The organism is Streptomyces showdoensis (genome assembly GCF_039535475.1).
Lineage (GTDB): Bacteria > Actinomycetota > Actinomycetes > Streptomycetales > Streptomycetaceae > Streptomyces > Streptomyces showdoensis.
This window is the reverse complement of record NZ_BAAAXG010000004.1, coordinates 173,015-227,933: the sequence shown is the minus strand read 5'-3', so window position 1 is coordinate 227,933 and position 54,919 is coordinate 173,015. Positions and strand designations below refer to the sequence as shown.

Here is a 54,919-nt window from a genome sequence, read left to right as displayed (position 1 = left end):
GGGCCGGCCACGCCGCCGGCACCCATGTGATGGGCGACTCGGCCGCCGGATCGGTGGTCGACTCCTGGCAGCGCTGCTGGGACCACCCCCGGTCTGTACGCGGTCGGCTGCGGCAGCATGCCGTCGGTGGCCACCTCCAACCCGACGCTGACCATGGCCGCCCTCGCGCTGCGCAGCGCCGAGCGCATCGAGGCGGAACTGGCCTCCCGCGACCGCCCGTGGTCCGTCGGCGCCCCTCCCCGCGCACCCGCCGCCCGTTCCATGGCCACGGATCCGTCCCCCGCCCGTCCGAGTGATCCAGGAGCTCCCGCATGACCGATCTGCCCCTGCCCCCCGTGGCCGCCCCCTTCCGGCTGCCGTTCCATTACGGGGCCCTGCACCAGGTCGGCGTCGACTGGCTGGTCGACCCGCGGCCGGTCCGCGAACTGCTGGCCAAGCACCACCCGGACCTCACCGCGGCGACCTTCGACGACGGGCGGGCCCTGGTCTCGCTCAACTACCAGCTGTACTTCGCGCAGTACCCGTTCGGCGGCGGCGTCACGCAGGAGATCGAGCTCAGCGTCATCGCCTTCCCGACGACGGAAGCGGGCCGGCTGCCGCGGCTGGACTACGCCGAGTACGCGCAGGGCTGGGACCAGACCAAGCTGCTCGGGATCGCCCGGCTCCACGTCGTGTGCGACAACCCGTTCGCGATCAGGGCCGGGCGCGAGCTGTACGCGGAGCCCAAGTACCCGGGCTGGTTCGAGGTCGCCCTGCCGTCGCTCAACGGACCGGCGGGCCGGACCTGGACCGTCCGCTGCAAGGCGGGCGAGGTGGGGCCCGACGACACGCTGCGGCGGCACGCGGCACCGCTGGTGGACCTCACGGCGAGGCTCGACGGCCTGACCCCGGTGCCCGCCAACACCGCCCCGGTCACCGGTTACGGCACCGACCCGGCCGGCCGGCTGCTGGCCGGGCCCATGAACGTCTACCAGCCGTACGAGTTCTACGACCTGGCCGCCCCCGAGCACTCCGGCCGCACCCGTCTCACCCTCCACGCGCCGCACACCGACCTGGGCCGCGACCTGCACGCACTCCTCCCCTCCGACACGCCGGCCGCCGGCGCCTGGACCTACCAGTCCGCCCCGGTGGCCGCCCACAACCGGCCGTACTACCTGCCGACCGGGCCGCGCCCCTGATCCGGAGCCTCAGGCAGCCTCCACCTCCACGGCGACGGGTTCGTACTCCCGCTCGTGGAGGTCGCAGGCGTCTTCGAGCCCGTACGTCTCCCAGGCCGGGAAGTCGTCCCCGTACCCCTCCTCGTCCGCCGCGGTCTCTCCCGGAGCGAGCAGGCAGGCTTCGAGGGCGGCGAGGAGGGCCTCGCCGCGCAGGCCGGTGCCGATGAAGACGAGCTCCTGTCCGTGTGCGGTGCCGGGTCCGCGGGCGCCCGAGGGTTCGAAGCGGGCCACGGAGCCGGCCTGGGACCACAGGCCCGTCACCTTCGGCCGACTGGCCAGCCAGAAGAAGCCCTTGGAGCGCAGGATCCGCCCGAAGGCGCCGCTGTCGAGTTCCTGCGTCACGAACGTCCACAGTCGGCCCGGATGGAAGGGGGCCCCGGAGCGGAACACCACCGACGAGATCCCGTACTCCTCGGTCTCGGGGACGTGGTCGCCGTTGAGTTCCCGGACCCAGCCCGGTGCCTGCTGGGCCTTCTCGACGTCGAACAGGCCGGTGCCGAGGACGTGTTCGAGGGCGACGTGCCCGCGTACGGCGGGCACGACCCGGGCGGCGGGGTTCAGCCGTGCGAGGACCGCCCTCAGGCGCGCGGCCCGGTCCGGGGCCACGAGGTCCAGTTTGTTGAGGACGAGGACGTCGGCGAACTCGACCTGGTCGACGAGCAGGTCGCTGATGGTGCGCTCGTCGTCCTCGTGGGCGGCGAGTCCGCGCGCGGCCAGCTCGTCCCCGCCGTCCAGCTCGCGCAGGAAGTTCGCGGCGTCGACGACGGTGACCATCGTGTCGAGGCGGGCGAGGTCGCCCAGGGTGGCGCCGTCGTCGCGGGGGAAGGAGAAGGTGGCGGCGACCGGCATGGGTTCGGAGATGCCGCTGGACTCGATGAGCAGGTGGTCGAAGCGGCCTTCGCGGGCGAGCCGGTCGACCTCTTCCAGCAGGTCGTCGCGCAGGGTGCAGCAGATGCATCCGTTGGTCATCTCGACCAGGCGTTCCTCGGTGCGCGAGAGCGCCGCCTCGCCGCCGCGGACGAGGGCGGCGTCGATGTTGACCTCGCTCATGTCGTTGACGATCACAGCGACCCTCAGACCCTGACGGTTGCCGAGCACGTGGTTGAGCAGGGTGGTCTTGCCCGCGCCGAGGAAGCCGGAGAGGACGGTCACCGGCAGGCGGTCCCGGGCGGGGTCGTACGAGCTCACCGGATCAGCCCTCGGGGTGGATGAGGCCGCGCTCGTACGCCTTCACCAGGCGCTGCGGGACCTGGTACACGGCCCCGTCGACGGTGACCGGCACCAGCTGCGGCGTGACGGCCTTCCACTGGGCACGGCGGTGACGGGTGTTGCTGCGGGACATCTTCCGCTTCGGGACGGCCATGGCGAGCTCCTCGGTGTCGGTGCCTGACCCGAGGAAGCTACATGAAAATGACGTTCATTCTCAACTGGGCCACCACGGCGGTACCGGCGGCGGCGCCGGACCCCGTTATCGTTAATGAAAACCATTGCCATATAGTCCTCGGCATGACACACCACGAGACCCACCCGGCCCCCGCCGGGGAGCACCAGCTGCCCGTCGTGATCGTCGCCGGGCTCCACGCCAGGGCCCGCAAGGAGGTCGTCGAACGCCTGCTGCGGACCGTCCCGGGAAGCGTCGCGCTCCACCACGACCTGGCCGGAGCGCCCGCCGGCACGGTGCTCCGCGTCATCCGCGACGACACCGGCATCCTGTCCCGCGGCGAGGCGCCGCTGATCGACGACTGCGCGTGCTGCGCGCTGCGCGAGGACCTCGTACCCGAACTGGCACGGCTCGCCGACGGCGGCCTGACCCGGCTGGCCGTGGTCGAGCTCTGGGACTCGGTCGAACCGAAGGCCATGGCGGAGGTGATCGCCGCCCACGGCGGGGACCGCCTCGCCGTGACCGGTGTGATCACCGCCGTGGACCCCTCGCTCGTGCTCCCCTACCTCGCCAACGGCGACGACCTCGCCGAGGCCGGCCTCGCCGCGGCCCCCACCGACCAGCGGACCGTGGGAGACACCTGGGCCCGCCAGCTGGAGTACGCGCCCGTCCTGGCCGTCGTCGACAGCGAGGCGGCCGACGACGAGGACCACGCCCTGCTCGCCCAGCTGCACCCCACCGCCAGGCGCGTGCCCGCCGGCTCGGTCGAGCTCGCCCGGGCGGCGTTCGCCGGCTTCGACGTCGAGGCCGCGGCGGCCGCGCAGCACCCCGCGTGCGCCCTGCTGCCCCAGGAGGCGGACGAGGCCGGAGTCACCACGCTCGTCTGGCACCGCCGGCGCCCGTTCCACCCCGGCCGCCTCTACGAGGCCCTGGAGGACCTGTGCTGCGCGGCCGCCCGCAGTCGGGGGCGCTTCTGGCTCGCCGACCGCCCCGACACGCTCCTCGCCTGGGACGCGGCGGGCGGCGCCCTGTGCGTGGAGAGCGCCGGCCCCTGGCTGGCGTCGCTTCCGGACGCCGCCTGGGACCTGGTCCCGCCCGTACGCCGTGCCGCGGCCGCCCTCGACTGGCACCCCGACCACGGCGACTGCTGCCAGCACCTCGTCTTCACCTCGCCCGGCCTCGACCGCGAGGGGCTCGAACGGCTCCTCGACTCCTGCCTCCTGACGGACGCGGAGTACACCTCGGGCCGCGAGGGGTGGAAGGACCTGTCCGCCGCCTTCGACGCCCTGCTCGACGCCGCCTGAGCCCCGACCCGTACGCCTACGCGTACACGCCCTTCAAGGAGAGATCACCGTGAACCGACGCCACACCCCCCGCAAGCCCCTCGCCTCCCGCCCGAACCCGCTCGACGCGGCCGGGATCACGTACGTCGACTACAAGGACGCCGACCTCCTGAGGAGGTTCCTCTCCGACCGCGGCAAGATCCGCAGCCGACGGGTCACCCGCGTCACGGTCCAGCAGCAGCGCGCCCTCGCCGTCGCCATCAAGAACGCCCGCGAGATGGCCCTGCTGCCGTACGCCGCGCGCTGAGCGCACCGCCCCTGGACACCGGCGCCGCAGCTACGCGCGTCAACCGCGGCGCCGGTACGGCGGAAAGCACCATTCCGCATAGGCCCGGTTGGATCTATGCCCACAACTCGGCGCCAGGGGGCGCAATTCGACCAGGACCGGGAGAGGATTCCGGACGCACTGTCCAAAAAGTTCAAGAGGTAGAGATCCGTGCGTCCAAGACTCTTCGGCATGACCGCCTCCGTGGCCGCCATCGGGCTGCTGGGCTCCCTCGTCACCGCCTGCGGCTCGTCCGGGAGCGCGGCGACGACGGTGCGCCTGGTCGTCCCCGAGTACGGCGACGGCCCGGCGACGAGTTCCAAGGCGTACTGGGAGAAGCTGGCCGCCTCCTACACCGCCGCCCACCCCGGGAAGAACGTCGAGGTGACGCTCTACCCGTGGGCCGACATCGACCGCGAGGTCAGCCGCATGGTGAAGGAGGACCGCGCCCCGGACGTCGCCCTGATGGGCGCGTACTCCGACTTCGCCGCGCAGGGGCTCCTGTACTCCGCCGACGAGCTGCTGTCGATCAGGGCGGAGGCGAACTTCCTGCCCCCGCTCAAGGAGGCGGGCACCGTCGACTACACCCTCTACGGCCTGCCCTTCGTGGCCAGCAGCCGGCTGCTCTTCTACAACGAGGAGCTGTTCGACGAGGCCGGAGCCGAACCGCCGAGGACCTGGTCGGAGCTGAAGGGCGCGGCGAAGGCGCTGAAGAAGACGGGCGTCGCCTACCCGTACGCCCTGCCGCTCGGCCCCGAGGAGGCGCACGCCGAGGCCCTGATCTGGGAGCTCAGCAACGGCGGCGGCTACACCGACAACAGCGGCGGCTACAGCATCGCGTCCGCGAAGAACACCCAGACGTTCCGCTGGATCCGGGACAACCTGGTCGAGCCGGGCCTCACCGGCCCGGTCCCGCCCGGCGAGCTCGACCGGAAGGACGCCTTCGCGGCCTTCCTGCGGGGCGAGGTCGGCATGGTCAACGGCTACCCCTCGCTCCTCCACGAGGCACGGGGCAAGGGCATGAAGGTCGGCACCCTGACCATGCCGGTGTCGGACACGCTGGGTGACCGGGAGGCCCCGCCGTCGGCGGGCGTCGCCGACTGGATGATGGCCTTCAAGCACGACGGAAACCGTGAACTCGTCGGCTCCTTCCTCGACTTCGTCTACGAGGACAAGAACCTCAACGAGTTCGCCGGGCGCTACCACCTGCTGCCTTCGACGGTCTCGGCGACACAGAGCTCCCCGTACGCGGCGGAGGACCCCAGCGCCCGGCAGTTCCTGACGGCGCTGCGCACCGCCCGGCTCTACCCGGTCGACGACCCCTCCTGGCTGAAGGTCAGCGACACGATCAAGCGGAACATCGGCAGGGCGGTCGAGCCGAACGCCGACCCGAAGGCCGTGCTGGAGGGCATCGCGCAGCAGGTCCGGGACACGGCGCAGCAGGAGTAGCCCCCCGCCCCGACGGGGCCCGCGTGCCCGGACGGGGTCGTCCCGACGCCCGCCGGCGTCGGGACGACCCCGTCCCGTCCGGCCCGTCAGGACCGGCGGAACCGCAGGGTGCGGAGTTCGAACGGGCGCAGCCGCACCGGCACGCTCCCGTTCGCCGGGCGCGGGGTCAGGCCTTCCAGGGGGCGCTCCAGGAGGTCCGTCTCCACCACGTCCGCCGTGTCGAAGCCCGGCGTCAGCGTGGCGCTCGCCCGCCCGCCGCGGGCCTCGTGGAAGCGCACCACCACGTCGCCGCTGCCGTCGTCGGCGAGCTTCAGGGCCGTCACCACGACCGCGTCGTCGTCCACGGACAGCAGCGGGGTCACCTCGCCGGCTCCGGTGACCTCGCGCATCGGGAGGTTGACCCGGTAGCCCTCGCGGACCGCGTCCCCGATCGTCGCGCCGGGCACCAGGGCGTGCCGGAAGCGGTGGAGGCCCTGGTCGGTCTCCGGGTCGGGGAAGCGCGGGGCCCGCAGGAGCGAGGCGCGCAGCGTGGTCGTCGTACCGCCGTCGCCGTCCTCGCGCACCCGGCGGGTGACGTCGTGGCCGTAGGTCGAGTCGGTGACGAGGGCGACGCCACCGGAGCTTGGCGTCGAGGTTGGACAGCGCATCGTCCATGAGGAAGACCTGCGACTCGCGGACGGTGGCGCGGCCCATGGCCACGCGCTGCCGCTAACCGCCCGAGAGCGCAAAGGGGACGTACGGCCCATGGCCGCGGGGGTCCGACGCCCCGCGCGGAGCGGGAGACCACCGTCGAAGGACCCGGGTCGGCGGACCCGCTCACGGGCGCGCGCCGGGCTCGTGGTCAGTCGGCGTCCACCGGCTCCTGGATCGCGGTCCGCGGTGCGGGATCCGGGTCGTCGCCGTCCGAGGGCAGGCTCGCGAGCAGGCGCAGGCCGTCCTCGGCAGGGGTGCCGGGGGCCGCCGACAGCACCAGCAGTTCCGTGCCCGCCACGTCCGGGAGGGCGAAGTTCTCCTGGTGCAGCTCCAGGAGACCGACCAGCGGGTGCCGGTACGCCTTGCGTCCGTGGGTGCGGGCGCGCACGTCGGCGCGGGCCCAGAGGCGGCGGAAGCGCTCGCTGCCCATGGCCAGTTCGCCGATGAGGGAGGCGAGCCGGGGGTCCTCGGGGTACGTGCCGGCGGCCAGCCGCAGGTGGCCGACCACGTCGAGGGTGCAGGTGTCCCACTCCGCGTAGAGGCCGCGCTCGGCCTCCTCCAGGAAGATGTGCCGGGCGATGTTCAGGCCCGGCATCGGGCGGCCGAAGAGGAGCCCGGCCAGACGGTTCCCGGCGAGGGCGTCCAGGCGGTGGTTCATGATCAGCGCGGGGGCGTCGGCGACCAGGTCGAGGACGCGGAGCAGCTCCGGCCGGATCCGCTCGCCCGGCGCCTTGGCCCGTCGGCGCGGCTGCCGGGCGAGCCGGTCCAGGTGCCCGCGCTCGGTCTCGTCGAGACCGAGAACACGGGAGAGCGCGTCCAGGACCTGGTCGGAGGGCTGGGTCGCCCGGCCCTGCTCCAGGCGCACGTAGTAGTCGACGCTGACGCCCGACAGGTGCGCGACCTCCTCGCGGCGCAGCCCCGCCACGCGGCGGCGGCTGTCGGTGGGGATGCCCACGGATGCCGGGTCCACCCGGGAGCGGCGGGTGCGCAGGAAGCCTGCCAGATCGTCCATCCGTCCAGTATGGCCGCGGCGTCGGCGGTGAAGGTGGCCCTGCCGGTACCAGGAACTCCCGTCCTACGGAAGAGGAGCCCCTGAACGCCGGGCGTCGCGGCGGCCAGGATCGGAGGCAGTCGAGGCATCCGGTCCGAAGGAGTCACCATGAAGACGCTGATCGTCCACGCCCACCCCGAGCCCAGGTCGCTCAACGGCTCGTTGAAGGACCTCGCCGTGGCCACCCTGGAGGGCGCGGGGCACGAGGTGCGGGTGAGCGACCTGTACGCGATGAAGTGGAAGGCGGTCGTGGACGCCGAGGACTACGGCCCCCACGCTTCGAGCCCCCTGAAGGTCGCCCGGGACTCGGGGCGGGCCTTCGAGGCCGGGGCGCTCACCCCGGACGTCCTCGCCGAGCAGGAGAAGCTGCTCTGGGCCGACACCGTCATCTTCCAGTTCCCGCTGTGGTGGTACACGATGCCCGCGATCCTCAAGGGCTGGGTGGACCGGGTGTTCACCTACCGCTTCGCGTACGGGGTCGGCGAACACAGCGACACCAGGTACGGCGAGCGCTTCGGCGAGGGCACCCTCGCGGGCAAGCGGGCGCTGCTGTCGGTGACGGCGGGCGGCCCGGAGTCGCAGTACGCCGCCCGGGGGATCAACGGCCCCATCGACGACCTGCTGTTCCCGATCCAGCACGGCATCCTCTACTACCCCGGCATCGACGTGCTGCCGCCGTTCGTGCTGTACGGCAGCGACCGGATGAGCGTCGCGGAGTACCCGGAGGTCGCCAAGGCGTGGGAGCAGCGGCTGCTCACCCTGGAGTCGACCGAGCCGATCGCGTTCCGGCGGCAGAACTTCGGTGACTACGAGATCCCCTCGCTCCAGCTGAAGGAGGGTCTCGAGACCGCCGGCCGCAGCGGTTTCGGGCTGCACGTGCGGGGTTGAGACGCGGACGCCGGCCTCATCCGCTCCCCCGGGCTCCGGGGACGGCGCGGGCCGCGTTCCAGGTGAGGTAGCCGCCGTCGAGGTTGTGGACGCGGCGGCCGTGCTGGGCGAGGAGGCGGGCGGCGACGTGGCCGCGGACGCCCACCTGGCAGTGGACGATCACGGGCCGGTCCGCGGGGAGTTCGGCGATGCGGGCGCGGAGTGCGTCGACGGGGATGTTGCGGGCGCCGGGGATGGCGCCGGCCCGGTGCTCGGCGGGGCTGCGGACGTCGACGAGGACGGCCCCGTCGGCCAGCGCGCGGTCGAGCTCGTGCCACTGGAGGGTGGCGGTGGTGCCGGTGGCCAGGTTGTCGGCGACGTGGCCGAGCATGTTGACCGGGTCCTTGGCCGAGCCGTACGGCGGCGCGTAGGCGAGTTCCAGGTCGGCGAGTTCGGGGGCGGTGAGCCCGCCGCGGATCGCGGTGGCCAGGACGTCGATGCGCTTGTCCGCGCCTTCCGCGCCGACCGCCTGGGCGCCGAGGATGCGCTGGGTGCCGGGGTCGACGAGCAGCTTGAGGGCCAGGGGGCGGGCGCCGGGGTAGTAGCCGGCGTGGGAGGCGGGGTGCACGTGCAGGACCCGGTGGGGGCGGCCCGCGGCGGCCAGGCGCTTCTCGTTCCAGCCGGTGGCGGCCGCCGTCAGGCCGAAGACCCGGGCGACGGCGGTGCCGATCGCCGGGGCGCTGCGGACCGGGCGACCGGCGAGGGCGTCGGCGACGAGCCTGCCGTGGCGGTTGGCCAGGTTGGCGAGCGGGACCAGGGCGGCCTCGCCGGTGAGGTGGTCGGGCTTCTCGGCGGCGTCGCCGACGGCGTGGATGCGGGGGTCGCTGGTGCGCTGTCGCTCGTCGACGGCGATCCCGCCGCGTGCCCCGATGGTCAGGCCGGCGGTGCGGGCGAGGGCGGTGTCGGGGCGGACGCCGATGGCGAGGACCACGAGGCCGGCGGGCAGGGTGGTGCCGTCGGAGAGTTCGACGGCCCGGGGCAGGACCTTGGTGACCTCGGTGCCCAGGCGGACGTCGACCCCGTGCGCGCTCAGCTCGGCGGCGAGCGGGGCGGCCATCTCCGGGTCGAGCGGCGGCAGGACCTGCCGGTCGCGTTCGACCAGGGCGACCTCCAGGCCGCGCCGGCGCAGGTTCTCGGCGAGCTCGACCCCGATGAAGCCGCCGCCGATGACGACGGCCGTGCCGGCCCCCTCGGCCGCGGCGCCGATCCGGTCCGTGTCGGTGACGTCCCGCAGGGCCAGGGCCCGGCCGATCCCGGGCACGTCGGGGACGACGGGCCGTGCGCCGGGGCTCAGGACGAGGTGGTCGTAGCTCTCGGCGTAGACGGTGTCCCCGGCCCGGACGGTGACGGTCCGGGCGGCGGGGTCGACCGACAGGGCCTCGTGGCCGGTCCGTACGTCGAGGGCGAAGCGAGCGCGCAGCGACCCGGGGGTCTGCAGGAGGAGCGCGTCCCGGTCCTCGATGACACCGCCGAGGTGGTACGGCAGCCCGCAGTTCGCGTACGAGACGTGGGGGCCCTTCTCCAGCACCACGATCTCGGCCCGCTCGTCCAGGCGCCGCAGCCGCGCCGCCGTCGACATCCCGCCCGCGACACCGCCGACGATGACGACCTTCATCGCTTCCTCCTCCTCCGCACCGGGAACCTCTATACCCCCGAGGGTATCCACGGGCGGAGGGGTCGGCTCCGGGTCGAAGGGCCCCATCCGGGGAGGCGAAGGCCCTGGGAAGCGTGACGGCGGCAAGGGGTGAATCCTTTTCCCGGTGTGCCGCCTCTTGTGGGTGCACCGGCCGCACGGGCCGGCGGAACCTGGAGGAACACCCATGATGGTCACCGGACTCGTCCTGGTCGCGGTCCTGCTCGTCGGCGCGTGCGGATGGCACCTGCTGCGGCGCTACAAGAGCCGTCACTGACCGGCGCCCGCACACGGAACGCCACGTGAAGGTGAGGAGCAAGCCCATGAACCACCGTTTCAGCTGGCCCGACGACCGGCTGATCAAGGCCGCGCAGGACGGCGACGTCATGTCGCTCACCACCGTCGTCATGAGGTCGCAGCCCCATGTGCGCCGGTTCGCCCTGTCGCTGTGCGCCTCCCCGCAGGACGCCGAGGACGCGGCGCAGGAGGCGCTGATCATCCTGTACCGGAAGCTCGGGACGCTGCGGGCCACGGGGGCGCTCGCCTCGTGGATGTTCAGGATCGTGCGCAACGAGTGCCTTCGGCAGGTACGGCTGCTCGCCGCACGGCACGAGGAGCAGCCGGCCGGGCCCGAGGCGTGCGCCGGGCCGTCCGCCGAGGAGGCGGTGCTCCGCGGGCTGGAGGCCGAACGGATCGCGGCCGCGGTCGGCGCGCTCCCCCGGGACCAGCGGCAGGTCCTCGTCATGCGGGACGTGCAGGGACTGCCGGGCAGGACCGTGGCGCGGTCGCTCGGCCTGAGCACGGCCGCGATGAAGTCGCGGCTGCACCGGGCCCGCACGGCCCTGCGTGACGTGCTCGACGCTCCCACCGGCCGCCCCGAAGGGCAGGCCGTCGCTCAGGCCGGCGACCGGTTCGCCGGCTCCCCGGCCGAAGGGAAGGCCCTGTGAAGCCCTCTCCGGTGCGCGAGGCGGACTACTCCAGTGCGTCGCTCCCCCGTCACCTCGCGCGTGGCGCGATCGGCTTCGGGCTGATCATCGCCTCGGTCGCCCTGGTGCCCGTCGCGGGTCCCGTCACCCTCCTCGCGGCCCCGCTGGCCCTCGTCGCCTTTCGCGGCTGCCCCACCTGCTGGGCGGTCGGTCTCGTCCAGACGGTCTCCCGGGGCCGTCTGCAGCGCCGCTGCGACGACGGCGTCTGCACCCTCGTCGCGGCGCCCACGGCGAGCCGTGCCCCTCGGAAGTCCGGGTGACGGACGGCCCGTTCGCCCGACGGCCGGGGTCGTCCCGGCCGTCGGGCGGTGCTGAGGGGGGGGCGGTGGCTGCGGTCAGGCGGCTTCGGCTCCGGCCGCGGTCAGGCGGCTTCGGTGAGGAGGCGGTTGACCAGGGCCGTGAGCTGGGCGGGGGTCTTGGCCAGGCCGAACTCCTCCTCCTCCAGGGACACCTGGAACTCCCGCTCCAGCCTGCTCGCCGTCTCCAGCAGGGCCAGCGAGTCATAGCCGAGGGCGGTGAACTCGAGCTCCTCGGGGCTGCGGTCGCCCGCCACCGGGTCGCCCTCGCCCGCGCACTCCCGGATGATCTCCATGAGCCGGTCGGTCGTCAGCTGCGTCATGTGCCTGTTCTCCTGTCGCCGGTGGGTGGGGGTGGCCCGGGGGCCGGTGGCGCGGCGGTGCTCAGTGCGGGCCCGTCAGGACCACGGCGGAGTTGAAACCGCCCCGGCCCCGGGCGAGGACCAGGGCCGCGGCGAGCGGGGCCCGGCGCGGGGCGGTCACGAGGTCGAGGGTGTGCCCGGGCAGCGGCCGGCCGACGTTGACGGTCGGCGGGATCACTCCCTCGCGCAGCGCCAGCAGGGCCGTGGCCACGTCGAGGGCGGAGCCGCCGGCGCTCAGCCGGCCGGTCATGGTCTTGGGCGCGGTGACCGGGACCCCGTGCGGGCCGAACAGGGTGCGCAGGGCGTCGGCCTCGGCCGCGTCCTCCTCGCGGGTGCCGGCCGCGTCCGCGAAGACCACGTCGATCCCCTCGGGACCCAGCCCGGCGTCGTCGAGGGCGGCGCGGGCGGCGCGCAGCAGGTTCGGGGGCCGGCCGGATCCGGGCGGCGGGTCGAACGTGGCCGCGTAGCCGACGATCCGCCCGTACCACCGGGTCGCTCCGCGGGCGCGGGCGGACTCCTCGTCCTCCAGGACCAGAAGGGCGCCGCCCTCGCCCGGCACATAGCCGTCGGCTCCCGTGTCGAAGGGGCGGTACGCGGCGGCCGGGTCCGTCTCCCCGCTCATCCGGCCCGTGCTGAGCTGGGCCACCCAGCCCCAGGGGCACGGGGAGCCGTCCACCGCCCCGGCGAGCACCATCGGCCGGCCGCGGCGCAGGTCCCGACGGGCCTGGCCGAGCGCGTCCAGGCCGCCGGCCTGTTCGGTGACGAGCGCCCCCGCGGGGCCGCGCAGACCGTGCCGGATGGACACCTGGCCGGTGTTGACCGCGTAGAACCACGCGAAGGACTGGTAGGCGCTGACGTGGGCCGGGCCGCGGCCCCACAGGTTCTGCAGCTCCCGGTGGCCGAACTCGAAGCCGCCCGCGGAGGCGGCGGTGACCACGCCCATCCCGTACTCCGGCAGCGCGGCCGGGTCGACCGCGGCGTCGGCGAGGGCCCAGTCGGAGGCCACGAGGGCCATCCGGGTCATGTGGTCGGTCTGCGGCAGGAGTCTGCTGGGCAGGTGCTCCTCGGGCGCGAAGCCGGGCACCTCTCCGGCCAGACCGCTCGGGTAGCGCGCCGCGTCGAAGCGGGTGACGGGGCCGATCGCCGAGGCGCCGCGCAGGGTGTTCGCCCAGTGCTCCTCGTGCCCCAGGCCCGTGGGGGCGACCACGCCGAGGCCCGTGACGACGGTGTCCGCGCTCATCCCGCCTCCCCTGCGCCCGCGTCCGGCCCGGCCAGCACCATCGCGCTCTGGAAGCCGCCGAACCCGCTGCCGACCGTGAGGACGCGCGAGACCGGCACCGCGCGGGCCTCCAGCGGCACGTAGTCCAGGTCGCACTCGGGATCGGGCTCCCGCAGGTTCGCCGTGGGCGGCACCACGTCGTGCCGGACGGCGAGCGCGCAGGCGGCGATCTCCAGGGAGCCGATGGCGCCGAGCGAGTGACCGATCATCGACTTGATGCTGCTCACCGGGGTGCGGCGGGCGTGCTCGCCGAGGGCCAGTTTGAAGGCGGCGGTCTCGTGCCGGTCGTTCTGGCGGGTGCCCGAGCCGTGCGCGTTGACGTAGTCGATCGCGGACGGGTCCGTACGGGCCTCGGCGAGGGCCACCCGGATCGCCTCGGCCATCTCCCGCCCGTCGGGCCGCAGCCCGGTCATGTGGAAGGCGTTGCAACGGCTCGCGAAGCCGGTGATCTCGGCGTACACCTCGGCGCCCCGGCGGCGGGCGTGTTCCCGCTCCTCCAGGACGAACACCGCCGCGCCCTCGCCGAGGACGAAGCCGCGCCGGGTGCGGTCGAAGGGGCGGGACGCCTCGCCCGGCCGGTCGTTGTCGGGGCTGGTCGCCTTGATCGCGTCGAAACACGCCACCGTGATGGGCGAGATGGGCGCCTCGGTCGCGCCGGCCACCATCACGTCGGCGGCGCCCTCGGCGATCAGGTCGGCGGCCCGGCCCACCGCGTCCAGACCGGACGTGCAGCCGGTGGAGACGAGCGAGACGGGCCCCTCCGCCGCGATCCGGTCGTGGGCGACCTCGGCGGCGATGGAACTGGGCACGAAGTAGTCGAAGAGGTGCGGGACGGCGTAGGCGTGGTCGACCAGCCAGCGGCTGCCGCTGTCGCTGACGACCGCGTACTCGTTCTCCAGGCTCGTGGTGCAGCCCACGGCACTGCCGATGACGACGCCCACGCGGGTGCCGTCCAGCGCCTCCCGGTCGATGCCGCTGTCCTCGATGCCCTCCCGGGCGGCGACGACGGCGAATTGGGCGGCGCGGTCCATGCGGCGGATCTGCCGGGGGGTGAGCCCCTCCGCCGCCGGGTCGAAATCGCATTCCGCGGCTATTCGGGAACGGAACGGTGAGGGGTCGAACGCGGTGATGGTGCGGGTGGCGGTGCGCCCCGAGGTCAGCAGATCCCAGAACGGTTTCACGCCGATCGCTCCGGGTGCCACGACCCCCATTCCCGTGATGACCACGCGCCGATTACTGGCCGCCTTCATCCGCGTCCCCCTTTACCCGCGCCGGTGACCTCGACTGAAATGTCCACACGGCGAGCGTGCGCCGGTGGGCTCGCGTTCGGCTCAATGCGGCGTGGAGGATCGCGCGGAGCCTTGACACCGGCGGCGGGACCGTGTCGGACGGCGGGGTCCGGAAGGCCGGCGCGGCGCCGGCGGGGTGGATTCCCGCTGGAGGAATGCTGGAGCCCGGGGCCCCGGCAGGTTGCAGGAGCTACCGGCGGAACAGGACCGAAGGTGTCCTCGGTGGCGGGAAGCGACTCCCCGGGCGCCCCTTACCGGCCCGCTCCGGGCGCCGTGACCGGCCGGTCGGCGGCGGATCGGCGAGGCCGGACCGGGGACTCCGGGAGCGAATCTCCGCCACTTCTGGATGACCAGCACTTTACGGGAACTTTTCCCGGAGCCGGCGAGTCCGGCGTCGCTCCCCAACTTCCGTGCCTCCACCCGACATTGACCAGGCGTTTTCGACGATCTACCGTGAAGTCGAGGTGATCAGCCGATGAGGACGTACCTGAATCGGGAGGAAACATCTTGGAGTTCCGGCTTCTGGGGCCCGTCGAAATACGCTGGCGGGGGCGCAACATCATGCCGACCGCGCCCAAGCCCCGACAGGTCATCTCCCTGCTCATGCTGCGACACAACACCGTGGTCCAGGCATCCGAACTGATCGACGAGTTATGGCCCGAACTGCCGCCCCCGAGCGCGGTGACCACTTTGCAGACCTACATCTACAAGTTCCGCAAACTCCTGCTGAAGCAGGGGCTCGGAAACCTGCTGCAGACCCAGCCCGGCGGCTACAGCCTCACCATTCCGCCGTCCAGTCTCGACGTCAGCCTCTTCGAGCGGACGGCCGAGGAGGGCCAGGAACTCCTCCAGCGGGGTGACTCCGCCGCGGCACTGGAGAGCTTCGAGCGGGCGCTGGCCCTGTGGCGCGGACCCGCGCTGGCCGACGTCGAGACCGGGGGACGCCTCTTCTCGTACGTGACCCGGCTCGAGGAGCTGCGCTTCCGCATCCTCGAACAGCGCATCGAGGCCGACCTGGAGACCGGCCGGCACCGCGAACTCATCAGCGAGCTCAAGTCGCTGGTGCTGGAGCATCCGCTGCACGAACACCTCCACGGACTCCTCATGGTGGCCCTGCACCGGTCCGGCCGGCGTCACGAGGCGCTGGAGGCCTACCAGAGCCTGCGTCAGAAGATGATCGACGAGCTGGGCCTCGAACCCGGGAAGGAGCTGGCCCGGCTCCAGCAGACGCTGCTCGCCGACCACCCCGCCGAGCCCGAGGAGCGACCACGCCCGCGGGCCGCGCCCGTGCCGTCCTCCCTCCCGGCGCCGCCGCCGGTCGACGACCGCGCGCGCGTTCCCCCGGAGCCGGCGCCCCTTCCCGTACGGGAGTCGATCGGGAACCCGGCCCAGCTGCCTGCCGGTCTGGCCGGGTTCGTCGGCCGGCAGGCGGCCCTCAAGGAACTGGAGGCGGCACTGCGCGGGCCCGACGGCCCGGGCGCCGACGGCACCGCGGCGCGGATCGGGGTCATCACCGGCCCGCCCGCGATCGGCAAGAGCGCGCTGGCCGTGCACCTGGCGCACATGCTCCGGCCGCGGTTCACCGACGGACAGCTCTACGCGGACCTGCGCGGGTCCTCCGGGGAGCCGCGCGACCCCGCAGAGGTGCTGCGCGGCTTCCTGCGGGCCCTGGAGGTGCCGACCTCCCGGATCCCGGAGAGCCCGGAGGAGTGCGGGGCGCTGTTCCGGTCCCGCACGGCGGGGCGGCGGGTGCTGGTGCTCCTCGACGACGTCGCGTGTTCGGCCCAGATCCGGCACCTGCTGCCGGCCGATCCGCGGTGCGCACTGCTCGTCACCGGCCGCCGCAGGATGACCGCGCTGGTCGAGGCGGAGCGGGTCGAGCTGGGCCCGCCGCCGCAGGAGGAGGCGCTGGAGATCCTCGCGGCCCTCACCGGCAGGCAGCGCGTGGAGCGCGAGCCGGAGGCGGCGCTCCGGATCGTGGAGCTGCTGGGCCGGCATCCGCTGGCCCTGCGCTGTGTCGGCGGGCGGCTCGCCGCCGGGCCGCGGCTGTCCCTGACGGCCCTCGCCGACCGGCTCGGCGCGACCCCGCGGATCCTCGACGTGGCACGGCTCGGCGAGCTGGACGTGCGCTCCCGGTACGACGCCAGTTACGCGGGGCTGACCTCGTCCGAGCAGGGGGCCTTCCGGCTGCTGAGCATGCTGGGCGAGTCGCCGTTCACGGCGGCGCAGGCCGCGGACCTGCTGAACCGGCCGGCCCCCGAGCTGGAGTTCGTGCTCGAGGTCCTGGCCGACCAGCACCTGTTGGGCGCCGACCGCTGCGCCGACGGGGTCGGGCGGTACGTCTTCGACCGGCTGACCCGGGCCTACGCCAAGGAGCGGCTGGACGAGACGCTGCGCGCGGCTCCGGTCGTCGAGGAGGTGGGCGCCCGCTGAGGGGACGGGCGGCGGGCCGGCACGTCCGGGAGCCGGGTCCGCGAGGGCCCGGGCCGGGTCCGCGAGGAGGCCCGGTCAGCCGGAGTCGAGACGTTCTCCACGGGCCCCGGCCAGGCTCGCCGCCACGCGTCCGGGACCGCCGGACGGGAGGACGACGAGACGAGGAGGGCCCTCCCATGCCCGACGGGATCCGCCACGACGCCGAGGTGACCTTCGTCAACAGGTTCACCGTCCACGGTCCGGCCGCGGAGTTCGAGGAGGTCTTCGCCCGGACCTCCGCCTTCATGGCCCGCCAGCCGGGCTTCGTCCGGCACAGCCTGCTGCGCGAGCTGGACGACCCGGCCGCCTATGTGAACCTCGCCGTGTGGGCGGACCGGGCCTCGTTCCAGCGGGCGGTGGGGCGGCCGGAGTTCGCGCCGCACGCCACCGCCCTCCGGGCCCTGAGCCGGAGCGAGAACGGGCTCTTCGCCGCCCGGCTCTCCGTGTCAGGACAGGGACTTGAGGACCTCGCGGAGGGCCTCGACGACCCGGTCCTGGGCGTCCGGGGCGAGTGAGGGGTACATCGGCAGCGAGAAGATCTCGCCGGCCAGCCGCTCGGTCACCGGGAGGGAGCCCTCCCGGTGACCGAGGTGCCGGAATCCGGTCATGGTGTGGACCGGCCACGGGTAGCTGACGTTGAGCTCGATGTCCCGCTCGCGCAACGCCTCGATGATCGCGTCCCGGCGCGGGTGGCGCACGACGTACACGTAGTACACGTGCTCGTTGCCCGGGTTGGTCCCGGGAAGGACCAGGTCGGTGTCGGCGAGGCCCTCGGCGTAGCGCCGGGCCACCTCGCGGCGGGCGGCCACGTAGGAGTCGAGGCGGCGGAGCTTGCGCCGCAGGATCTCGGCCTGCACCTCGTCGAGACGGCTGTTGTGGCCGGGCAGCGCGGTGACGTAGTAGCGCTCCTCCATGCCGTAGTAGCGCAGCCGGCGGAGCGCCTCGTCCACCTCGGGGTCGGAGGTGAGGACCGCGCCGCCGTCGCCGTAGGCGCCGAGGACCTTCGTCGGGTAGAAGGAGAAGGCGGCGGCCTTCCCCATGGTCCCGGCCGGGCGGCCGTGGTGCCGGGCGCCGTGGGCCTGCGCGCAGTCCTCCAGGACGGCGAGGCCGTGGCGCGCGGCCAGCTCCTCCAGCGGGGCCATGTCGACGCACTGGCCGTACAGGTGGACCGGGAGCAGGCAGCGGGTGCGCGGGGTGATGGCGGCCTCGACCTGGGAGACGTCCATGAGGTAGTCCTCGCGCACGTCGACGAAGACCGGCGTGGCCCCGGTGCCGGTGATGGCGAGCACGGTGGGTGCCGCGGTGTTGGAGACGGTGATCACCTCGTCCCCGGGTCCGACCCCGAGGGCCTCCAGGGCGAGCTTGACGGCGTTGGTGCCGTTGTCGACCCCGACGCAGTGCCCGGCGCCGTGCCGCGCGGCGAACTCCTCCTCGAACGACCGGACGCTGTCGGCGAGGACCAGGCGGCCCGACCCGAAGACGGTGTCGACCGCGTCGAGGATCTCCTCGCGTTCCGCGGCGTACTCGTCCAGATATCCCCACACACGAATGGTCACGGGCAGTCTCCAATTCCGCTCGGATGGGGACCGAGTTCAACCGATGCCGCTCGTATCCATCTCGATTGCACCTCGAATCGGGATTTCCGTTCTTGTCGTCCCGGATTTCACCTGGCTAGCATCCCGGCCATGAAGGGAATCATTCTGGCCGGAGGCACGGGAAGCCGCCTCCATCCGATCACGCTGGCCGTTTCGAAACAGCTGCTCCCGGTCGGCGACAAGCCGATGATCTACTACCCGCTGTCGGTGCTGATGCTGGCCGACATCCAGGACATCCTCGTCATCAGCACCCCGCACGACCTGCCGCAGTTCCGTCGCCTGCTCGGCGACGGCAGCGATCTCGGCCTGCGCATCAGCTACGCGGAGCAGCCCAAGCCGAACGGCATCGCGGAGGCCTTCGTCATCGGCGCCGACCACATCGGGGACGATTCCGTGGCCCTGGTGCTGGGCGACAACATATTCCACGGGCATTCCTTCTCCGACCTGCTCAGAAAAGAGCGGGAGAATGTGGACGGATGCCTGCTCTTCGGATACGCGGTGCACGACCCGGAGCGGTACGGGGTCGGCGAGACCGACGGGAACGGAAGGCTGGTGTCGATCGAGGAGAAACCCGTCAGGCCCCGCTCGAACCGTGCGATCACCGGGCTCTATTTCTATGCCGCCGACGTGGTCGGGATGGCCGCGGGACTGCGGCCCTCGGCCCGCGGCGAACTGGAGATCACGGACCTGAACCGCGCCTACATGGAGAGCGGCCGGGCCCGGCTGGTGGAGTTCGGCCGCGGCTTCGCCTGGCTGGACACCGGGACCCCCGAGTCGCTGCTCCAGGCCGCCCAGTACGTGCGGACGCTGGAGGAGCGGCAGGGGGTGCGGATCGCCTGCGTCGAGGAGGTGGCCCTGCGGATGGGCTTCATCGGCCCGGAGGAGTGCCACCGGCTCGGCGCACGGCTGGGCAACTCGGAGTACGGGCGCTATGTGATGGCCATCGCGGAGGAGTTCGCGGCCGCCTCCGGGTGAGGGCCGACCGGGCCGGCCCCGCACCGGCCGGCCCGGCGCGGTGCGGCTCCTGCCCGCCCCGGCGCGGCTCCTGCCCGGCGCGGCGCGGCCGAGGCCCCTCCCCCGGGGCTCCCGTCAGTCGCGGCGCGCCACGAAGAGCCCCCGTGCCGTCCAGTCGGGGCGCAGGTACTCCGCCGGGCAGCCGGCGTCGGCGAACGCCGCCAGGTACTCCTCCTCGGTGAACAGGGTGAGCAGGTCGACCTCGGTGAACTCCCTGATGCCTCCGGCGTCGCCGACGACGAACCGGACCTCCATCCGGGTGGTCCGGCCCTGGCGGGTCGAGTGCGAGATCCGCGCGACCGTGCGCCGCTCGTCGCTCGCCAGGTCCCCGGCCACGTACCCGTCCAGGAACCGCTCGGGGAACCACCAGGGTTCGACGACCAGCACCCCGCCGGGGCGCAGGTGCCGGGCCATGGCCGCGACCGCCGCCCGCATGTCCGGGAGGTCCGGCAGGTAGCCGATCGCGGTGAAGAGGCAGACCACCGAGTCGAAGGTGCGCCCGAGGTCGAAGTCCCGCATGTCGCCCTGGTGCAGGGGCACGTCGGGCGAGAGCCGGGCGGCGGCGCGCTCCAGCATGGCCGGCGAGAGTTCGAGCCCCTCGGCGTGGCCGAAGTGTCCGGCGAGGGTCTCCAGGTGGGCTCCGGTGCCGCAGGCGACGTCCAGGACGGAGTCCGCGCCGGGCAGCCGGTCCCTGATCAGCCGGGCGGTCTCGGTCGCCTCCGCGGCCCAGTCCTTGCCACGGGAGCGGTAGACGAGTTCGTAGACGTCCGCGAGCTCGTGACCGAACATCGGGCTCCTTCGGGTCGGGGCCCGGGGTCGGGCGCCGGTGGGATGGGCGGGGCGGGTGTGCGGGGGGCGTGTGCGGGGGGTGTGCCAGGGGACGGGGGCGGTGCGGTGGGGCCCCGTGGCTCACTCGTCGACGAGCGCGACGGCGCGGGTCCAGCCCGCCCCGGCGCCCGCGATCTTCACGGGGAAGCAGGCGACCCGGAAGCCGTACGGCCCGGGCAGGTCCTCCAGGTGGGCGAGCCGCTCGATCTGGCAGTACTCTCGGTCCCGTCCGATCATGTGCGCCGGCCACAGCACGTCCCGGTCCCCGGAGGCCCGGTAGCGCGCGATGATGTCGCCGAACGGGGCGTCCAGGCTGAAGGCGTCCGTGCCGACGACCCGGACGCCGAGGTCCAGGAGCAGGTGGAGGGCGGGGCCGTCGAGGCCGGCGAAGTCGGTGAAGTACCGCTGGGTCCCCTGGTGGCGCTGGGCCCCCGTGTGCAGCAGGACGATGTCCAGCGGGTCCGGGCGGCGCCCGATCCGGGCGAACTCCTTCTCCAGCCGGTCCGCGCCGATCGTCCCGGTGGACGCGTCGGTGAGGTCGAGGACCATGCCGGGGCGGAGGAACCAGTCCAGCGGCATGCGGTCGATGTGCCGCGGGACGCCGTCGCCGTATCCGGCCCGCGACCCGTAGTGGGAGGGCGCGTCGACGTGCGTGCCGGTGTGGGTGGTGAGGGTGAGGCGGTCGAGGGAGAGGAACTCCCCGTCGGGCAGGTCGTCCGGGTCGAGGTCGACGCCGAAGTGGGCGCGCATCTCCTCGCTCATGTGCAGGGCACCCTCGCGGGGCGTGAGGACGTGGTGCTCCACCGGGTCGGGTTCCCAGAGCGAAGCGTCCACCGGCGAGGACAGGTCGATGAGCCTCACGTCGCACCTCCGTGGGATGGGTCCGGGATCGAAGCCCGGGGCAGGGTCGGGCTTCGATCCCGGGGCAGGGTCCGGGTCGATGTCCGGCTCAAGGTCCGGGGTCGGGCCCGGACCGGGGCCGGGACCAGGGTCGGGATCCTCCCGGCCGGTTCCGGAGCAACGGTCGAGCCGCGCTGGAGGCCGGGGCCGGTCCGGGCACGAGTCCGGCTCCACACGGCCGCGCGAGCATCCGGGCAGCGGCCCCGCGACCGGCGCGGGCCGGGAGGGAGAAACGTGAGCCAGACCGTCAGCCCGGCGTCCGCCTCGTACGCGGCGCTCTGTGCCGAAGTACGGCGCTTCCACGCCCGGCAGATGCAGCTGCTCGACTCGGGCGAGGCCGAGGCCTGGGCGGCCACCTTCACCGAGGACGGCCTGTTCGCGCCGCCCTCGCTGCCCGAGCCGGTGCGCGGGCGCGCGGCCCTGGCCGAGGGCGTCCGCACGGCGCACGCGGCGCTCGTGGCCGAGGGCGAGGTGCGCCGGCACCTGCTGACCACCGAGGTGGTGGAGGAGCCCGTCGCCGGGGACGCCGACGGCGCGGTGCGGGTGCGCTCGTACGTCCAGGTGGTGGCGACCCGGAAGGACGAGGAGCCGCGGCTGATCCTCATGTGCGTGTGCGAGGACGTCCTGGTGTCCGAGGACGGCGAGTGGCGGGTGCGCGAGCGGTACGTGACCCGCGACGACCGGCCCTGAGCACGGCGCGAGGCCCGGGGGACGCCGTGGGGCGTCCGCCGGGCCTCGCGCCGCGCACCCGCGGGCTCAGCGGAAGGAGTCCGCCGAGACGACCGTGGGTTTGGGGAAGGGCAGGACGAAGCGCCCGCCCGCCCGCAGGAACTCCCTCTCCTTCCGCAGGATCTCGTCGGCGTAGTTCCAGGCCAGCATCAGGTAGACGTCGGGCGGGTCGGCCCGGGCGTGCTCGGGGCTGCGGACCGGGATGTGCGTGCCGGGCAGCACCTTGTCCTGTTTGAGCCGGGTGGTGTCGGTGCAGTAGGCGACCTCGTCCGGGCCGAGCCCGCAGAGGTTGAGGATCGTGGTGCCCTTGGCGGAGGCCCCGTACCCGGCGACCCTGTTGCCCTCCGCGACCAGCGACCTGACCAGGGCGGGGAGTTCCTCGCGGACGGTGTGGACGCCCCGGACGAACTCCTGGTAGCCGGCGTCGGTGCCGAGCTCCGCCCGCTCCTCGGCCGCGATGAGCGTGCCGACGGCCTCGGTGACGGGCCGTACGCCGGGCAGGCCGACGAGGACCAGGAGCGAGCCGCCGTGGACGGGGAGCCGTTCGACGTCGAAGAGGCTCAGTCCGTGGCGGGTGAAGAGGGTGTCCAGGGTGCGCATCAGGAAGTACGACAGGTGCTCGTGGTAGATGGTGTCGAAGGCGTGCTTCTCCAGCAGGTCCACGGCGTACGGGACTTCGACGGCGAAGACGCCGTCGGGGGCGAGCAGGGTGCGCACCCCGGCGAGGACCCCGGCGAGGTCGTCGATGTGGGCGAAGACGTGCCGGCCGAGGATCAGCCGGGCGGGTCCGTGGGCCCGGCCGACGGCCTGGGCGGTGGAGGGGGTGAAGAACTCGGGCAGCGTGGGGATCCCGATCCGCTGGGCGAAGGCCGTCAGGTTGCGGGCCGGGTCGACGCCGAGCACGCGCGCCCCGTCCCGGGCGAAGACGGCGAGCTGCTGGCCGGTGTTGCTGCCGAGCTCGACCACCAGGTGGCCGGGGGCGAGTCCGGCGCGCTCGCGGCAGACCTCCGCGACGAACTCCATGTGCCGGGTCATGGTCTCCGAGCCCGAGGTGACGTAGCTGTAGGTGCGGTAGAGCACCTCGGGGTCGACGACGTGGGTGACGCTCATCAGCCGGCAGGAGCGGCAGGACACCACGCCCAGCGGGTAGGCCGGCTCGTCCTCGTAGGAGGCGGCCGGTTCCAGGAACGCGTTGGCCAGCGGCACGTCGCCGAAGGCGACCACCTCCTGCCAGTTGGAGGCCCCGCACACCCGGCACCGGGTGACCGGTCGTACGTTCTCGGCGTTCATCACCGCACCTTCCTCTCCGTGGTCGGCGCCGGCTCCTCGGGCACGAGCAGGCTCTGCAGACAGGCGACCAGGCTGCGGGCCTGGATGTTGAGGTAGTGGCTGTGCCGCAGCAGCTCGACGAGCTGGTGCACGGTCATCCACCGGTAGTCGGGGTCGTCGGGCGGGACGTCCGCCCGGGCGCCCGGTCCGCCGTCGGTGTCGACGATCAGATAGCGGTTGAGCGCGTGGTGGAAGCGTCCGCCCTCCTCGGAGAGGACGGACTGGAAGCGGATCCGTCCGGGTTCCGCGCGCTCCACCTCGTCGAGGAACCGCGGCCGGGCGCTCTCCGGCAGGTAGGCGTAGGAGTCGGGGGTGCACTGGACGGTGGGCGCGAGTTCCACGACGTCCATGTAGCCCGCCTCGGCCCGGGCGTGCATCAGGACGTGCAGGACCCCGTCGAGGGTCCGGGTCAGGAAGGCGACGACGCCGGTGCCGTGGGGTTCGATCATCGGCTGGGACCAGCCGGCGACCTCCCGGCCCCGGGCCTCCACGCGGACGCCGATGACGTCGAAGAAGGCCCCGCTCTCGTGGGAGACGCGGTCGCGGGTGCGGTGCCAGCCGGGGAGTCCGGCGAGCGGGACGCGGTGGGCGCGGACCTCGGTGCGGGTCCGGGCCTCGGTGATCCAGCTGAGCACGGAGCCCAGCGAGTGCCGGGACCCGGCCGTCGGGTCGCAGGAGCGGAACAGGGCGGCGCGGAACGGGTCCGCGGGCGGCCCGAGTTCGCGGGCGAGCTCCGCGTGCGCGAAGGGCAGGCAGGACAGCACGGTCCGGGCGTCCATGTTGACCAGGTCCCGCTCGGCGAGCAGCCGGTGCAGCTGGCCCAGGGTGAACCAGCGGAAGCCCTCGTGGACCTCCACCTCGCCGTCGGCCTCGACCACCATGTTCCGGTTGCGCTTGTGGTGGAAGGCGGAGCCCTGCTCGGACTGGCGGACGTCGACGAGCGGGCCCCGGGGGCCGGGGTCCCGGAACAGGTCCAGGTAGGGCACGGGCCGGCCGCCGTGGACGCCGGTGTAGTTGCTGCGGGTGGCCTGCACGGTCGGGGAGATCTGCAGCCCGCCCGCGTTGCCCGGCTCGACCTTGGCCTGCATCAGGCAGTGCAGGACGCCGTCGAACTCCTTGACCAGGATGCCCAGGACGCCGATCTCGGGCTGGTTGATGATGGGCTGGCTCCAGGCGGGCACCGGTCCGCCCGGGATGCGCACGTCGAGGCCCTCCACGGTGAAGAAGCGGCCCGTGTGGTGGCGCAGGTTGCCGGTGCGGGGGTCGGTCTCCCAGCCGTCGAGCCCGTCGAGCGGGACCCGCTCGACCCGGGTGTAGGAGCGTTCGGCGAGCGCCCCGAACCAGTCGTGGAAGTCGTCGTTCGGGGTGCGGACGCCCTCGCGGGCGCGGGCCGAGGCGGCGACGCGCAGGGGTGTGGGGGTGGCGGGGGTGGTGGGGCGCCGCGGACTCGCGCGGCGCGTGGTGGCTTCGGTCATGCGTGCTCCACTGGGTGGTCCGCGCGGCTCGCGTCCCACATGTCCTTGATCGATGTCGGCAGGTCGACCTCCGGCCGCCAGCCCAGCAGGCGGGCCGCCCGGCCGATGTCGGCCAGGGTCCAGTCGCCGCCGCGGGAGTCGACGGGTGCGGTGCGCAGCCGTACCGCGCCCGGCGGCGGGGCCGCTGCGGCGATGAGCAGGTCGAGCAGGTGGGACAGGGGTACGGCCTCGCCGCGGCCCACGTTGACGACCTGTCCGGTCACGGGGGCGGCGGCGGCCGCCAGGACGGCCGCGGCCAGGTCGCGTACGTCCAGGAAGTCCCGGCGGGCGTCGGCGACGGTCAGTTCGGCGGGCCGGTCCGGGGTGGCGGCGCGCAGCCGGCGGACGGCGGCGCCGAGGAATCCGGCCGCCGACACGTCCGGCCCGCAGAGGTTGACCACGCGGAGCACCACCCCGTCCACGGCGCCCGCGCGGGTGGCCCGGAGCACGGCTTCGGCCCCGGCGAGCTTCGTGCGCGCGTAGACGGACTCGGGGCGCGGGACGAGGGTCTCGTCGGCGGCGGTGCCGGCCGGCAGCGGGCCGTACTCGTGGACGGTGCCGAGCTGCACCAGCCGGACCGGGTCCGGCAGCCGGGCGCACGCGTCGAGCACGTTCTCCACGAGGCGGACGTGGGCGCGCTCGTTCTCCGCCGGGCCGGTGACCCAGCCGCCGGCCGCGTTGACCACGGTGCCGACCCCGGCGGCGGCGAGGAGCTCCGCGAGTTCGGCGGCGTCCACGGCGGCGAGGTCGAGCGGGTGGAACCGGCGGCCGGCCGGGTCCGGCGGCGGGCGCCGGGCCACTCCGAGGACCGGCCGGCCGGCCCGTTCGAAGGCGGCGGTGACCGCACGGCCCACACAGCCCGTCGCACCGAGCACGGCGACGGCCGGCCGGCGGGCCGGAGGCCGCCCTCCGGCGGTCATCGGACCGGGCCGCCGCACAGTGCCCGTTCGAGCTCCAGACACCGGCGGTAGTCGGGGAGGGTGCCGGACTTCTCCGCCGTCTCCAGGGTGGGCGCGGCCCGGTCGCGCGGGGACATGACCGGGTCGAGGCCCTCCGGCAGCGCCAGGTCGAGCGCCGGGTCGTACACCGACAGGGAGAGCTCGTTCTCCGGTACGTACTCGCCGGAGAGCATGTACGACATGACGGTGTCGTCCTCCAGCGCCACGAAGGCGTGGGCCACGCCGACGGGGAAGTAGACGGCGCGGAACTCCTCCTGGTCGAGCAGGACGGCCTCCGAGCGTCCGTAGGTCGGCGAGCCGACCCGGACGTCGATGACGATGTCCAGGGCGCTGCCGCGCGCGCAGTACACGTACTTGGCGATGCCGGGAGGCGTGAGGGTGTAGTGGGCGCCCCGGATCGTGCCGCGGCGGGAGCGGCTGTGATTGGTCTGGGCCACGGGGAACAGGGGGTGGCCCAGGGTCTGCCGGGCGGCCGTCTCCTGGAAGGGCGAGACGAAGAGCCCTCGTTCGTCGGTGAAGATCTTCGGCCGGAACTCGAACGCGCCGTCCACGGCGAGCTGTCGCGACTCCATGACACCGTCCTCGTCTGCTGGGGTCTGCTGGGGTCTGCTGGATATCGCCGCCGGCCTGGCCGACGGCGTTCTGCGGGGTCAGATGACGCGGACCTCGGGCGCGTAGACGATCCAGCGGCCGCCGGACTCGCGGAACAGCCGCTCCTTGGCCATGATCTCCTCGGCGTGGTTCCAGGCGAACAGCACCGCGTAGTCCGGGTAGGGCTCGGTCAGCGCCTCGGTCGGACGGACCGGGATGTGCGTGCCGGGGGTGAGCCGTCCGTGCTTGGCGGGCGTCGCGTCGCAGACCCACTCGATCAACTCGGGCCCGATGCCGCAGTAGTTGGTCACGGTGGCGCTCTTGGCGGTGGCGCCGTAGCCGACCACCCGCTTGCCGTCGGCCCGCAGGCCGCGCAGGAGGTCGGTCAGATCGGTGCGGATGCGCTCGATCCCGGCGGCGAAGCCCTCGAAGACCTCGGGCCTGCACAGCCCCCTGCGCTCCTCCTCGGCGGCCAGCTCGGCGACGGCCGGGCTCGGGGCGCCCCGGCCGGCCCGCCGGAGGGTGTAGCGGAGCTCGCCCCCGTGTACCGGCAGCCGTTCGACGTCGACGACCTCGAAGCCGTACCGGGCGGCGGCGGTGCGCACCGAGGTGAGGGTGAAGAAGTAGAAGTGCTCGTCGTAGATCTGGTCGAAGGTGGTGCGTTCCAGGATGTCGCCGAGGTAGGGGTCCTCGAAGACGAAGACGCCGTGCGGGGCGAGCAGCGTGTCGAGGCCGCGGAAGACGGAGTCGAGGTAAGGGATGTGGCAGATGGTGTTGGCCGAGTAGACGAGGTCGGCGGGGCCGTCCGCGGCCCGGATCTCGGCCGCCGTCCCCTCCTCGAAGAAGGTGTTGCGGACCCGGACGCCCTGCTGGCGGGCGAGTTCGGCGACGCCGCCGGAGGGCTCGACGCCCAGGTGGCGGATGCCCTCCTTGGCCAGGGCCCGCAGCATCACGCCGTCGTTGCAGCCGATCTCCACCACGAAGGGGTCGTCGCCGCGCAGATGGGCGCGGGAGAGCCGGCCGGCCGTCTGCTCGAAGTGGCGGCGCATGTGGGCCGAGCCGGACGAGTGGTAGGGGTAGGCCTCGTGGAACATGCGGTCCCGGGGGACCTCGTCCAGGAGCTGGGTCATGCCGCAGGACTCGCAGAGGCCCACGGCGAGCCGGTAGAAGTACTCCTCGTCGACCCGGTCGGGGTCCACGAAGGCGTCGGAGAGCGGCTGGCGCCCGAAGTCGAAGAACTGACGGACGGGTCCTCCACAGACACGGCACATGGGGGGCCTTCCTCGCGGTCATTGGGTCCGGTTCAGGGGGTCGGGTGGGCACGGCCGGTGTCCCGGCGTGCGACGGGGAAGCGGAACACGCCCCCGGTGATCGGTGCGCGGAGCCGGCGCAGCACCTCGCCGGTGCCGGCCAGGCCGGGCAGCTCCGCCGCGCAGGCCCGCAGGGCCGCCTCGGCCGCCAGCCGGGCCGCCGGGCCGACGAGGGCGTCGAGGCGTCCGTCCTCCGGAAGGAGGCGGCGGCCGTGGGCGGGCCGGTGGACGTCGAACCGGTCCGGGTCGGTGTGGCGGCCCGGGTCGCGGTGCGCGGCCGCGGTGAGCACGACGAGTTCCTCGCCCCGCGCCACCTTGGTGCCGGCGAGTTCCAGGTCCTGGTCCGCGTACAGCCGGTGGAGCCGTACGGGCGGGGCGCAGCGCACGGTCTCCGCGACGCAGGCGGTCGCGAGCCCGGGGTCCTCCCGCAGCGCCCGCCACTGGTCGGGGTGGTCGAGGAGCAGGGCGACCGCGTCGGCGGTCAGGGTGGTGGCGAGCTCGACGCCCACCAGGGTCAGCAGGGCGCAGACCGTCAGGACGTCGGCGGGCGCGGGCGGCCCGTCGGGTCCCGGGGCGGCGAGGAGCCGCCCGGCCAGGCCCGGGCCGGGGGGCCGTCCGGTCGGGTCGTCCGCGCGCCGCGCCCCGGCCTCGCGGACCGTCTCGGCCAGCAGCGCGCGGAGCTCCGGGAGCGCGGCGCCGTAGCGGCGGGCGGTGTCCAGTCGCGGCGGGCAGAGCGTGGCGTCCAGCACGCCCGAGGCCTCGGCGCACAGCCGGGTGAAGCGCTCGGCGTGCCGCGCCGGCACGCCGAGCAGGACGCGCGCGGCCTCCGTGGTGGCGGGCCTGACCAGGTCGTCGACCAGGTCGAAGCGCTCCCCGAGCGCGGCCGCCCGCCCCCGGTAGGCGCGGACGGCCGCCGGGAGCAGGCGGCGCAGGGCCTCCTCGCCCAGCACCGGTCCGGCCCAGCGGTGGAGCCGCTCGTACTCCGCGCGGTCGAGCGTCGCCGGCAGCTCGGGCAGCGGCAGCGCCTCCCGCAGGGCCGGTACGTCCCAGGGCGCGGGCTCCCCGGCGGGTTCGCCGTGCGGCGGGCCGGGGTCGGGCGGCCGGGGGGTGAGCCGCGGGTCGGCCAGGGCGGCCGCGGCCACCTCGTGATCGGCCGTCACCCACGCCTCGGCGCTGCTCCAGTAGAGGGGACCCCGGTCGCGGACCTGCCGCCCGAGGTCGTTCGGGTCGTCTCCGGCCGCGCGGAGCAGCAGCGCGTACGGATCTCCTTTGGTGCCCAGAATCCATTGGACGCCGCGCAGGGTCAGCAGCACACGCCCCAACTCGCCGTCGGTCATCCTCGCCGTCATGGGGAGGACGCTAGGCAGGCGTCCTCGATCACCCCTCGACTCCGCTTGGCCGCGCCCGGGGCCGCCGTCGAGCCGGGCACGAGGGTGTCGTGGCACCGGAGCCGTAGGGTCACGCGGTCATGGACATCATCGGCAAGGGTTTCATCGCCCGGCATCTGTGGCCGTTGCGCGCGTCGCATCCCGGGGTGACGGTGCTGGCGGCGGGCGTGCCGCGCCAGCACCTGCCGGACGCCGAGCACGAGCGGGAGGCGGCGCTGGTGCGGGAGACGGCCGCCCGTTGCCGCCGCCGCGGCGAGCTGCTGGTCTTCCTCTCCACGGCCAGCATGTACGGCGGTCCCGGCTGCCGGGGCCGCGAGGACGACCCGCTCGTGCCGAGCACCCGCTACGGGCGGCACAAGTTCGCCCTGGAGCAGCTCGTGCGGGAGTCGGGCGCGGCCCATCTGGTGCTGCGCCTCGGTTACGTGCTGGGGCCGCACGGGCCGGACTTCCGGCTGGTCCCGGCGCTGGTGTCGCAGTTGCGCGAGGGGCGGGTCCGGGTGCATCCGGGGGCCCGGCGGGACCTGCTGCACGTGGCGGACTTCGTCGGGCTGGTGGACGGGCTGCTGGCCTCCGGGGTGCGCGACGAGGTCGTGAACGTGGCCTCCGGCGACTGCGTGGAGGTGCGGGAGCTCGTCGCGCACCTCAAGCGGCGGCTGGGACTGGACGCCGAGGAGGTGGTCGTGGGCGGGGGCGACAGCGCCTTCTCGCACTGCCCCTCGGTGGTGAAGCTGCGGCGCCTGGTGCCGGAGGCGGCCGGGGCGCGGTTCGGCCCGGGCTACCACCGGCGGGCCCTGGACCGCTATCTGCGGGAGACGGCGGACGGGCCGGCCGGCTGAACCGGCCGGTGCCCGGGCCGCGGCCGAGGGGCAGCGGCTCTCGAACGGGCCTCGACGGGCGCTGTGCACCATCGGAGCCGTCCCGGTCCGAACCGGGCGGCAGGGAAGGGGAGTCGAGTGAAGGAAGCGGGGAACACGATGACCACGTACGACGGGACCCTGGCGGTCGCGCCCGATCTGCGCGAGCCGAGGACCGCCTCCGGCCGGGCGCTGCTCGGTCTGCTGGAAGGACACCTTCCGGCGGTACGGGCCGGGGCCGGGCGGGCCGACCGGGCGGGCGCCTTCCCGGCGGAGGTGTTCGCGGGGCTGCGCGCGGAGGGGGTGCTCGGGGCCACCGTGCCGACCGGGCTGGGTGGCCTGGGGGTCGGCTCGCTGCACGACGTGTGCCTGGCCCTGACGACGGTGGCGGAGGCGGACGCGTCCACGGCGCTCGCGCTGCACATGCAGCTCAGCCGGGGGCTGACCTTCGCCCACGAGTGGCGGCACGGGGACGGTCCGGCGCGGGCGCTCGCCGAGCGGCTGCTGCGGGGCATGGGCTCGGGCGAGGCGGTGGTGTGCACGACGGTCAAGGACGCGGGCGGCGGCAAGGTGGTCACCCGGCTGCGGCCCGCGCCGGACGGCGGCTGGCTGCTGTCGGGCCGCAAGACCCTGGCGAGCATGGCGCCGATCGCCACCGACTTCGTGGTCTCGGCGCGGGTGGAGGTGGCCGGGGTGGTGCGCTCGGCGGCGGCCGTGCTGCCGCGGACGGCACCGGGGCTACGGGTCCTGGACAACTGGGACGGGCTCGGCATGCGGGCCTCGGGCAGCGTGGACGTGCTCCTGGAGGACTGTCCGGTCCGGGCCGAGGACGTGTTCCTGCGGGGGCCGGTCGGGGAGCGTTCGGACGCGGCCCTGGCGGGTCAGACGGTCAGTTCAATCACCATGCTCGGGATCTACGTGGGGGTGGCGCAGGCCGCCCGCGACCACGTGGTGGCGGAGCTGGCCCGGCGGGGCGGGCTGCCGGCGGCGGGCGCCGCGACGCGCACGCTGATCGCCGAGATCGAGGCCCGGCTGTACGCGCTGCGGACCACGGTGGCCGGCACCCTGACGGTGGCGGACCACCTGGCGTACGCCTTCGACGCCGATCCGGCGGAGCGGGGCCGGCGCATGATGCTGGACTTCCAGCGCGCCAAGCTGATGGTGAACCGGCTGGCGCCGGAGATCGTCTCGGACTGCCTTTCGGTGATCGGCGGCGCCTCGTACTCCGGCACCCATCCGCTGGCGCGGCTCTACCGGGACGTCCGGGCGGGGGCGTTCATGCACCCGTTCACGTACCCCGACGCGGTGGACTGGCTGTCCGAGGCGGTGCTGGAGGGCGCGAAGGACTGACAGCGCGAGAGGGGGGAGGACCGGATCACCGGTCCTCCCCCCTCTCCGTGCGTGCGTCAGCCCCGTTCCCTCCGGACGTGGGCGACCGCGTGTTCCATGGTGGTGGTGCTGTTGCGGCTCAGGGCGCCGCGGACGAACCGCCGGGCGTCGGCGACGGTGGCGTCCGGCCCGAGGACCTCCGTGACGGCCTGCTCGTTGAGGACGACGGTGTGCACGGAGGTGATCCGGCCCTCGGCGAACAGCCACGCCCCGGTGTGGGCGGTCATCAGGGCGGGGGTGACCAGCTGTTTGTAGACGATCCGCTCGTGCGGGAAGCAGATCCGGACGGAGCTCGTGGTGTGCGAGGAGCCGTCCGCCGTCCTGGTCTCCATCTCCAGGGTCTGCACCCCGGGCGTCTCCTCGGCCAGGGCGGCGCGGGCCACGTGGGGCAGCCGTTCGGGCCAGCGTCCGGCCTCGTCGACGAAGGCGTAGGCGGCCTTGAGGTCGCCGGTGAACTCCACGGTGTCCTCGAAGGTCAGGACGAGCTCCGCCCGGTTCTCTGCCTGTTCGGCCGCGGCGCGCAAGGCGGCCAGTTCGGCGGCGCTGTTGTGGTCGATCGCGCGCCGGATCCACTCCGTCTGCTCCGGGTCGTCGTCGACGGCACGGAAGTCGTGCAGCAGCCGGACCCGGCTCTCGGTGTCGGAGAGCGGCTCGACGATCCACTCCCCGCCCATGGCGGCCACCGGCGGCTGGGAGACCTCCTGGCGGAAGCGGACGCTGAGCCGCTCGCGGTCGAGCAGCCGGCGTGAGGTCCAGGTCTTGACCTGCCCGTTGGCGGTGGCCCAGATCCGGATGCGCTCCTCCGTCTCGCCCCGCTCGACGTGTTCGACGTGCACGGTGGGCGGAAAGGTCTCCGGCCAGCGGCCGACGTCGACGATCAGGCCGAAGACGCGCCGCGCCGCGGCGGCCACCGTGATCGCGTGTTCGGTGTGGTGGGTCACGGGAAGTGCCATGGTCCTCCGTCCGGCTCCACTGCGGGTCAGTGGGGCCCCAGCGTCGGTCCCCGCCCTGGACGGCGGCTGGAGAACCGCTCGGGCGGACGGACGGACAGGGCGTGGTGGAACAGGTCCAGCGGGTCCCAGCGTTCCTTGGCCCGTTGCAGCCGCCGGTGGTTGCCCCGGTGGTAGAGCGTGCTCCAGGGCACGCCCGAGGTGTTCCAGCGCGGATCGGCGAGGTCGGTGTCCGGATAGTTGAGGTACGCGCCGCCGTTGGCCTCGTCGGGTACGGGGACCCCGCCGGTGTCGGCGTGCAGTTCGCGGTAGAGGCCGCGGACCCAGGCCAGTTGGCCCTCGGTCTGCCGCTCCTCACCCCACAGGGCCTCGTGGACGACGCTGAACAGGCAGTCGCGGTGGGGCATGGCGGTGGCGTCGGGGCGGACGGTGTTGATCCGGCCGCCGAGGAAGGTGAGGTAGACGCCCGCGGTGGCGAACTCCTCGCCGCCCCGGTTCAGGTACGTGTGCAGGACGCCGGCCTGCCGGTCGTTCCAGGGGGTCCGCAGCAGCGTCGACTTGGACTTGAACCGGGCCCCGCCGGGCCACTGCACGCCGCCCAGCACCGACTTGAGCCAGGGCGTGGTGGCCGCGGTCACCGTGTACGGGGCGGCGACGGCGCCGGTGAGTTCGGCCACGAAGGCGTCGAGGAGCTCTCCCGCGCGGGGCCGGGAGGCGTCGAGGGCGGCGTCCACGGTGATCCGGCCGCTCGCCCGGTGGCCGAGGGTGAGTCCGCTGGACAGCTCCGCGTACGGGGAGTCGACCCCGGCGTGCCGACGGTGCCAGTCGCCGTGGACGCGCAGCAGCCGGACGAAGGCCTCCCGGTCCAGGTCCTGCCACTGCCAGCCGAGGGAGACCGACCGCACGGCGGCGGGCGGCCGGGGCAGCAGCCCGCCGGGGGCGCCCGACGCCCCCGGTGAGCGGAAGAGGTAGCGGGTGACGACGCCGAAGGTGCCTCCGCCGCCGCCGGTGTGCGCCCACCACAGCTCGCGCTCGGCGCCGGTCGAGTCGCGGGTGGCCTCGACGATCCGGGCCCGGCCCGACCGGTCCACGACGACGACCTCGACGCCGTACAGGTGGTCGACGACCAGCCCGTACCGGCGGGAGAGCGCCCCGTACCCGCCGCCGGCGACGTGCCCGCCCACCCCGACGGTGGGGCAGCCGCCGCCGGGAAGCGTCACGCCCCACCCCAGGTAGAGCGTCCGGTAGACCCGCCCGAGCGTGGCGCCGGACTCGACGGCGAAGAGCTCCCGCTCCGGGTCGTGGGAGACGGCCGCCATCTCGGAGACGTCGACGAGGACCCGTACGGCGGGGTCGTCCACGAAGCCCTCGAAGCAGTGGCCGCCGCTGCGGACGGCGATCCGCTTCCGGTCGCGGGCGGCCTCCTCCACGGCGCGGACCACCTGCTCGGCCGAGCCGACCAGGTGCACCACGTCCGGGGAGCCCGTGAAGCGGCCGTTGTGCCCGCGGGTGGTGAGCTCGACGTACCGGGGGTCGGCCGGCCCGATCACCACCGGCCCCAGTGGCGGCGGACCGCCTGCGGGGCGCGGGGCGGCCTGCGCCGCCGTGCCGCCGAGCAGCGCGGCGCCCCCGGAGGCCGCCGAGAGCTCCATCAGCCGTCTGCGCGTGAGTCGTGCCAAGGGGATGCACCGCCCTTCCCGTGCGGCCGTCGGCCGCTCGCCCAGTGGGCGGCCAGCGTGGGCGCCGCCGCTGGCGGGCCGGTGGAGGGGCGCTGGACGGTGGCGGCCCGGGGAGGAAGGGGCTCGTGACGGGCGGTTCGAAGGGGCGCTCGGAACCGTCAGCAAGGCTGACAAAGACGTTATTGACGCTTCTAAGCTCTCAGAAGTCAAGAGCCCAGAGCATCTGACTTCCCCTCGGCCTGTCCGGGGCCGGACCCCGGCCCCCGCGGAGCCATGACCAGCGTGCCCTCCCAGGCCCCGCCCCTCCACGACCCCCGTACGGGAGAACCCATGATCCACACACGCGGACTCACCCGCAGTTTCCGCGCCAAGGGAGAGACCGTCGAAGCCGTGCGCGGCCTCGACCTCGACATCGAAGCGGGATCCGTCGTCGCGTTCCTCGGCCCGAACGGCGCCGGGAAGACCACCAGTCTGCGGATGCTCACCACCCTGCTCCCCCCGTCCTCGGGCACCGCGACCGTCGCCGGGCACGACGTCGCGACCGACCCCGCCGGAGTGCGCCGCCGCATCGGCTACCTGGGCCAGGGCAACAGCGCCGGGACCAACTTCCGCGTCACCGACGAGCTCGTCACCCAGGGCCGCGCCTACGGACTGGGCAGGGCGGAGTCCCGCGCCCGCGCCGAGCGCCTGCTGGGCGCGCTGGAGCTGGAGGGCCTGGCCCGCCGGACGGTGGGCACCCTCTCCGGCGGCCAGCGCCGCCGCCTGGACATCGCCATGGCCCTGGTCCACGAGCCGGAGCTGCTCTTCCTCGACGAGCCCACCACCGGTCTCGACCCGCACAGCCGCGCCAACATCTGGGAGCACGTCCTGCGGCTGCACAAGGACCTCGGCACCACCGTGGTCTTCACCACCCACTACCTGGAGGAGGCCGACCTCTGGGCCCGGCGGGTGCTGGTCGTCGACCACGGCCGGGTGATCGCCGACGACTCCCCCGAGAACCTCAAGGCCGACCTGGCGGGCGACCTCGTCACCGTGGGGACCGCCGACGCCGCCGACGCGGGACGGGCGGCCGAACTGGCCCGCGCCCTGCCCGGCGTGCGGGAGGCGAACGCCGAGGACACGGAGGTGCGGGTGCGCGCCTCCGACGGCGACGTCCTGCTGCCGGGCCTGCTGCGCCGGCTGGACGCGGCCGGGTTACGGGTGCGCAGCGCCCGGCTCGCCCGCCCCACCCTCGACGACGTCTTCCTCACCCTGACCGGCCGCACCCTTCGGGAGAGCGCCGACCCCGCCCCCGCCGACGCCGCCGACGCGCACCCCGGAGCCTGACCATGAAGGTGATCGACGACACCCGCACCGCGTTCGCCCGCGAGCTGCTGCCCGAACTCCGTCAGCCCGCCGGGCTCCTCTTCACGATGATGCTGCCCTTCCTGTTCCTCGGGCTGTTCGCGCCGCTCCTCCCGAGCATGGGCACGAGCGGCGGCGGGACCGGAACGGGCTCCCCCTGGCAGTGGTTCGTGCCCGGCATGCTCGTGCTGCTGGGCCTCTCCGCCACCGCGGGGGCCGGCGCCTCGCTGCTCAACGAGATCTCCTCGGGCGCCTTCGAGCGGATGCTCGTCACCCCGCTCAACCGGGCGTCCATGCTCGTCGGCCGGACCCTGAAGGAGGTCGTGGTCCTGCTCACGCAGGCCCTGCTGATCCTCGTCCTGCTGCTGCCCACCGACTTCCGCCTCCACCTGGCCGGCGCCGTCGCGGGCCTCGCGCTGCTGAGCGTCTTCGGCGTCGGGATCGGCGCCCTCTCCTTCACTCTGGCGCTCCGCTCCCGCAAGCAGCAGACCCTCTTCTACGGGGTGCAGCAGGTGATCTTCTTCCCCCTGCTGCTGCTCTCCGGGGTCCTGCTGCCCATCACCCAGGCCTCGGCGCCGGGCTGGCTGTACGTGCTGAGCCGGATCAACCCCGTGACCTACGTGGTCGAGGCCGAACGCGCCCTCTTCGCCGGCCGGATGGCCGAGACGAGCGTGCTGTACGGGGTGGTCGCGGCGGTCGCCATCGCGGTGCTGGGCGTCTGGGCCGGCATCCGCGGCATGCGCAACGCGACCGTGTGAACGCCTCCCGCACCCCTCCGCCCGAGCCCCGTGCTCCTCGAAGGAAGGACGACCGTTGGACACCCGAACCGTGGACGTGTGGTTCGACCCCTCCTGTCCGTACACCCTGCTGACCTCCCGCTGGCTCCGGGAGGCGGCCCGGGTCCGCCCGCTGGACCTGCGCTGGCACCTGATGAGCCTGACCTTCCTCAACGAGGGCCTCGACGAGGATCCGGAGGGGGACCCCGGGGGCTACCTCCTGGTGCCCGCGCGGATCGCGACGGCCGTGCTCCACGAGCACGGGCAGCGGGCCCTGGTCCGCTTCCACGAGGCCCTGTGGGCCGACCGCACCAAGCGCTGGATCGACGACCCCGCGGTGGCCCTGGCCGTCGCGGGGCTGCCGGCCGGGCTCGCGGCGGCCGGCGCGGGCACCGCGTACGACAAGCGGCTGCGGGCCTCGCACACCGACGCGCTGGGACTGCTCGGCCCGCGCACCGGGACCCCGGTGGTCGCCGTGTCGGACCCGGCGGAGCCGGCCCGGCCCGCGGTGGCGTTCTTCGGCCCGGTCCTCTCCCGCGTGCCGCGCGGGGAGGCGGCGGGACGCCTGTGGGACGGCACGCTGCTGGTCGCCGGCACCCCCGGCTTCCACGAGCTCAAGGGGACGCCCGCCGACCCGGACCCGGACGTCGGCGCGGCGGACGGGCCGGCGTGACGCGGGGCGGGGCGGCGGGCGCGGGCGGAGCGGCGAGGCGCTCCGGCGGATCAGTAGTTGCCCAGGCCGCCGCAGACGTTGAGGGCCTGGGCGGTGATGGCCGCGGCCGTGTCCGTGACCAGGTAGCCGACCAGCCCCGCCACCTCCTCGGGGGTGCTGTACCGGCCCAGCGGGATCTTCGCCTCGAAGCGTTCGAGGACGGCCTCGGGGGTGGTGTCCCACACCGCCGCGTACCCCGCGCGCACCCGCTCGGCCATGGGGGTCTCCACGTAGCCGGGGCAGACGGCGTTGACGGTGATGCCGGTCCTGGCCAGTTCCAGGCCCAGGGCCTTGGTGAGGCCGACGACGCCGTGCTTGGAGGCGGAGTACGGGGCGCCGAGCACCACGCCCTGCTTGCCGCCGGTGGAGGCGATGTTGACGACCCGGCCGCGGCCGCGTTCGAGCATGCCGCCGGTGGTCAGCGCGGCCCTGGTCACCCGGAACACGCTGGTGAGATTGGTGTCGAGCACGTCGAGCCACAGCTCGTCCGTCAGCTCGGCGGTGGGGCCGCCGCCGTTGCGCCCCGCGTTGTTGACGAGGACGTCGACCGGGCCGTAGCGGGCGACGGCGGCGCGCACGAAGGCGTCCACCTGCTCCGTGGAGCGCACGTCGCAGCTCTGGCCGTCGGCCTCCACGCCCTCCTCCCGCAGGAGTTTGACGGTCTCGGCGACCGCGTCGCCGTCCCGGGCGCAGATGAAGATCCGCAGCCCTTCGCGGCCCAGTGTGCGGGCCACGGCGAGGCCGATCCCACTGGTCGCCCCGGTGACGACGGCCACCCGTTCCTCCGCGCCGGTCATGGTCCCTCCCGGATCGTGACTTGGGGTGTGCGCACGGAGATGTGCGCACGCTGCCCGAGGGTGGCAACGCCCGCTCGACGGGCGGTGGAGCCCGGCAGGAACGGAACACACCGCAGTACGACAGGAAAACGACGCACGAAGGAGACGACATGACCGTTCTGGTGACGGGTGCCACGGGGAACGTGGGCCGGCACGTGGTGAAGGGTCTGCTGGCGGCGGGCGAGCGGGTGCGGGCGATGACCCGGTCGCCCGAGCGGGCCGCGCTGCCCGAGGGGGTGGAGGTGGTGCGCGGCGACCTCGCCGATCCGTCCAGCCTGGACACCGCGCTCGCCGGGGTCGACCGGGCCTACCTCTTCCCGCTGCCCGGCACGGCCGAGGAGTTCGCGGCGCGGGCCGCCAAGGCCGGGGTGCGGCGGATCGTCGTGCTCTCCTCGGTGTCGGCCGAGTACGCGGACGGGGACTACAGCGGCGACCACCACACCGCGGTCGAGCGGGCGGTGGAGGCCTCCGGTCTGGAGTGGACCCACGTCAGGCCGGGCGAGTTCATGGCCAACCTGCTGACCTGGTGGGCCCCCACCATCCGGGCCGAGGGCCTGGTCCGCGCCCCCTTCGGCGCGGCCCGCAGCGCCCCGGTGCACGAGGCCGACATCGCCGACGTGGCGCTGGCGGCGCTGCTCCAGGACGGGCACGCCGGGCGGGCCTACTCCTTCGCCGGGCCGGAGTCCCTGGCCAAGCACGAGCAGGTGCGCACGCTGAGCCGGGTCCTGGGCCGCGAACTGCGCTTCGAGGAGCTGACGGTGGACGGGGCCCGCGCCCTGTGGCTGGGGCAGGGCATGCCGGAGGAGGCGGTGGACTGGCTGCTGCAGGACCCGGTGGACGTCCCGGTGGGCCCGACCGCCGAGCACATCACCGGGCGGCCGGCCCGGACGTTCGCGGAGTGGGTGGCCGACCACCGCGCGGACTTCTGAGCCGGGGCCCGCGGGGCGGACGGCGCCTCCGGCTCCGCGTTCAGTGTCGGTCGAGCGGGTCTCCAGGGCGGCCGTCGACGGTGTTCGGGACCTCTTCCCGGAGCGAGTGGACCGATGGGACGCCGACATGGTGGATGCCGCAGAGAACGCCCTGATCCGACGCCTGATCCGAGCCGGAGCCGGCACCGACGACGAGATCGACGTCCTGCTGAAGGACGCCGGTCTCGCCGAGGTGGCGCGCGTCCTCGTCGAGGAGGTGGTGTTCCGCTGCCCCGAACCGGCCAACACCACCCCCGTCGAGGTGGCGCTCGACCTCACCCACGGCGGTGAGCGGCACGGCGTCGCGCTGCGCATGGTGCGCGACGAGCCGGTCCGGGTGGTCGCCGAGGAATCCGCCCGGGTCCGCTCCCGGGTGACGTTCACCGCCGCGGGGCTGATCCGCCGGCTCTACGGGCCGACGGACTCCCCGCGCACCGGGGACTTCACCAACTCCTTCCTGCCCACGCCCGAGGACCCCGCGCGGCTGCGCGAGCTCCTCACCGAGATGAACACGGTGCTGCGCGCGGCCGCCCAGGCCACGGCCACCCTGATGGCCGGCTGCACGGGGCGCCGCCCCGACCTGGGCGAGCTGTCCATCCGGTACGGCTCCGACAAGTGGGCCAGCTTCCACTGGTACACGGCCCACTACGAGCGTCACTTCGCCCGCTACCGCGACCGTCCGGTGCGGATCCTGGAGATCGGGATCGGCGGCTTCGAGGACGATCTGGGCGGCGGCTCGCTGAAGATGTGGAAGCGCTTCTTCCCCCGGGGCGAGGTCTTCGGCCTGGACCTGTACGACAAGACGGCGCTGACCGAGCCCCGGATCACGGCGCTGGTCGGCGACCAGAACGATCCGGAGTACCTGACCGCGATGGCCCGCGAGCACGGCCCGTTCGACCTGGTCATCGACGACGGCAGTCACGTCAACGAGCACGTGCGCACCTCGTTCCGGACGCTGTTCCCGCTGGTGCGGCCCGGCGGCCTGTACGTGATCGAGGACCTCCAGACCGCCTACTTCGGCGACTTCGGCGGCAGCTCCGGCGGCGTCGCCGGGCCCGACACCTCGCTGGGTCTCGTCAAGGAGCTGATCGACGACCTGCACCACCGGGAGCACCGGGACCCCGCCGTCAGCCGTCCCACGGTGACCCAGGCCACCGTGACCGGGGTGCACGCGTACCACAACCTCGTCTTCGTGGAGAAGGGCACCAACGGGGAGGACACCCTCCCCACGTGGATGGACGCCGACGTGTGGACCGCCCTCGGCGCCAAGTGAGGCGGACGGGACGGTCCAAGCGCATCGAGACGAAGGGAGTTCACCGTGCGCGTCCTGTTCACCGTGTCGTCCTGGCCCACCCAGTACGCGGCCATGGTCCCCCTGGGCTGGGCGCTCCAGGCGGCCGGCCACGAGGTCCGGGTGCTGTGCGCCGCCTCCCAGGCGGACGCCGTCGGCCGGTCCGGCCTGCTGCCGGTGCCGGTCCTGTCGGCGATGGAGGAGGTGCTGCGGCTCCGGCTGCAGTACCACGCGGAGGCGGTCCGGGGGATCTGGCCGTACCCCTGGCTCCCCCCGCACCCGGTGACGGGTGAACGGCTCGACCGGCTCGACGCGTTCGACGCCGGACGCTTCGCGGCGGAGACCGAGCCGGCCCTGGCGGAGTCGGCCGCCCGGGGCTTCGACGCGGCCGTGTCCTACGCCGGGGACTGGCGGCCGCAGCTGGTCCTGCACGATCCGGGGAGCCTGGAGGGCCTGCTCGTCGCCAAGCTGTCCGGCGTCCCGTCGGCCCTGTGCCTGTGGGGCCCGGCGAGTCCGCACGACCCCGAGCACATGCGGATCGTCCCCACCGACCACAGCGGCTCGTTCCCCCGGTACGGCCTGGGAACGTTCGACCTCGGGATGATCGAGCGGGTCGTCGACCCGAGCCCGGGGTCGTTGAAGGTGCCGGTCCTGGCCGAGCGGCTGCCCGTCCGCTACGTCCCGTACAACGGTTCCGGGGCCGCGCCGGCCTGGACCGCCCGGCCGCCGGAGCGGACCCGGGTCTGCGTCACCTGGTCCACCGCCCTGTCGACGCTGTGCGGGCCCGACTCGTTCCTGCTCCCCCGGATCGTCGCCGCCCTCGAAGGGCTGGACTGCGAGGTGGTGCTCACCGCCACCGCCCGGGACGTCGCCGCGCTCGGCACCGTGCCCGACTCGGTCAGGGTCGCCGAACACCTCCCGCTGGCCGCCCTGTTGCCGGGCTGCTCGGCCGTGCTCCACCACGGCGGCAGCGGCAGCGCCCTGACCGCCCTGTGGGCGGGGGTCCCGCAGTTCATCGCGACCTTCGCCGCCGAGCAGCAGATCGTCGGGGAGCGGCTGGCGGGAAGCGGAGCCGCGCTGCACGTCCCCGGGCACCTCGCCGACGAGGACGCGATCCGGTCCGGCGTCGAGCGGCTGATCGAGGACCGGGCGCACCGGGACGCGGCCGCACGGCTCCGCGCGGAGATGGCCGAGGCCCCGACCCCCGCCGCGCTCGCCACCGGCCTGGAGGCGCTGGCGACGGGCGGGTGAGGGGCCGGAGCGTAGGGCCCGCAGGACGCGGTCCCCGACAGGGGCCGCGCCCGCGGGCCGTGTTCCGCGGACCCTGCTCCCCGAAGGTCCGGACTCCGGGGGACGAACCCGGTGACCTCGGTGCGCGAGTGTCGAGGCGCTTGCGAGGCCTCCTCCGGATCCTGCCCGGCATGACCACACGAACCGAGGAAACCGAAGGCCCGGGCCGCCCGCCCACGGACCACGCCCCGCGCGGGATCGTCGTCACCGGCGGCGGCACCGGCATCGGCCGGGCCACCGCCCGCGCCTTCGCCGAGCGCGGCGACCGGGTGCTCGTCGTCGGCCGCACCGCTGCCACGCTCGCCGGGACCGCCGAACTCCACCCGGGCATCCGGGTCCTGGTCGCCGACGTCACCGAGCCGGACGCCCCGGACCGGATCGCCGACGCCGCGGTGAGCGCCCTCGGCGGGCTCGACGTCCTGGTGAACAACGCGGCCGCGATGGGGTACCGCCCGCTCGCCGCCCTGGACCGGGCCGAGGCCGAACGGCAGCTCCACACCAACCTCCTGGCCCCCGTGCTGCTCACCCGGGCCGCGTTGCCGCACCTGGCGGAGCGGTCCGGCACGGTGGTGAACATCGGCTCGGCCGGCGCGCTCGGCCTGCGCTCCTGGCCGGACAACGGCCTGTACGGGGCCGCCAAGGCCGGCCTCGACTTCCTCACCCGGACCTGGGCCGTGGAACTGGCCCCGCGCGGCATCCGGGTCGTGGGGCTGGCTCCCGGGGTGACCGACACCCGGGCGGATCCGGACCCGGCCGACGCCGACCCGGAGCAGGCGGCCTTCCTGAAGCAGATCGCCGCCCGGACCCCGAGCGGCCGGGTCGCCCGCCCCGAGGAGATCGCCTGGTGGGTCGTCCAGCTCACCCGGCCGGAGGCCGCGTACGCCAACGGCCTGGTGGTCCCGGTCGACGGCGGACTGTCCCTCACCTGACCCGAGGCCCTGTCCTTCGGATCGTGCCGGGCCCGCGACGCCTGGCACCGCGCCCAGCCGCGCCGGTTCGAGCCAAGTCGAGTCGAGTCGCATCCGGCCGGCCCGGGTCGAGCCGACCCGGCCCGAGCCGGCCCCAGCCCTGCCGAATCGAACCGTCCGAGAGGGGAACGCCGATGCGCGTCCTGTTCCAGCCCTTCGCCGCCGCCACCCACGTGGCCGCCCAGGTCCCGCTCGCGTGGGCGCTGCGCGCCGCCGGGCACGAGGTGCGGGTGGCGACCCAGCCGGACGTGACCGAGTCCATCACCCGGGCCGGCCTGACGGCCGTGCCGGTCGGCGAGCCGCTGCACGTCGCGGCCAAGATGAACCCCGAGGACACGGGGCTCCCGGCCGAGCTGCGCGACGACGCCTGGCTCCGCGCCCTCGACCCGGGCGAGATCGACCCCGCGCGGCTCACTCCCGAGCACCTGCACGGGATCTTCGCCGCGTGGACGCCGCTGGTGCACCGGAACACGGTGCCGGACCGGATGATCGACGACCTGGTCGACTTCGCCCGGGACTGGCGGCCCGACCTGGTGGTCTGGGACACCATGACGTACGCCGGGCCGGTCGCCGCCCGCGCCTCGGGCGCCGCGCACGCCCGGCTGCTGTTCGGCCTCGACCTGGTGGGGCTGCTGCGCGAGCGCTACCGGGCCGTCCTGGACCGGCTGCCGCCGGAGCTGCGGGACGACCCGCTGGAGGAGTGGCTGGGCCCGGTCCTGGAGCGGCACGGGCTGTCGGGGCCCGGCCGGGGCTTCGACGAGCAGCTGGTGACCGGGCAGTGGACCATCGACCCGGTCCCCACCTCCCTGGCCCTGCCGCTCCCGCTGCCCCGGGTCCCGGTGCGCTACGTCCCGTACAACGGCCGGGCGGTGGTGCCCGGGTGGCTGGACGAGGCTCCCGCGCGGCGCCGGGTCTGTCTGACCCTGGGCGTCTCCTTCCGCGAGGTGGTCGGCCGGGACCAGGCCTCCGTCGGCGAACTCCTCGCGGCCGTGGCCGACCTGGACGTGGAGGTGGTGGCGACGCTCGACTCCGCGCAGCTCGCGGAGCTGGGGCCGCTGCCCCCGAACGTGCGTGCCGTCGACTTCGTCCCGCTCAACGAGCTGTTGCCGAGCTGCGCGGCGGTCATCCACCACGGCGGGGCGGGGACCTTCCTGACGGCCCTGGCACACGGGGTGCCCCAGGTCGTGGTCCCGGCCCGGATGTGGTGCAACACCCCCCGGGCTGAGCGGGCCCGGGCGGCCGGGTTGGCCCTGACCTGCCCGCCGGAGGAGCTGACCGCCGGCCGGCTGCGGGCGATGGTGGAGCGGGTGCTCGACGACGACTCGTTCGCACGCGCCGCGGCCAAGGTCCGCGACGAGCTGCGCGGGACCCCGTCGCCCGCGGAGATCGTCCCGGGTCTGGAGCGGCTGGTGGCCGCGCACCACTCCGACCGGCGTAACGGCGGTGCATGACATACCGTCGGAGGAGAGAAGATCACGCGTCTCCCGGTCGAGGTGAACCTTGCGGACACACATCCCCTATCTCTTGGCCGTGGCGAGCACGGTGGCCACGCGCCGGGTCGACGAGCGCCTGCAGGACTACGACTTGACGGTCCGTCAGTACGGTCTGCTGACCCAGCTCTCGCTCGAACCCGAGCTGACCATGGCGGAGCTCGCCCGGCAGCTCGGCGTCGCCCGGCAGTCCGTGCACCAGCTGGTGAACGACCTCGCCGAGGCCGGCCACGTGCGCCGCCGGCCGGGCGCCGACGACCGCTCGCGCCGGCTGGAGATCACCGACACCGCGCGCTATCTGCTCACCCGGATCGACGGGCCGTTGGAGCGGGTGGAGACGGAGCTGCTCGGCGACCTCGACGCGGACGAGGTCGAGACCCTGCGCGAGCTGCTGCAGCGCGTCCTGGCCCACGCGACCGACGACGAGGCCTGGCTGCCCGGCCCCTGAGAAGGGCTCGACGGCGGGTCGAGACGGGCTCGATCGCGCCTCGCGAGCCGGTCGCGGATCCGCTCGCGCGCGCGTCGAGGCGGCTTCGAGGTCCGCTTCCTAGCCTCGCCGCCATGCGAGTGCTGTTTGTGACCCTGGCCGCCACACCCCACTTCTTCGTCCAGGTCCCGTTGGCCTGGGCCCTGCGCGCCGCCGGCCACGAGGTGCGTGTCGCCAGTCAGCCGGACCTCGTGGAGGCCATCACCGCGGCGGGGCTCCCCGCCGTCCCGGTGGGGCCCCGGCTGGCCCAGGACGAGTCCGTCGAGGAGCTGCGGCGGCGGCAGGAGAAGGCCGCCGAACGTCTCGCGGACCCGCCCGACGCCCAGGCGCTGATGCGGATGACGGAGGACCGTCCGGAGCGGCTGACCCCCGCCTTCCTCGACGGCCTGTTCACCGTCATGACCTCGTCCATCTTCCAGAACTTCTCCGCCGAGGAGACCGTCGACGACCTGGTCGCGCTGACCCGTCGCTGGCGACCCGACCTGGTGGTCTGGGACACCCTCATGATGGGCGGCTCCATCGCTGCCCGGGCCTGCGGGGCGGCGCACGCGCGCCTGCTCTACGGCCTCGACCTCGTCGGCACCATGCGCCGGCACCACCGCGCCTCGCTCGCCGCCCGGCCGCGGGCGCTGCGCGAGGACCCGCTCGCCGAGTGGCTGCAGTGGACCGCGGCCCGCCACGGCGGCGGCTTCTCCGAGGACCTGGTCACCGGCCAGTGGACCCTCGACCCCGCCCCCGCCCCGCTGCGCACCCCCACGGACCTGCCCTGGGTCCCGGTGCGGCACGTCCCGTACAACGGGCGGGCCACGCTGCCCGACTGGCTGCGCGAGCCGCCCTCCCGGCCCCGGATCTGTCTCACCCTCGGGCTCTCGTTCCGCGAGGTGATGGGCGGCGAGCAGGCCTCCGTCCCGGTCCTGCTGGAGGCGCTCGCCGAACTGGACGCGGAGGTCGTCGCGACCCTCGACGCGGGCCAGCTGGCCGAGACCGGCCGACTGCCCGCCAACGTACGGGCGGTGGACTTCGTCCCGCTCGACGCGCTGTTGCCGTCCTGCTCCGCGATCGTGCACCAGGGCGGGTTCGGCACCTCCCAGAACGCGCTGGTGCACGGCGTCCCGCAGATCGTCGTCCCCAACGACCTGTGGGACCTCCACCCGAGGGCGGACCTGGTCGTCCGCTCGGGCGCCGGTCTGCGCCCCTCCGGCCCGGGTCCGCTGACCCCTGAGGAGCTGCGCGGACTGGTGACCCGGGTGCTGCGCGAACCCTCGTACGCGCGGAACGCGGCGCGGCTCAGGGACGAGATCGCGGGCATGCCGTCACCCGCCGAACTGGTCCCCGTCCTGGAGGGGCTGACCCGGCGGCACCGGCGGAGCGCCTGGGACGCCTGAGCCCCCCGCTCCCCGCTCCCCCGTCGCCTCCCGCAGCGCCTCGCCCAGTGCCTCGCGCCACGGCCGGGGCGGCGGGATGCCGGCCTCCTGCCAGCGGGCGTGGCCCAGCACGGTGTACGGGGGCCGGGGCGCGCGTCCGCCGAACGCCGCACCGGACACCGGGCGCACCCGGCCGGGGTCGGCTCCGACGAGCCGGAACACCTCGCGGGCCAGCTCGTACCAGGTGGCCCGGCCCGCGTTGGTGGCGTGGAAGACCCCACGCGCGCCCGGCGTACGCCCGAGGGCGAGCAGGAGCCGGGCCACGTCCGCCGCCCAGGTCGGCTGCCCCACCTGGTCGGCGACCACGTCCACGGGCCCCTCGCCCCGCGCGCGCCCGGTCATCGTGCGGACGAAGTTCGGCCCGTGCCGCCCGTGCAGCCACGCGGTGCGCACCACGGCGCCCCGGTCGGGCAGCAGCTCCAGGACGGCCCGTTCGCCCGCGCGTTTGCTGCGCCCGTAGGCGTTGCGGGGGTCCGTCGGGTGGTCCTCGGAGTACGGGGTGTCGGCGTCGCCCGGGAAGACGTAGTCGGTGGAGAGGTGCAGCAGCCGGGTGCCGTGCCGGGCGCAGAGGGCCGCCAGGTGCCGGGGGCCGTCCCCGTTGACGAGGAGCGCCCGCTCCTCCTCGTCCTCGGCCGCCTCCACGGCCGTGTAGGCCGCGCAGTTGACCACGAGGCCGGGGCGGTGCCGGGTGAAGGCGGCGGCGAGGGCGTCGGGGTCGGTGACGTCGAGGGCGCGCCGGTCCAGGCCGACCGCGTCGGCTCCTTCGGCGGCCAGGGCGGCCGTCACCTCGTGCCCGAGGAGCCCGCCGGCTCCGGTGACCAGCCATCTCATCGGGAACTCCTTCTCCGGGGTCGGTGATCGGTGTGCGGCCCCCTGTCCGACGGCTGCCCGTCCAGCGGCCGTCGAGCCGTCGGTGACCGCCGCGTCCGACACTCGGGGCCTCGGACATCCACGACCTTGGAGGCACGATGGCGCTGTTCGCCGTGCTGGCGACCCAGTCCCCGACCGGTATCCCCGCCGACGAGTTCAGGCGGCGGCTGCCCGAAGGCTTCGGGTACATCCGGGGGTTGGTGGACAAGGGGATCATCCGGCACAACTGGATCAGGGTCGGCGCCTCGGGCGGTCTGCTGATCTACGAGGTCGCCTCGCACGAGGAGTTGAACACGCTGCTGTACGGGAACCCGCTCAGCCCGCACCTCCGCTTCGAGGTGATCCCCCTGGCGGAGGTCGGCGGGTTCGACCCGACGGCGTTCGAGCGGGAAGCCGGCTGAGCGAGGGGTCAGGGGGCCGTGAGGGACCGGGCGAGGGCGCGGTAGAAGGCCGTCACCCCGGGTTCCTTCGGCGAGAGGTGCCCGCGTGCGGCGAAGCGGGAGCCGGCCACCCGCTGGACCGCCTCCATGCCGACGCGGTCCTCCCGGTTGACCACCTCGGCACCCGCCGCGAGCTCGGCGAACTGTTCGTCGAGGGCATCCTGGTCCAGACCGGCCAGGGCGGCGGGGTGCATGAGCACCCCGCCGCGGACCTCGACCCGGTCGACGGCCAGCGGGATCATCGTGATCCAGACGACGGAGTCGCCGAAGGCGGCGAGGCTGCCGCAGGGGAAGACCGCGCAGTTGTACATGGTCGCCCGCTGGTCCGCGTCGAGCGGCAGCGCCGTGGCGGCGAGGGGTTCACGGAACGGGCTGAGCAGCCGGGTGACCCAGCGGGTCTCGGTCCGGACCTCCATGGCGCCGCCGGGCGGGGTGATCAGGGCCACCGTGGTGGGATGGAGCCCCATGGCGTGGTAGTTCTCGTGGGCGTTCTGCACGGCGATCTTCCAATTGCACCGCCACTCCTCGGTCCAGGAGGCGACCTGTGTCATCTCGGACAGCCGGTAGGCCGTGAGTTCCTCGCCGGTCCGCCGCAGGTGCGGTGCCAGCGGCTCGGCGGTCCCGTCGGGGTTGAGGAAGACGAGGCCCCGCCACTCCTCCACCGCCGGAGTCGGCCGGTGCGGGCCGAGGGCGGACCGGGCGCGCAGGGTGCCGTCCGGCTCCCGGGTCACCGTGACGGGCCGGCCGGCCGGCGCGAGGGTCACGCTCGCGCCGGGCCCGGCCAGTTGGTCCGCGTGGGCGGCGAGCAGCCAGGACCGGGCGAGGACCAGCTCCCGTTCCGCCTCCCACAGCTCCGGTGAGGTGAAGGCCGCCGGGGGGAGGCTCACCTGGGGGGCGTCGTCGTCCAGGTAGCGTTCCAGCTCCGCCAGGATCTCCGTGAGCCTCATGTTCCTCGCCGTTCCTTCCGGTGCAGGGCCGTGAGCCGCTCGATGGCGGCGACGGCCTCGTTGGGCGTCGGCATCTCCTCGGTCTCCCGCCGCAGCCGCCGGGCGTGCGCGGCGTACGACGGGTCCCCCAGCACCGTCGCGACCTTCTCGCGGAAGCGGTCGGGGGTGAACTCCCGCAGCGGCAGGGAGAGGAGGTTGCCCTGCTTCTCGTAGGCGGCGCCCATGGATTCGGTGACCCACTCCCAGCCGGTGAGGAGGACCTGGGGCACGCCGTGGAACTCCGCGGTGGCCTTGGTCTGGTAGCCGCCGTGGTGGACGACGGCCGCGCAGGTCGGCAGCAGGTCGTGCATCGGCACGTGGTCCACGACCCGGACGGTGTCGGGGAGCGGCGGCAGGTGGGCGCGCTGCCGTTCGGAGAGGGCGGCGACGACCTCGACGTCCAGCCCGGCGAGGGCGTCCAGCATGCCGACGAGGACGGTGTCGAGGTCCCAGAGGCCGTAGCCGCTGTCGATGCTCACGCCGAGGGTGACGCAGACCCGGGGCCGCGCGGGCGGTTCGCGGAGCCAGCGGGGCACCGCCGAGCGCCCGTTGTACGGGATGTAGCGGGCGGGCACGACGGTCAGGCCCAGGTCCTCGCGCAGGCTCGCGGGGCGGGTGTCGACGGTCCACTGCCCGGTGAGCACCGACTCGTCGAAGCGGGCTCCGGCGCCGAGGCGTTCCAGCGTCCGGTCGATCCATTCCGCGGTGGGGTCCTCGCGGTGCTCGGGCGGCTGTTCGGCGGCGAGCCGCAGGAAGGACCGTCGGGTGCCGAGCTGCATGGCGAGTTCCGGTCCGGAGACCAGGCGGGCGTGCGCGGCGCCGACGGTGAGCGCCGCGACGGGTCCGGCCAGGCAGAGCGTCTCCCAGATGACCAGGTCGGGCCGCCAGTGGCGGGCGAAGGCGACCAGTTCGTCGATCAACCGGTCGGAGTTGAGGCGGGAGTTGAGGGCGGGGACGATGACGCTCTCGTAGCCGAGCTGGTCCGCCCAGCCGCCCTCCCGGTCCGGGTCCGTTCCGGCGTCGGGGGCCCGGTCGGGGTCCTGGTCGGCCGTGCCGAAGTGGGCGATGGCCTCCTTGTGGAAGTCCTCCAGCCCTTCGTACCAGGGCGGGCTGTCCAGCGGGACGGCCGTGATGCCCGTCCGGGTGACCGTCTCGACCACGCCCGGGACGCAGGCGGCGCGCACCTCGTGCCCCGCGGTGCGCAGGGCCCAGGCCAGGGGGGGCGAGCAGCTGGAAGTGGCTGCCCTCCAGGGAGCTGAACAGGACCCTCATCGTTCTCCCGTCCTCCTCGCGCCCGGGGCGGCGGTCGCCCGCAGGGGGACCCGGGCGGGGCCCCGGGTCAGCGGTGCCCGGGGGCGGCGTACCGCCGGGGCGGTGGGGCTCAGTCCGGTGTACCGGTCCGCCAGGGCCGCGAGGAGGCTCTCCGCCATCGCGCGCCGGAGCGGGGCCGTGGCCCGGAGCACGGGAGGCTCGGGGCCGTCGTCGAGCAGGACCGCGAGCCGCTCGCCGGCCGCGATCCGGGCGCCCGCGAGCTCGATGTCGGCGTGGGCCACGAGCGGGGCGATCCGCACCGGCGGCCCGGTGTCGAGGGCCCGGTCGACCGTGGCGGCCGCCCGGCCGGCGGGCAGGGGCAGCCGGGCGCCGAGGACGGTGCGGGCGACGAGGTCGGCGCCGGTACGCGCGCCGGCCACGACCGCGGCCGGGTCCGGCGCGCCGGGGGCGGCGCCGAGGAGGGAGCGCAGCACGTCGAGGGCGGGGCCGGTGCGCCGGGCGGTCGCGAGCCGTTGCGGGCACACGACCGCGTCCAGGGCGGTCCCGCAGTCGGCGAGGGCCTCGGCGAAGCGTCCGTGCTCGTCCTCCGGGACGGCGCAGGCCCGGGCGAGGGCGCCCGCCGCCAGGGGTTCGGCGACGTCGGCGACCAGGTCGAACTCGGCTCCGGCCGCGTCGAGCAGGCGGGCGCACAGCGGGCCGAGGTCGGGGACGGGCAGGGGGGCCGTGGACGGCCGGGCGGGCTCGCCGGGGAGGAGGGGCTCGTGCCCGGTCCCGGGGTGGGCGAGCAGGGCGGCGCCTACGGCCGGGTCGGCGGTGACCCAGGGGCCGGGGCCGGAGCGCCACAGGGGTCCGGCTGCGCGGACGCGCTCCTTCAGCGGGCCCGGGTCCTCGTCGACGTCGCAGAGGAGGGCGGCGTACGGGTCGCCCTTCAGCCGGTGCAGCCACAGCGTCCCGTACGCGCGCTGGAGCCGTTCCCCGAGCTCCGCGAGCTCCGCCGGGTCGACGCGGTCCGCCCCGTCCACCCCGTCCTCCGGGGCCGTAAGGGCCGTCGGGGCTGCCGGGTCCGTGCTCACGCCTCGGCTCCGGGTCCGGGGGCGATGAGGGGGAACAGTTCGCCGTCGACCGGGGCGCCCGGCCGCAGATGGGCGACCGGATGGTCCTGGACGCCGGGGCGGTAGGTGGCGTCGGAGTCCATGTAGACGGCGGCGAAGGCGAGTCGGCGTTCGCCGTCCGTGTTGACCCCCGCCATGTGGACGGTGCGGAAGTCGTGGAAGACGATGTCGCCGGCGCGCATGGGGACGGCCGTCCTGGGGCTGAACGGGAAGTCCGGCCAGACCTCCTCCATCGGCCGGTAGTCCTGGAAGCCGGCCAGATGGACCTGGCGGTGCTCCGGCGGGCGGCGGTGCGAGCCGGGGACGTAGATCAGGGAGCCCCGGTCGGCGGGCACGTCCACGAGGGGGATCCACACGGTGAGGGTGCGGGTCAGCCCGGCGAGCGGCAGGCCCGGTTCGTCGTCGTGGACGACGGTGGGCAGGTGGACGTGGGGTTCCTTCTTGAGGACGTCGGTGCCGTAGAGGCGCAGCGGCCCGCCGGCCAGGAGTTCGGCGGCCCGGGTCACCACGGGGTGGAGGGCCAGACGGCGCAGCGCGGGGTGCTTGCGCCAGGCGGCCTCCACGTAGTGGACCTGGGTCTCCGCCTCGGAGGCGCCCCAGGTCTCGGGGCCCTCCTTGTCGAGGAGTTCCTCGGCGGCGGCGCGGTAGTCGGCCACCTCCTCGGCGGAGAGCACCGCCCGGAAGTGGACGAAGCCCTGGTCGCGGTAGTGGCGGAGGGCCTCCTCGTCGGGGTGGCCCTGCTCCGTCAGACAGGCGGTCGTCAGCATCTGTTCGTCTTCCCTCGCTCGTGTGGGAGTGCGCTTCACCCGACGGCTGCGACGAGCCGGGCGGCCGTCTCGGCGGGCGTGGGCATCGCGCGCAGTTCGTCCCTGACCTGCCGGGCGTTCTCGCGGAGCGCCTCGTCGCCGAGCAGGCTGCGGCACTGGGCGGCGCCGAGGGTCCCGGCCTCGGCCACGATCCCGATGCCGCGGGCGGGCAGCAGGTCCGCCCCGGTCTGCTGGTAGGAGCCGCGCGGGATGACGCACTGCGGGAGTCCGGCGGCGGCGGCCGTGAGCATGGTGCCGCTGCCTCCGTGGTGGATGATCGCGTCGCAGCTGTGCAGGAGGAGGTCGAGCGGGGCCCAGTCGACGAGGCGGACGTTGGGCGGGGCGTCGCCTAGCAGCGCGGGGTCGCCGCCGCCGAGGGTGACCACGAACTCGGCGTCGACGCCCCGGGCCGCCTCCATGAGGGGTTCCAGGATCGCGAGTCCGCCCCACTGGGCCTCGATGGTGCCGAGGGTGACGGCGACGCGCGGCAGCCGCGGGGGTTCGGCCAGCCACGCGGGGAGCACGGACCCGCCGTTGTAGGGGACGTGGCGCAGCGGCCGGGCGAGGGGCGTGCGGCGGTCCTCGGGGAGCAGGGCGGTGAGGCTGTCGGGGAGGGTGGTCAGGGGCACGGTCTCCGCGGGTTCGCCGGTGACGCCGTGGCGGTCCCAGTGCGGCTCCATTCCGGCGCGGAGCAGGGTGCGCAGGCGGGCGCCGCTGTCGTACGAGCCGAGCCGGGGCTCGATCAGGGGCACCCGGAGCGCGGCGGCGACCAGCCGGCCGGCGCCCTGGAGGGGCGGGGCGACGACGAGGTCGGGCGACCAGTGCCGGGCCGCGGCGAGGGCGCCGTCCACCATGACCCCGGAGACCCGGGCGAAGAGGGTGGCGAGTTCGGCGTCGTCGGGGTCCTCGGCGAACATCGGGTGGTCCACCGGGGCGCCGTCGGCCCCGGGCTCCTGGGGCAGGTAGACCGGCAGGTAGTCGAGGCCGGGCGTGACGTCGACGACGTCGAACCCCGCCTCGGCGGCGGCCAGGCTGAGCCCGCCGGTGGCGTACCGGACCCGGTGTCCGGCGGCGCGGAAGGCCTGGGCGAGGGGGATGGTCGGAAAGAGGTGGCCGAGGCCGGGAGAGGTCACGAACAGGACGCGCATGCGGCCTCCAGCCGGGAGTCGTGGGTCGGGTCGTCGTCGGTGCGCGGCGGGGACGTCATGCGGCGGCCCCGAGGAAGAGGCCCCGGCCGGAGTGCGGCCCCGGGACGTAGGTGACGGTGAGGCCGGCCGCCCGGAACGCGGCCTCGTAGGTCGCGCGGGGGAAGAGGGAGATGCGGTGGGTCTCGCTGAAGTGCCGGGCCCCGGCTCCGGCGTCGGCCACGACGTAGTGGACGTCCATCCGGCAGGCGTCCCCGTCCCGCGCGGAGTGCGAGACGCGGGCCACGGTCCGGCCCGCGAGGGTCGTGACGTCCCCGGAGACGTAGCCGTCGAGGTAGGTCTCGGGGAACCACCAGGGGTCGACGGCCACCACTCCCCCGGGTGTCAGGTGCCGGGCGAACGTGGCGAGGGTGGCGTGGAGTTCGGCTTCGTCGGTGGCGTAGCCGATGGATCCGAACATGCAGGTGACGACGTCGAAGCGGGCGTCGAGGTCGAAGCCGCGCATGTCGCCGACGTGGACGGGCACGTCCGGCAGTCCGCGGCGCGCGGCGCGGACCATCGGCTCGGACAGCTCCAGGCCGGCGACCCGCTCGTACAGGCCGGCGAAGTGGCGCAGGTGCGCGCCGGTGCCGCAGGCCACGTCGAGCAGGGAGCCGGCTCCTGGCCGCAGCCCGCGGACGTGCCGGGTGAGCTCCCGTGCCTCGGCCCCGTAGTCCTTGCCGCGGCTCTCGTGGATCAGTTCGTGGATCTCGGTGAGGTCAGCGCCGTACATGGACGGATCGTCGGCGGGCCCGCTGGAGGAAACGCCCAGGACGGGTGGAGGCGGTGCGGCCGGGGTGTCGACCGGGCGGCGAGGGGTTCACGAGTGTCCGCGAGCACCCTCGGCCGGACCGAACCGAGGGAGGCCGACGTGGACGTCCGGGAGATCGTGGCGGAGCTGGAGCGGTATCTGGGGCCGGACGCGGCGGCGTTGAGCCTGCCGCCCGCGGCGTTCACCTCGCCCGAGCTGTGGGAGCGGGAGCGGGAGCGGGTGTTCGGCCGTTCGTGGGTGCTGGTGGCGCACGTGGACGAGCTGGCGGAGCCCGGTGCGTACGTGGCGCTGTCCGTGGCGGGCGAGCCGGTGGTCGTCGTGCGCGGCGAGGACGGTGTGCTGCGCGGGCTGTCGACGGTGTGCCGGCACCGGTTGATGCCGGTGGTGGAGGAGGGCTCCGGCCGTACCGACGTGTTCACCTGCCCGTACCACCTGTGGCGGTACGGGCTCGACGGGCGGCTGGTCGGCGCCACCCACATGAAGCGGAATCCGGCTTTCGATCCGTCGGCCTGCCGGCTGCCCGGGTTCGCGGTGGAGGAGTGGCAGGGCTTCGTCTTCGTCAACCTCGACGCCTCGGCCGAGCCCCTGGCACCGCATCTGCGCCGGATCGGCGAGGACCTGGTGAACTACCGGCTGCCGGAGCTGACCCAGGTCGCCGGGTGGACCGAGGAGTGGCACTGCAACTGGAAGGTCGCCGTCGAGAACGCGCACGAGAACTACCACGTCATGGGCTTCCACCCGGAGACCCTGCAGCCGACGACGCCGGGCGGGGCGGAGACCCGGGTCCGCGCGGACTCGCCGTGGGCCGACAGCATGCGGGTGAGGTACGCGGCCCCGCTGGAGCCGGTGGTCCTGGACCTCACCGAGGAGGAACGGGCCCATCTGTACGGGTTCTTCGTCTTCCCCTCGGGCAGTCTGGCCGCCTCCGGGGACATGGTCGTCTGGCTGAGCCTGATCCCGTCGTCCCTCGACCGCACGCTGGTCAGGGGCGGGGTGCTGATGCCCACGGCCATGGTGGAGCACCAGGACCGCGACACCGTCAGGAAGGAGGCCGAGGCGTACGCGGCGATGATCAACGCCGAGGACCGGCGCGGTCTGGAGGCCGTCCAGCGGGGCGCCGCGTCCCGCTTCGGCGAGCGGGGCCACCTGTCCCCCAAGGAACCCGGCGTCCTCCTCTTCTACCGCAGCCTGGCCCGCGCCCTGTGCCGCGAGGACGCGGACTATCCCGGGGAGCTCTGACCGGCCGCGCGGGGCGGCCGGTCGGGGGCGGGGTCGGCGGGGAGCACCCGGTTCGCGGCGAGCACGGCCCGGCGGTCGGCGACTAACAGGCCTTCCGGGCACGCGAGGCCACGGTCTGACCAGCGGACCGGTCAGGGATCATGGACACATGCCCCAAGAAACGAACCCGGTGTCGGCCACGTGGCCGCACGCCCCGTCCGAAGAGACCGGCTGGCTCCGGGACCTGTGCGGCGACGGCACGACCGGCTTCATGCCCCCCGCGACGCCCGACGCGGCCTGGGTGCTCCACGCCATGTACGAGCACGAGCGGGGCCCGGCCGACCTGTCGTACCACGAGCACCGGCAGGCCCGCCTGGCGGACGGGACCCTCCGGCCCGCCTCCTTCGCGGGCATCGACCTCGACGTGGGCGTCGCCACGGGAGGCGGCCTGGGCCGCGCGGAGCACCCCGGCCCCGGCTGGCGGCGGCTGCGCTGGGCCGAACTCGCCCGCCGCACCGGCGACCCCCTCGTGCCCGAAGGCCTGCTGCCCTCCTACCGCTGCTTCCCCTCCGCCAAGCGGGCCGGCAGCTGGCCCCTGGGCATCGTCCCGCCCACCGAGGGAAGCCTGGACCGCGACACCTGGAACAGGCTGATCGCGGTCCTGACCGAGCAGAGCCCCGCCGGCCCGGGCACCTCCTGCCTGGCCTACTACAACCCGTTGATGCTCGCGACCGTCGACTTCGACGAGCTCCGCGTACAGGCCGGCCGACTGGGCGACGCCGGGCCGCTCTATGACAATCCCGCGGCCGACTTCAGCCCCTCCAACCTCTGGGCCCGGGACCGCTCATGGGTCCTGTGCACCGACTACGACCTCTGGGCCACCAAGGTCGCCGGCCCGCCCGCCCTGATCGAGGCGCTGCTGACCGACCCCGAGATCGAGGCGGTGCGCCTGCCCTGGGCCCCCTGACGGGAGAGGTCCGGCGCGGGGGCGGCCGCCGGGT

The 54,919-nt window shown here is 74.3% G+C and carries 53 protein-coding genes and 2 pseudogenes (1 of these 55 only partly in view); 27 read left to right on the top strand and 28 right to left on the bottom strand.

Going from position 1 to position 54,919, the window contains the following annotated elements; translation table 11 throughout:
• A protein-coding gene (locus ABD981_RS03045) for a GMC family oxidoreductase N-terminal domain-containing protein (RefSeq protein WP_345527747.1) crosses the window boundary here: on the top strand, positions 1–296 show its final stretch. Its footprint begins 1,564 nt before the window's first position; only the last 296 of its 1,860 coding nucleotides appear in the window; its start codon lies off the left edge, out of view; its stop codon occupies positions 294–296.
• Between the two features lie 15 nt (positions 297–311).
• Positions 312–1,178 carry a hypothetical protein gene (locus tag ABD981_RS03040; RefSeq protein WP_046906188.1) on the top strand — a complete coding sequence of 289 codons (867 nt, stop codon included), beginning with the start codon at positions 312–314 and terminating at the stop codon, positions 1,176–1,178.
• A 9-nt stretch (positions 1,179–1,187) separates the two neighbouring features.
• Here ABD981_RS03040 and ABD981_RS03035 read toward each other — a convergent pair whose 3' ends face one another.
• The gene (locus tag ABD981_RS03035; RefSeq protein WP_046906189.1) at positions 1,188–2,405 is read right to left on the bottom strand and encodes a GTP-binding protein; all 1,218 of its coding nucleotides are present in this window, start codon (positions 2,403–2,405) and stop codon (positions 1,188–1,190) included.
• A 4-nt stretch (positions 2,406–2,409) separates the two neighbouring features.
• Complete coding sequence (rpmF, locus tag ABD981_RS03030) at positions 2,410–2,580, bottom strand: 50S ribosomal protein L32 (protein WP_046906190.1); 171 nt, start codon at positions 2,578–2,580, stop codon at positions 2,410–2,412.
• 143 nt (positions 2,581–2,723) lie between these two features.
• Here rpmF and ABD981_RS03025 point away from each other — a divergent pair, with 143 nt between their 5' ends.
• From ABD981_RS03025 to ABD981_RS03015, 3 genes are all read left to right on the top strand, one after another.
• Positions 2,724–3,902, top strand: a complete 1,179-nt coding sequence (locus ABD981_RS03025) for a CobW family GTP-binding protein (RefSeq protein WP_046906191.1) — start codon at positions 2,724–2,726, stop codon at positions 3,900–3,902.
• Positions 3,903–3,951: 49 nt separating this feature from the next.
• Positions 3,952–4,188, top strand: a complete 237-nt coding sequence (gene rpsR, locus ABD981_RS03020; protein WP_046906192.1) for a 30S ribosomal protein S18 — start codon at positions 3,952–3,954, stop codon at positions 4,186–4,188.
• A gap of 210 nt (positions 4,189–4,398) precedes the next feature.
• Complete coding sequence (locus ABD981_RS03015) at positions 4,399–5,655, top strand: extracellular solute-binding protein (RefSeq protein ID WP_046906193.1); 1,257 nt, start codon at positions 4,399–4,401, stop codon at positions 5,653–5,655.
• Positions 5,656–5,741: 86 nt separating this feature from the next.
• Here the strand turns inward: ABD981_RS03015 and ABD981_RS03010 are convergent.
• From ABD981_RS03010 to ABD981_RS03000, 3 genes and pseudogenes are all read right to left on the bottom strand, one after another.
• A pseudogene (locus ABD981_RS03010) lies at positions 5,742–6,269 on the bottom strand (glycosyl hydrolase-related protein); the annotation flags it as partial.
• 1 nt (position 6,270) lies between these two features.
• Positions 6,271–6,387: pseudogene (locus ABD981_RS03005) on the bottom strand (sugar ABC transporter ATP-binding protein); the annotation flags it as partial.
• Between the two features lie 109 nt (positions 6,388–6,496).
• Complete coding sequence (locus ABD981_RS03000) at positions 6,497–7,360, bottom strand: helix-turn-helix transcriptional regulator (protein WP_046906195.1); 864 nt, start codon at positions 7,358–7,360, stop codon at positions 6,497–6,499.
• 147 nt (positions 7,361–7,507) lie between these two features.
• Between ABD981_RS03000 and ABD981_RS02995 the strand changes: the two genes are divergently transcribed.
• The gene (locus ABD981_RS02995; protein ID WP_046906196.1) at positions 7,508–8,287 is read left to right on the top strand and encodes an NAD(P)H-dependent oxidoreductase; all 780 of its coding nucleotides are present in this window, start codon (positions 7,508–7,510) and stop codon (positions 8,285–8,287) included.
• A gap of 16 nt (positions 8,288–8,303) precedes the next feature.
• Here the strand turns inward: ABD981_RS02995 and ABD981_RS02990 are convergent, their stop codons facing one another.
• The gene (locus ABD981_RS02990) at positions 8,304–9,941 is read right to left on the bottom strand and encodes an FAD-dependent oxidoreductase (RefSeq protein WP_046906197.1); all 1,638 of its coding nucleotides are present in this window, start codon (positions 9,939–9,941) and stop codon (positions 8,304–8,306) included.
• A gap of 341 nt (positions 9,942–10,282) precedes the next feature.
• Here ABD981_RS02990 and ABD981_RS02985 point away from each other — a divergent pair, with 341 nt between their 5' ends.
• Positions 10,283–10,906 (top strand): RNA polymerase sigma factor, encoded by a 624-nt coding sequence (locus ABD981_RS02985; RefSeq protein ID WP_123954223.1) that lies wholly within the window; start codon positions 10,283–10,285, stop codon positions 10,904–10,906.
• Complete coding sequence (locus tag ABD981_RS02980) at positions 10,903–11,205, top strand: hypothetical protein (RefSeq protein ID WP_046906198.1); 303 nt, start codon at positions 10,903–10,905, stop codon at positions 11,203–11,205. Before ABD981_RS02985 ends, ABD981_RS02980 begins: the two co-directional genes overlap by 4 nt.
• A gap of 101 nt (positions 11,206–11,306) precedes the next feature.
• On the opposite strand, the gene ABD981_RS02975 is transcribed toward ABD981_RS02980, so the two are convergent.
• From ABD981_RS02975 to ABD981_RS02965, 3 genes are all read right to left on the bottom strand, one after another.
• Positions 11,307–11,564, bottom strand: a complete 258-nt coding sequence (locus ABD981_RS02975; protein WP_046906199.1) for an acyl carrier protein — start codon at positions 11,562–11,564, stop codon at positions 11,307–11,309.
• A gap of 61 nt (positions 11,565–11,625) precedes the next feature.
• The gene (locus ABD981_RS02970) at positions 11,626–12,843 is read right to left on the bottom strand and encodes a ketosynthase chain-length factor (RefSeq protein ID WP_046906200.1); all 1,218 of its coding nucleotides are present in this window, start codon (positions 12,841–12,843) and stop codon (positions 11,626–11,628) included.
• A complete protein-coding gene (locus ABD981_RS02965; RefSeq protein WP_046906201.1) occupies positions 12,840–14,132 on the bottom strand; it encodes a beta-ketoacyl-[acyl-carrier-protein] synthase family protein in 1,293 nt (430 codons plus the stop codon). Before ABD981_RS02965 ends, ABD981_RS02970 begins: the two co-directional genes overlap by 4 nt.
• 600 nt (positions 14,133–14,732) lie before the next feature.
• Here ABD981_RS02965 and ABD981_RS02960 point away from each other — a divergent pair.
• Together ABD981_RS02960 and ABD981_RS02955 are read left to right on the top strand one after the other, a co-directional pair.
• A complete protein-coding gene (locus ABD981_RS02960; protein WP_123954239.1) occupies positions 14,733–16,604 on the top strand; it encodes an AfsR/SARP family transcriptional regulator in 1,872 nt (623 codons plus the stop codon).
• A 176-nt stretch (positions 16,605–16,780) separates the two neighbouring features.
• Positions 16,781–17,158: an antibiotic biosynthesis monooxygenase family protein gene (locus tag ABD981_RS02955; RefSeq protein WP_046906203.1), complete on the top strand. Its 378-nt coding sequence runs from the start codon at positions 16,781–16,783 to the stop codon at positions 17,156–17,158.
• On the opposite strand, the gene ABD981_RS02950 is transcribed toward ABD981_RS02955, so the two are convergent.
• On the bottom strand, positions 17,090–18,199 hold the full coding sequence (locus ABD981_RS02950) for a DegT/DnrJ/EryC1/StrS family aminotransferase (RefSeq protein WP_046906204.1): 1,110 nt from the start codon (positions 18,197–18,199) through the stop codon (positions 17,090–17,092). The two genes, ABD981_RS02955 and ABD981_RS02950, sit on opposite strands and share 69 nt — an antisense overlap.
• A 129-nt stretch (positions 18,200–18,328) precedes the next feature.
• Here ABD981_RS02950 and rfbA point away from each other — a divergent pair, with 129 nt between their 5' ends.
• On the top strand, positions 18,329–19,213 hold the full coding sequence (gene rfbA, locus ABD981_RS02945) for a glucose-1-phosphate thymidylyltransferase RfbA (protein WP_046906205.1): 885 nt from the start codon (positions 18,329–18,331) through the stop codon (positions 19,211–19,213).
• 114 nt (positions 19,214–19,327) lie between these two features.
• Here rfbA and ABD981_RS02940 read toward each other — a convergent pair whose 3' ends face one another.
• Together ABD981_RS02940 and ABD981_RS02935 are read right to left on the bottom strand one after the other, a co-directional pair.
• A complete protein-coding gene (locus ABD981_RS02940) occupies positions 19,328–20,041 on the bottom strand; it encodes a class I SAM-dependent methyltransferase (protein WP_046906206.1) in 714 nt (237 codons plus the stop codon).
• Between the two features lie 120 nt (positions 20,042–20,161).
• Positions 20,162–20,941: a cyclase family protein gene (locus ABD981_RS02935; RefSeq protein WP_046906207.1), complete on the bottom strand. Its 780-nt coding sequence runs from the start codon at positions 20,939–20,941 to the stop codon at positions 20,162–20,164.
• A gap of 273 nt (positions 20,942–21,214) precedes the next feature.
• Here ABD981_RS02935 and ABD981_RS02930 point away from each other — a divergent pair, with 273 nt between their 5' ends.
• Complete coding sequence (locus ABD981_RS02930; protein ID WP_046906208.1) at positions 21,215–21,670, top strand: nuclear transport factor 2 family protein; 456 nt, start codon at positions 21,215–21,217, stop codon at positions 21,668–21,670.
• A gap of 66 nt (positions 21,671–21,736) precedes the next feature.
• Here ABD981_RS02930 and ABD981_RS02925 read toward each other — a convergent pair whose 3' ends face one another.
• The 6 genes from ABD981_RS02925 to ABD981_RS02900 form a co-directional block, all read right to left on the bottom strand.
• The gene (locus ABD981_RS02925) at positions 21,737–22,999 is read right to left on the bottom strand and encodes a class I SAM-dependent methyltransferase (protein ID WP_046906209.1); all 1,263 of its coding nucleotides are present in this window, start codon (positions 22,997–22,999) and stop codon (positions 21,737–21,739) included.
• The gene (locus tag ABD981_RS02920; protein ID WP_123954225.1) at positions 22,999–24,513 is read right to left on the bottom strand and encodes an NDP-hexose 2,3-dehydratase family protein; all 1,515 of its coding nucleotides are present in this window, start codon (positions 24,511–24,513) and stop codon (positions 22,999–23,001) included. The genes ABD981_RS02925 and ABD981_RS02920 overlap by 1 nt, the downstream gene beginning before the upstream one ends.
• Positions 24,510–25,472 carry an NAD-dependent epimerase/dehydratase family protein gene (locus tag ABD981_RS02915; RefSeq protein WP_046906272.1) on the bottom strand — a complete coding sequence of 321 codons (963 nt, stop codon included), beginning with the start codon at positions 25,470–25,472 and terminating at the stop codon, positions 24,510–24,512. Before ABD981_RS02915 ends, ABD981_RS02920 begins: the two co-directional genes overlap by 4 nt.
• Positions 25,469–26,083: a dTDP-4-dehydrorhamnose 3,5-epimerase family protein gene (locus ABD981_RS02910; RefSeq protein ID WP_046906210.1), complete on the bottom strand. Its 615-nt coding sequence runs from the start codon at positions 26,081–26,083 to the stop codon at positions 25,469–25,471. Before ABD981_RS02910 ends, ABD981_RS02915 begins: the two co-directional genes overlap by 4 nt.
• Before the next feature lie 78 nt (positions 26,084–26,161).
• Complete coding sequence (locus tag ABD981_RS02905) at positions 26,162–27,373, bottom strand: class I SAM-dependent methyltransferase (RefSeq protein ID WP_046906211.1); 1,212 nt, start codon at positions 27,371–27,373, stop codon at positions 26,162–26,164.
• A 32-nt stretch (positions 27,374–27,405) separates the two neighbouring features.
• Positions 27,406–28,761: a cytochrome P450 family protein gene (locus ABD981_RS02900; RefSeq protein WP_046906212.1), complete on the bottom strand. Its 1,356-nt coding sequence runs from the start codon at positions 28,759–28,761 to the stop codon at positions 27,406–27,408.
• Positions 28,762–28,880: 119 nt separating this feature from the next.
• On the opposite strand from ABD981_RS02900, the gene ABD981_RS02895 reads away from it, so the two are divergent.
• Positions 28,881–29,636, top strand: a complete 756-nt coding sequence (locus ABD981_RS02895) for an NAD-dependent epimerase/dehydratase family protein (protein WP_046906213.1) — start codon at positions 28,881–28,883, stop codon at positions 29,634–29,636.
• 138 nt (positions 29,637–29,774) lie between these two features.
• Entirely contained in the window at positions 29,775–31,004 is a 1,230-nt protein-coding gene (locus ABD981_RS02890; RefSeq protein WP_046906214.1) for an acyl-CoA dehydrogenase family protein, read from the top strand.
• Between the two features lie 56 nt (positions 31,005–31,060).
• Here the strand turns inward: ABD981_RS02890 and ABD981_RS02885 are convergent, their stop codons facing one another.
• Together ABD981_RS02885 and ABD981_RS02880 are read right to left on the bottom strand one after the other, a co-directional pair.
• Positions 31,061–31,996: an aromatase/cyclase gene (locus ABD981_RS02885; protein WP_046906215.1), complete on the bottom strand. Its 936-nt coding sequence runs from the start codon at positions 31,994–31,996 to the stop codon at positions 31,061–31,063.
• Positions 31,997–32,022: 26 nt separating this feature from the next.
• On the bottom strand, positions 32,023–33,672 hold the full coding sequence (locus ABD981_RS02880) for an FAD-binding oxidoreductase (protein WP_123954226.1): 1,650 nt from the start codon (positions 33,670–33,672) through the stop codon (positions 32,023–32,025).
• A 330-nt stretch (positions 33,673–34,002) separates the two neighbouring features.
• On the opposite strand from ABD981_RS02880, the gene ABD981_RS02875 reads away from it, so the two are divergent.
• Genes ABD981_RS02875 through ABD981_RS02865 form a run of 3 tightly spaced genes read left to right on the top strand, consistent with a single transcriptional unit; the run spans position 34,003 to position 36,465 of the window.
• Positions 34,003–34,998 (top strand): ATP-binding cassette domain-containing protein, encoded by a 996-nt coding sequence (locus tag ABD981_RS02875; RefSeq protein WP_046906217.1) that lies wholly within the window; start codon positions 34,003–34,005, stop codon positions 34,996–34,998.
• 2 nt (positions 34,999–35,000) lie between these two features.
• Entirely contained in the window at positions 35,001–35,774 is a 774-nt protein-coding gene (locus ABD981_RS02870) for an ABC transporter permease (RefSeq protein WP_046906218.1), read from the top strand.
• A gap of 55 nt (positions 35,775–35,829) precedes the next feature.
• Positions 35,830–36,465: a DsbA family protein gene (locus ABD981_RS02865; RefSeq protein ID WP_046906219.1), complete on the top strand. Its 636-nt coding sequence runs from the start codon at positions 35,830–35,832 to the stop codon at positions 36,463–36,465.
• Positions 36,466–36,515: 50 nt separating this feature from the next.
• On the opposite strand, the gene fabG is transcribed toward ABD981_RS02865, so the two are convergent.
• On the bottom strand, positions 36,516–37,301 hold the full coding sequence (gene fabG, locus ABD981_RS02860; RefSeq protein ID WP_046906220.1) for a 3-oxoacyl-ACP reductase FabG: 786 nt from the start codon (positions 37,299–37,301) through the stop codon (positions 36,516–36,518).
• Between the two features lie 149 nt (positions 37,302–37,450).
• Between fabG and ABD981_RS02855 the strand changes: the two genes are divergently transcribed.
• The 7 genes from ABD981_RS02855 to ABD981_RS02825 all read left to right on the top strand — a co-directional run bounded on the left by ABD981_RS02855 (position 37,451) and on the right by ABD981_RS02825 (position 45,219).
• Positions 37,451–38,269, top strand: coding sequence for an NAD(P)H-binding protein (locus tag ABD981_RS02855; protein ID WP_046906221.1), 819 nt, complete (start codon positions 37,451–37,453; stop codon positions 38,267–38,269).
• Positions 38,270–38,396: 127 nt separating this feature from the next.
• Positions 38,397–39,581, top strand: a complete 1,185-nt coding sequence (locus ABD981_RS02850; RefSeq protein WP_046906273.1) for a class I SAM-dependent methyltransferase — start codon at positions 38,397–38,399, stop codon at positions 39,579–39,581.
• 45 nt (positions 39,582–39,626) lie between these two features.
• On the top strand, positions 39,627–40,850 hold the full coding sequence (locus ABD981_RS02845) for a nucleotide disphospho-sugar-binding domain-containing protein (protein WP_046906222.1): 1,224 nt from the start codon (positions 39,627–39,629) through the stop codon (positions 40,848–40,850).
• A gap of 236 nt (positions 40,851–41,086) precedes the next feature.
• Positions 41,087–41,818, top strand: a complete 732-nt coding sequence (locus ABD981_RS02840) for an SDR family NAD(P)-dependent oxidoreductase (RefSeq protein ID WP_046906274.1) — start codon at positions 41,087–41,089, stop codon at positions 41,816–41,818.
• 173 nt (positions 41,819–41,991) lie between these two features.
• The gene (locus ABD981_RS02835; protein WP_046906223.1) at positions 41,992–43,308 is read left to right on the top strand and encodes an activator-dependent family glycosyltransferase; all 1,317 of its coding nucleotides are present in this window, start codon (positions 41,992–41,994) and stop codon (positions 43,306–43,308) included.
• A gap of 79 nt (positions 43,309–43,387) precedes the next feature.
• Positions 43,388–43,795 carry a MarR family winged helix-turn-helix transcriptional regulator gene (locus tag ABD981_RS02830; RefSeq protein ID WP_205628114.1) on the top strand — a complete coding sequence of 136 codons (408 nt, stop codon included), beginning with the start codon at positions 43,388–43,390 and terminating at the stop codon, positions 43,793–43,795.
• Positions 43,796–43,908: 113 nt separating this feature from the next.
• Positions 43,909–45,219 (top strand): activator-dependent family glycosyltransferase, encoded by a 1,311-nt coding sequence (locus ABD981_RS02825; protein WP_046906225.1) that lies wholly within the window; start codon positions 43,909–43,911, stop codon positions 45,217–45,219.
• Here the strand turns inward: ABD981_RS02825 and rfbD are convergent.
• The gene (gene rfbD / locus ABD981_RS02820; protein ID WP_123954227.1) at positions 45,148–46,089 is read right to left on the bottom strand and encodes a dTDP-4-dehydrorhamnose reductase; all 942 of its coding nucleotides are present in this window, start codon (positions 46,087–46,089) and stop codon (positions 45,148–45,150) included. The two genes, ABD981_RS02825 and rfbD, sit on opposite strands and share 72 nt — an antisense overlap.
• 137 nt (positions 46,090–46,226) lie before the next feature.
• Between rfbD and ABD981_RS02815 the strand changes: the two genes are divergently transcribed.
• Positions 46,227–46,529: a muconolactone Delta-isomerase family protein gene (locus ABD981_RS02815; RefSeq protein ID WP_046906226.1), complete on the top strand. Its 303-nt coding sequence runs from the start codon at positions 46,227–46,229 to the stop codon at positions 46,527–46,529.
• An 8-nt stretch (positions 46,530–46,537) separates the two neighbouring features.
• Here the strand turns inward: ABD981_RS02815 and ABD981_RS02810 are convergent, their stop codons facing one another.
• The 6 genes from ABD981_RS02810 to ABD981_RS02785 form a co-directional block, all read right to left on the bottom strand.
• Positions 46,538–47,515: an SRPBCC family protein gene (locus ABD981_RS02810; RefSeq protein WP_046906227.1), complete on the bottom strand. Its 978-nt coding sequence runs from the start codon at positions 47,513–47,515 to the stop codon at positions 46,538–46,540.
• Positions 47,512–48,738, bottom strand: a complete 1,227-nt coding sequence (locus ABD981_RS02805) for an activator-dependent family glycosyltransferase (RefSeq protein WP_345527715.1) — start codon at positions 48,736–48,738, stop codon at positions 47,512–47,514. The genes ABD981_RS02810 and ABD981_RS02805 overlap by 4 nt, the downstream gene beginning before the upstream one ends.
• 84 nt (positions 48,739–48,822) lie before the next feature.
• The gene (locus ABD981_RS02800; RefSeq protein ID WP_131723833.1) at positions 48,823–49,899 is read right to left on the bottom strand and encodes a cytochrome P450 family protein; all 1,077 of its coding nucleotides are present in this window, start codon (positions 49,897–49,899) and stop codon (positions 48,823–48,825) included.
• The gene (locus ABD981_RS02795) at positions 49,896–50,705 is read right to left on the bottom strand and encodes a phytanoyl-CoA dioxygenase family protein (RefSeq protein WP_046906229.1); all 810 of its coding nucleotides are present in this window, start codon (positions 50,703–50,705) and stop codon (positions 49,896–49,898) included. The genes ABD981_RS02800 and ABD981_RS02795 overlap by 4 nt, the downstream gene beginning before the upstream one ends.
• A 35-nt stretch (positions 50,706–50,740) precedes the next feature.
• Positions 50,741–51,892: a nucleotide disphospho-sugar-binding domain-containing protein gene (locus ABD981_RS02790; RefSeq protein WP_046906230.1), complete on the bottom strand. Its 1,152-nt coding sequence runs from the start codon at positions 51,890–51,892 to the stop codon at positions 50,741–50,743.
• 55 nt (positions 51,893–51,947) lie between these two features.
• Entirely contained in the window at positions 51,948–52,661 is a 714-nt protein-coding gene (locus ABD981_RS02785) for a class I SAM-dependent methyltransferase (RefSeq protein ID WP_046906231.1), read from the bottom strand.
• 93 nt (positions 52,662–52,754) lie between these two features.
• On the opposite strand from ABD981_RS02785, the gene ABD981_RS02780 reads away from it, so the two are divergent.
• Together ABD981_RS02780 and ABD981_RS02775 are read left to right on the top strand one after the other, a co-directional pair.
• Positions 52,755–53,939, top strand: a complete 1,185-nt coding sequence (locus ABD981_RS02780; RefSeq protein WP_205628115.1) for an aromatic ring-hydroxylating oxygenase subunit alpha — start codon at positions 52,755–52,757, stop codon at positions 53,937–53,939.
• Positions 53,940–54,087: 148 nt separating this feature from the next.
• Positions 54,088–54,885, top strand: a complete 798-nt coding sequence (locus ABD981_RS02775) for a hypothetical protein (protein ID WP_046906232.1) — start codon at positions 54,088–54,090, stop codon at positions 54,883–54,885.
• Positions 54,886–54,919 lie beyond the last annotated feature (34 nt).

Excerpts from the sequence above, each read along its gene's own strand:
- ABD981_RS03040 (WP_046906188.1), top strand. The coding sequence starts at position 312 with ATGACCGATCTGCCCCTGCCCCCCGTGGCCGCCCCCTTCCGGCTGCCG.
- rpmF (WP_046906190.1), bottom strand. The coding sequence starts at position 2,580 with ATGGCCGTCCCGAAGCGGAAGATGTCCCGCAGCAACACCCGTCACCGC.
- ABD981_RS03025 (WP_046906191.1), top strand. The coding sequence starts at position 2,724 with ATGACACACCACGAGACCCACCCGGCCCCCGCCGGGGAGCACCAGCTG.
- ABD981_RS03015 (WP_046906193.1), top strand. The coding sequence starts at position 4,399 with ATGACCGCCTCCGTGGCCGCCATCGGGCTGCTGGGCTCCCTCGTCACC.
- ABD981_RS03000 (WP_046906195.1), bottom strand. The coding sequence starts at position 7,360 with ATGGACGATCTGGCAGGCTTCCTGCGCACCCGCCGCTCCCGGGTGGAC.
- ABD981_RS02995 (WP_046906196.1), top strand. The coding sequence starts at position 7,508 with ATGAAGACGCTGATCGTCCACGCCCACCCCGAGCCCAGGTCGCTCAAC.
- ABD981_RS02990 (WP_046906197.1), bottom strand. The coding sequence starts at position 9,941 with ATGAAGGTCGTCATCGTCGGCGGTGTCGCGGGCGGGATGTCGACGGCG.
- ABD981_RS02985 (WP_123954223.1), top strand. The coding sequence starts at position 10,283 with ATGAACCACCGTTTCAGCTGGCCCGACGACCGGCTGATCAAGGCCGCG.
- ABD981_RS02975 (WP_046906199.1), bottom strand. The coding sequence starts at position 11,564 with ATGACGCAGCTGACGACCGACCGGCTCATGGAGATCATCCGGGAGTGC.
- ABD981_RS02970 (WP_046906200.1), bottom strand. The coding sequence starts at position 12,843 with ATGAGCGCGGACACCGTCGTCACGGGCCTCGGCGTGGTCGCCCCCACG.
- ABD981_RS02965 (WP_046906201.1), bottom strand. The coding sequence starts at position 14,132 with ATGAAGGCGGCCAGTAATCGGCGCGTGGTCATCACGGGAATGGGGGTC.
- ABD981_RS02960 (WP_123954239.1), top strand. The coding sequence starts at position 14,733 with ATGCCGACCGCGCCCAAGCCCCGACAGGTCATCTCCCTGCTCATGCTG.
- ABD981_RS02955 (WP_046906203.1), top strand. The coding sequence starts at position 16,781 with ATGCCCGACGGGATCCGCCACGACGCCGAGGTGACCTTCGTCAACAGG.
- rfbA (WP_046906205.1), top strand. The coding sequence starts at position 18,329 with ATGAAGGGAATCATTCTGGCCGGAGGCACGGGAAGCCGCCTCCATCCG.
- ABD981_RS02940 (WP_046906206.1), bottom strand. The coding sequence starts at position 20,041 with ATGTTCGGTCACGAGCTCGCGGACGTCTACGAACTCGTCTACCGCTCC.
- ABD981_RS02925 (WP_046906209.1), bottom strand. The coding sequence starts at position 22,999 with ATGAACGCCGAGAACGTACGACCGGTCACCCGGTGCCGGGTGTGCGGG.
- ABD981_RS02920 (WP_123954225.1), bottom strand. The coding sequence starts at position 24,513 with ATGACCGAAGCCACCACGCGCCGCGCGAGTCCGCGGCGCCCCACCACC.
- ABD981_RS02915 (WP_046906272.1), bottom strand. The coding sequence starts at position 25,472 with ATGACCGCCGGAGGGCGGCCTCCGGCCCGCCGGCCGGCCGTCGCCGTG.
- ABD981_RS02910 (WP_046906210.1), bottom strand. The coding sequence starts at position 26,083 with ATGGAGTCGCGACAGCTCGCCGTGGACGGCGCGTTCGAGTTCCGGCCG.
- ABD981_RS02905 (WP_046906211.1), bottom strand. The coding sequence starts at position 27,373 with ATGTGCCGTGTCTGTGGAGGACCCGTCCGTCAGTTCTTCGACTTCGGG.
- ABD981_RS02900 (WP_046906212.1), bottom strand. The coding sequence starts at position 28,761 with ATGACGGCGAGGATGACCGACGGCGAGTTGGGGCGTGTGCTGCTGACC.
- ABD981_RS02895 (WP_046906213.1), top strand. The coding sequence starts at position 28,881 with ATGGACATCATCGGCAAGGGTTTCATCGCCCGGCATCTGTGGCCGTTG.
- ABD981_RS02890 (WP_046906214.1), top strand. The coding sequence starts at position 29,775 with ATGACCACGTACGACGGGACCCTGGCGGTCGCGCCCGATCTGCGCGAG.
- ABD981_RS02885 (WP_046906215.1), bottom strand. The coding sequence starts at position 31,996 with ATGGCACTTCCCGTGACCCACCACACCGAACACGCGATCACGGTGGCC.
- ABD981_RS02875 (WP_046906217.1), top strand. The coding sequence starts at position 34,003 with ATGATCCACACACGCGGACTCACCCGCAGTTTCCGCGCCAAGGGAGAG.
- ABD981_RS02870 (WP_046906218.1), top strand. The coding sequence starts at position 35,001 with ATGAAGGTGATCGACGACACCCGCACCGCGTTCGCCCGCGAGCTGCTG.
- fabG (WP_046906220.1), bottom strand. The coding sequence starts at position 37,301 with ATGACCGGCGCGGAGGAACGGGTGGCCGTCGTCACCGGGGCGACCAGT.
- ABD981_RS02855 (WP_046906221.1), top strand. The coding sequence starts at position 37,451 with ATGACCGTTCTGGTGACGGGTGCCACGGGGAACGTGGGCCGGCACGTG.
- ABD981_RS02850 (WP_046906273.1), top strand. The coding sequence starts at position 38,397 with ATGGTGGATGCCGCAGAGAACGCCCTGATCCGACGCCTGATCCGAGCC.
- ABD981_RS02835 (WP_046906223.1), top strand. The coding sequence starts at position 41,992 with ATGCGCGTCCTGTTCCAGCCCTTCGCCGCCGCCACCCACGTGGCCGCC.
- ABD981_RS02825 (WP_046906225.1), top strand. The coding sequence starts at position 43,909 with ATGCGAGTGCTGTTTGTGACCCTGGCCGCCACACCCCACTTCTTCGTC.
- rfbD (WP_123954227.1), bottom strand. The coding sequence starts at position 46,089 with ATGAGATGGCTGGTCACCGGAGCCGGCGGGCTCCTCGGGCACGAGGTG.
- ABD981_RS02815 (WP_046906226.1), top strand. The coding sequence starts at position 46,227 with ATGGCGCTGTTCGCCGTGCTGGCGACCCAGTCCCCGACCGGTATCCCC.
- ABD981_RS02810 (WP_046906227.1), bottom strand. The coding sequence starts at position 47,515 with ATGAGGCTCACGGAGATCCTGGCGGAGCTGGAACGCTACCTGGACGAC.
- ABD981_RS02795 (WP_046906229.1), bottom strand. The coding sequence starts at position 50,705 with ATGCTGACGACCGCCTGTCTGACGGAGCAGGGCCACCCCGACGAGGAG.
- ABD981_RS02790 (WP_046906230.1), bottom strand. The coding sequence starts at position 51,892 with ATGCGCGTCCTGTTCGTGACCTCTCCCGGCCTCGGCCACCTCTTTCCG.
- ABD981_RS02785 (WP_046906231.1), bottom strand. The coding sequence starts at position 52,661 with ATGTACGGCGCTGACCTCACCGAGATCCACGAACTGATCCACGAGAGC.
- ABD981_RS02775 (WP_046906232.1), top strand. The coding sequence starts at position 54,088 with ATGCCCCAAGAAACGAACCCGGTGTCGGCCACGTGGCCGCACGCCCCG.